Annotated in this window: 29 protein-coding genes and 4 pseudogenes; 30 read left to right on the top strand and 3 right to left on the bottom strand. The window is 47.0% G+C overall.

Going from position 1 to position 43,608, the window contains the following annotated elements; all coding sequences use genetic code 11:
• From AZ66_RS03975 to AZ66_RS03955, 5 genes and pseudogenes are all read left to right on the top strand, one after another.
• The coding region (locus tag AZ66_RS03975; protein WP_044353680.1) for a DeoR/GlpR family DNA-binding transcription regulator at positions 1 to 569 on the top strand (569 nt) is incomplete at its 5' end.
• A complete protein-coding gene (locus AZ66_RS03970) occupies positions 562 to 1,770 on the top strand; it encodes an MFS transporter (protein ID WP_044353679.1) in 1,209 nt (402 codons plus the stop codon). The genes AZ66_RS03975 and AZ66_RS03970, both read left to right, overlap by 8 nt.
• 219 nt (positions 1,771 to 1,989) lie before the next feature.
• Positions 1,990 to 3,189, top strand: coding sequence for an FAD/NAD(P)-binding oxidoreductase (locus tag AZ66_RS03965; protein ID WP_044353678.1), 1,200 nt, complete (start codon positions 1,990 to 1,992; stop codon positions 3,187 to 3,189).
• 83 nt (positions 3,190 to 3,272) lie between these two features.
• Positions 3,273 to 4,728: pseudogene (locus AZ66_RS03960) on the top strand (MBL fold metallo-hydrolase).
• A 187-nt stretch (positions 4,729 to 4,915) separates the two neighbouring features.
• Positions 4,916 to 5,563 (top strand): nitrite reductase, encoded by a 648-nt coding sequence (locus tag AZ66_RS03955; protein ID WP_044353677.1) that lies wholly within the window; start codon positions 4,916 to 4,918, stop codon positions 5,561 to 5,563.
• Between the two features lie 153 nt (positions 5,564 to 5,716).
• Here the strand turns inward: AZ66_RS03955 and AZ66_RS03950 are convergent, their stop codons facing one another.
• The gene (locus AZ66_RS03950) at positions 5,717 to 6,718 is read right to left on the bottom strand and encodes a cation diffusion facilitator family transporter (RefSeq protein ID WP_021262756.1); all 1,002 of its coding nucleotides are present in this window, start codon (positions 6,716 to 6,718) and stop codon (positions 5,717 to 5,719) included.
• A gap of 258 nt (positions 6,719 to 6,976) precedes the next feature.
• Here AZ66_RS03950 and AZ66_RS03945 point away from each other — a divergent pair, with 258 nt between their 5' ends.
• From AZ66_RS03945 to AZ66_RS03925, 6 genes are all read left to right on the top strand, one after another.
• Positions 6,977 to 8,038, top strand: coding sequence for a suppressor of fused domain protein (locus AZ66_RS03945; RefSeq protein ID WP_044353676.1), 1,062 nt, complete (start codon positions 6,977 to 6,979; stop codon positions 8,036 to 8,038).
• A gap of 42 nt (positions 8,039 to 8,080) precedes the next feature.
• Positions 8,081 to 9,382 (top strand): hypothetical protein, encoded by a 1,302-nt coding sequence (locus AZ66_RS03940; RefSeq protein ID WP_044353675.1) that lies wholly within the window; start codon positions 8,081 to 8,083, stop codon positions 9,380 to 9,382.
• A 193-nt stretch (positions 9,383 to 9,575) separates the two neighbouring features.
• Positions 9,576 to 10,148, top strand: a complete 573-nt coding sequence (locus AZ66_RS03935) for a DNA-3-methyladenine glycosylase I (RefSeq protein WP_044353674.1) — start codon at positions 9,576 to 9,578, stop codon at positions 10,146 to 10,148.
• 84 nt (positions 10,149 to 10,232) lie between these two features.
• Positions 10,233 to 10,445 carry an AAA family ATPase gene (locus tag AZ66_RS33270; protein ID WP_269433055.1) on the top strand — a complete coding sequence of 71 codons (213 nt, stop codon included), beginning with the start codon at positions 10,233 to 10,235 and terminating at the stop codon, positions 10,443 to 10,445.
• The gene (locus AZ66_RS33265; RefSeq protein ID WP_269433054.1) at positions 10,424 to 11,191 is read left to right on the top strand and encodes an AAA family ATPase; all 768 of its coding nucleotides are present in this window, start codon (positions 10,424 to 10,426) and stop codon (positions 11,189 to 11,191) included. Before AZ66_RS33270 ends, AZ66_RS33265 begins: the two co-directional genes overlap by 22 nt.
• 14 nt (positions 11,192 to 11,205) lie before the next feature.
• A complete protein-coding gene (locus AZ66_RS03925) occupies positions 11,206 to 11,841 on the top strand; it encodes an RNA ligase family protein (RefSeq protein ID WP_044353673.1) in 636 nt (211 codons plus the stop codon).
• A 165-nt stretch (positions 11,842 to 12,006) separates the two neighbouring features.
• Here the strand turns inward: AZ66_RS03925 and AZ66_RS03920 are convergent, their stop codons facing one another.
• The gene (locus AZ66_RS03920; RefSeq protein WP_044353672.1) at positions 12,007 to 12,753 is read right to left on the bottom strand and encodes a MerR family transcriptional regulator; all 747 of its coding nucleotides are present in this window, start codon (positions 12,751 to 12,753) and stop codon (positions 12,007 to 12,009) included.
• 87 nt (positions 12,754 to 12,840) lie between these two features.
• On the opposite strand from AZ66_RS03920, the gene AZ66_RS03915 reads away from it, so the two are divergent.
• The 7 genes from AZ66_RS03915 (at position 12,841) to AZ66_RS03885 (ending at position 20,604) form a co-directional block, all read left to right on the top strand.
• The gene (locus tag AZ66_RS03915; protein WP_044353671.1) at positions 12,841 to 13,542 is read left to right on the top strand and encodes a CPBP family intramembrane glutamic endopeptidase; all 702 of its coding nucleotides are present in this window, start codon (positions 12,841 to 12,843) and stop codon (positions 13,540 to 13,542) included.
• 307 nt (positions 13,543 to 13,849) lie between these two features.
• Positions 13,850 to 14,347, top strand: a complete 498-nt coding sequence (locus tag AZ66_RS03910) for a MarR family winged helix-turn-helix transcriptional regulator (protein ID WP_044353670.1) — start codon at positions 13,850 to 13,852, stop codon at positions 14,345 to 14,347.
• Positions 14,344 to 16,071 (top strand): ABC transporter ATP-binding protein, encoded by a 1,728-nt coding sequence (locus AZ66_RS03905; RefSeq protein WP_044353669.1) that lies wholly within the window; start codon positions 14,344 to 14,346, stop codon positions 16,069 to 16,071. The genes AZ66_RS03910 and AZ66_RS03905 overlap by 4 nt, the downstream gene beginning before the upstream one ends.
• Positions 16,068 to 17,942, top strand: coding sequence for an ABC transporter ATP-binding protein (locus AZ66_RS03900; protein ID WP_044353668.1), 1,875 nt, complete (start codon positions 16,068 to 16,070; stop codon positions 17,940 to 17,942). The genes AZ66_RS03905 and AZ66_RS03900 overlap by 4 nt, the downstream gene beginning before the upstream one ends.
• A gap of 248 nt (positions 17,943 to 18,190) precedes the next feature.
• Positions 18,191 to 18,577 (top strand): BlaI/MecI/CopY family transcriptional regulator, encoded by a 387-nt coding sequence (locus tag AZ66_RS03895; RefSeq protein ID WP_044353667.1) that lies wholly within the window; start codon positions 18,191 to 18,193, stop codon positions 18,575 to 18,577.
• Positions 18,570 to 20,219, top strand: coding sequence for a M56 family metallopeptidase (locus tag AZ66_RS03890; protein ID WP_044353666.1), 1,650 nt, complete (start codon positions 18,570 to 18,572; stop codon positions 20,217 to 20,219). Before AZ66_RS03895 ends, AZ66_RS03890 begins: the two co-directional genes overlap by 8 nt.
• Positions 20,191 to 20,604, top strand: a complete 414-nt coding sequence (locus tag AZ66_RS03885; RefSeq protein WP_044353665.1) for a hypothetical protein — start codon at positions 20,191 to 20,193, stop codon at positions 20,602 to 20,604. Before AZ66_RS03890 ends, AZ66_RS03885 begins: the two co-directional genes overlap by 29 nt.
• A gap of 94 nt (positions 20,605 to 20,698) precedes the next feature.
• Here AZ66_RS03885 and AZ66_RS03880 read toward each other — a convergent pair whose 3' ends face one another.
• The gene (locus AZ66_RS03880; protein WP_044353664.1) at positions 20,699 to 22,243 is read right to left on the bottom strand and encodes an FAD-dependent oxidoreductase; all 1,545 of its coding nucleotides are present in this window, start codon (positions 22,241 to 22,243) and stop codon (positions 20,699 to 20,701) included.
• Positions 22,244 to 22,492: 249 nt separating this feature from the next.
• On the opposite strand from AZ66_RS03880, the gene AZ66_RS03875 reads away from it, so the two are divergent.
• From AZ66_RS03875 to AZ66_RS03835, 12 genes and pseudogenes are all read left to right on the top strand, one after another.
• Positions 22,493 to 22,900 carry an RrF2 family transcriptional regulator gene (locus AZ66_RS03875; RefSeq protein WP_028532762.1) on the top strand — a complete coding sequence of 136 codons (408 nt, stop codon included), beginning with the start codon at positions 22,493 to 22,495 and terminating at the stop codon, positions 22,898 to 22,900.
• Between the two features lie 225 nt (positions 22,901 to 23,125).
• Positions 23,126 to 23,719, top strand: coding sequence for a YdeI/OmpD-associated family protein (locus AZ66_RS03870; protein ID WP_021262771.1), 594 nt, complete (start codon positions 23,126 to 23,128; stop codon positions 23,717 to 23,719).
• Between the two features lie 233 nt (positions 23,720 to 23,952).
• Positions 23,953 to 24,102, top strand: a pseudogene (locus tag AZ66_RS32365) (DoxX family protein); the annotation flags it as partial.
• A gap of 84 nt (positions 24,103 to 24,186) precedes the next feature.
• A complete protein-coding gene (locus AZ66_RS03865; protein WP_021255963.1) occupies positions 24,187 to 24,516 on the top strand; it encodes an ArsR/SmtB family transcription factor in 330 nt (109 codons plus the stop codon).
• Positions 24,513 to 24,929 (top strand): SRPBCC family protein, encoded by a 417-nt coding sequence (locus AZ66_RS03860; protein WP_044353663.1) that lies wholly within the window; start codon positions 24,513 to 24,515, stop codon positions 24,927 to 24,929. The genes AZ66_RS03865 and AZ66_RS03860 overlap by 4 nt, the downstream gene beginning before the upstream one ends.
• A gap of 289 nt (positions 24,930 to 25,218) precedes the next feature.
• Positions 25,219 to 26,133, top strand: coding sequence for an NAD(P)/FAD-dependent oxidoreductase (locus AZ66_RS03855; protein WP_044353662.1), 915 nt, complete (start codon positions 25,219 to 25,221; stop codon positions 26,131 to 26,133).
• 52 nt (positions 26,134 to 26,185) lie between these two features.
• Positions 26,186 to 26,781 (top strand): annotated as a pseudogene (locus AZ66_RS03850) (class I SAM-dependent methyltransferase).
• A gap of 232 nt (positions 26,782 to 27,013) precedes the next feature.
• Positions 27,014 to 28,282: pseudogene (locus AZ66_RS33705) on the top strand (condensation domain-containing protein); the annotation flags it as partial.
• Complete coding sequence (locus tag AZ66_RS03845; RefSeq protein WP_231586720.1) at positions 28,274 to 36,496, top strand: non-ribosomal peptide synthetase; 8,223 nt, start codon at positions 28,274 to 28,276, stop codon at positions 36,494 to 36,496. The pseudogene AZ66_RS33705 and the gene AZ66_RS03845, both read left to right, overlap by 9 nt.
• A gap of 11 nt (positions 36,497 to 36,507) precedes the next feature.
• The gene (locus AZ66_RS03840; RefSeq protein ID WP_231586719.1) at positions 36,508 to 39,285 is read left to right on the top strand and encodes a type I polyketide synthase; all 2,778 of its coding nucleotides are present in this window, start codon (positions 36,508 to 36,510) and stop codon (positions 39,283 to 39,285) included.
• Positions 39,254 to 39,475 (top strand): hypothetical protein, encoded by a 222-nt coding sequence (locus AZ66_RS29610; protein WP_052648372.1) that lies wholly within the window; start codon positions 39,254 to 39,256, stop codon positions 39,473 to 39,475. Before AZ66_RS03840 ends, AZ66_RS29610 begins: the two co-directional genes overlap by 32 nt.
• On the top strand, positions 39,445 to 43,608 hold a 4,164-nt coding region (locus AZ66_RS03835), incomplete at its 3' end, for a non-ribosomal peptide synthetase (protein ID WP_231586718.1). The genes AZ66_RS29610 and AZ66_RS03835, both read left to right, overlap by 31 nt.

Here is a 43,608-nt window from a genome sequence, read left to right as displayed (position 1 = left end):
AACGGTTGCAGAAGGAGACGACGTCCAAGCAGATGATCGGTCAGGTTGCTGCTGCTCTCCTTCACGACGATGATTACTTATACATGGACTCATCCACGACGGTACGGTGTGTGGGAGAACATATGAAGACCAAGGGGAATGTCATCGTTACGAATTCCATCGACATGGCTGGCATGTTGGCGGCGAGGAATGAAGCTCGCATTCAGCTGCTTGGCGGCCTATTAGACAATGATCAACGCATGATTTATGGATCGCGGGCAATTGAGATGCTAAGCGACTATCATTTTGACAAGGCCTTCCTCGGCACTTGTGGATTATCCATGAATGGACTGACGACCGACTTTGAAGAAGAGACATATCTCATCCGTCAGGTGATTCGCAGCGCAGACCAAGTCATTGTCCTTGCTGACCACTCCAAGTTCGGCAAGACGATGTTCCATCGTGTTGCAGGCTTAGAAGATATAGACTTTATCGTCACAGATCGTGAGCCAGATGCGGAGTGGCAGCGTTATGTAAATGAAATAGGCGTTGAGATCATCATTGCTGACAGAGAGGTGCACCATGATTAACAGACTAATTTGGATGGGTTGTCTATCATACATTGTAACTGGGGTAACACTTGTCATTATGGGTGCAGTACTCCCTGAACTGCTTCTGAACTATGGCTTGAATTATACAGACGGAGGAATACTTGTCTTCGTTCAATTCGTCGGCATGCTGCTCGGCGTTCTCAGTATGCCTGCTATTTCTCGAGGGTTCAGTCGGAAACGAGGAGTGATGATCGGATTGCTGATGATTAGCGCCGAGCTGCTGCTGTTTTTCCTCCCGCCATGGCCAGTCGTTATTTTAATAGCCGGATTTGCGGGAGCAGGAGCGGGGCTTGTGGAGTCAGGGATCGGTACCATTATTCTTGTCGCAGTCAAAGAGAAACAAGCCATCGCGATGAGCAAGCTGGAGGTTACTTTTGGCCTCGGCGCCTTGACGATACCATTCGTGGCAAGCTTCTTAATCGCACGTGGGATATGGACTTACTCATTCCTCCTGCTCGGCATAAGCGCACTTCTTACGGCGATCGCATGGCAGCGGATGTCATTCGGTCATGTCGATGCCATGTTGACGCGCACATTAGGTAACGGTTCTGAAGCCAAGCGTGAATCTTACTCAGCGAAGTCCATTCCTTTCCTTGTCCTATGCGCCTTTTTCTTCATGCTCTATGGAGGAAGCGAAGTGTCTGTTGTGCACTTCTTCCCATCCCTGTTTATCGAGAGATGGGGCGTCGCAACCTCTGATGCAACATTGACGGTTACGGTATATTGGACGGCGATGGTTATTGGCCGTGCACTATGCGGTGTACTTGCAGAAAAGATAACGTACTATCGATTTTTATGGATCACGACAGTGCTCAGTGTCCTTGTATTGCTCATTATGCCTTTCATTTCACAGGCATGGGGAGGGTACGTCATTAGTTTTCTCCTCGGGCTTGGAATGGCAGGCATGTTCGCGATCATGCTGATTTATGCGAATAGTGCGCTTCCCGGCATGACTGAGCGGACAACGAGTATTTTGCTGGCGGCAAATGGACTAGGTGGTTCGCTTCTGCCGATTGCAGTCGGTAGAATGATGGACATATGGCCGGTTCAAGCCGTCATGTGGCTTTTCTTCGGGGTGATGGTGACGATGCTGCTGCTTGTATTTGGTTCAAAGCGCCTGAACATGTTCTTATCGACGACCAAACAAACGAGCCTAATCCATACTCCTGAAGCGAAATAATCGAATGAAAAGCAATTCCTGCCTCGCAAGATGGAAGCGGAATTGCTTTTTTGTTGTGCAATCATAGAATGAGGATTCCAGCCATATATTTTGACCATCGGTACATTAAGTGGATTCACTTTCCCACAATAACTCCTTTGGAAATGAGGGCAAGCAAGAATGCGCGAGAATACCCATGTGCACCAGCTAGCAGCACTTGTAAGCAGGGGAGGACATTGAATGCCAAAAATGCTTCACTATACCATTGCCATTGTCGGGGCAGGCAGCGCCGGATTGTCGGTCGCGGCCCGCTTGCTGCGCGAATCGAAAGCGCTTCACGGCTCAGTCGTGCTACTTGATCCGCAAACCAAGCATTATTATCAGCCCTTGTGGACGCTTGTCGGCGGAGGCGTCGTCAGCAAGGAGACGACCGAACGCAGCCAGCAATCGCTGATCCCGAAGGGAGCCGACTGGATTCAGGAGGCGGTTGAGGAATTCAATCCGGAGATCAACCGATTCGTTACCAAGGCGGGCACCGTCATCCAGTACGAGATCCTCGTCGTAGCTGCGGGAATTCAGGTGGACTGGGAGCGGATCAAGGGACTGAAGGAGTGTATCGGACGGGATGGGGTGTGCAGCAACTATGATTATCGATACGTCGATAGCACGTGGAAGTCCATTCGCCAGTTCCGTGGCGGCAATGCAATCTTCACGCAGCCGAACTCGCCAATCAAATGCGGGGGAGCGCCTCAGAAAATTATGTATTTGGCCGACGATGCATTCCGGCAAGCAGGGATTAGAAATAAGACGAACATTATCTTCGCTTCGGGAAATGCGTCTATCTTTGCCGTTCCGAAATATGCTGCGGCACTTAATCGGGTGATCGAACGAAAAGACATTGCGACCAAATATCAGCTTGATCTGATCTTGATTGATTCGGTGAGGAAGGAAGCCGTGTTCGAGCACGTGGTTACGAAGGATCGGGAGACACTCCGATACGACATGATTCATGTCGTGCCGCCCATGTCGTCTCCCGACTTCATTCGAAATAGCCCGCTTGCAGGAGCCGCAGGATGGGCCGAAGTCGACAAACATACGCTGCAGCATGTCCGGTTCAAGAACGTGTTCGCGCTCGGAGATTGCAGCAATCTCCCGACTTCCAAGACGGGAGCAGCCATCCGCAAGCAGGCTCCCGTCGCCGTACAAAATATCATCAGCTGGCTGGCTGGACAACCGCTTACCGCACGTTATGACGGCTATACATCATGTCCGCTCGTTACCGGCTATAATCGGCTTATTCTGGCGGAGTTCGATTATGATCTGACCCCGCAGGAAACATTCCCGTTTGATCAGTCGAAGGAACGATACAGCATGTATGTGCTGAAAAAAAATCTGCTGCCTAAAATGTACTGGCACGGCATGCTGAAGGGCCGAATGTAAGGGAAGTCTACGAAAATTTCATGATTCGAAGTTAATCTAGTACCCATGGTTTGTTTTAGTTAGAAAGGGGAGAGTATTGCCTGATGCTGCTGCGTTATTTTTATGATGACAAATTAGCTCATGCTTCCTACCTGGTCGGCTGCCAAGCTACGGGAGAAGCGATCGTGATCGATCCGGCTCGCGATGTAACGCCATATATCACAACGGCTAAATCCGAAGGCTTGAACATCATCGCTGCTGCCGAAACCCCATATCCACGCTGATTTCGTATCCGGAATGCGCGAATTCGGAGTGGAGCACGAAGCAACACTTTACTTATCGGGCGAAGGCGGCCCGGATTGGAGGTATTCGTATGTGAGCGATGAGAGCGGGAACGAGGTCAATCATCGCCTTGTGCAGGATGGAGACCGATTCCACATCGGCAATCTCGAATTCGAAGTGTTTCATACCCCTGGCCATACGCCTGAGAGCATTTCGTTCCTGTTAACGGATCGGGGCGGAGGGGCCGATTCTCCGATTGGCATTTTTACGGGCGACTTCGTATTCGTCGGTGATGTGGGACGCCCTGATCTGCTGGAGAAGGCAGTAGGGCTGGCAGGCACGGCAGAGGAGGGAGCAAGGCAAATGTTCCGCTCCTTGCAGCGCTTCAAGGAGCTTCCCGAATACGTGCAGGTGTGGCCTGCCCATGGTGCGGGAAGCGCATGCGGCAAGGCGCTGGGCGCAGTTCCTTCATCGACGGTAGGTTATGAGAAGCGCTTCAATTGGGCTTTGTCCTTCACGAACGAAAATGAGTTCGTCAACTCATTGCTGGCTGGGCAACCCGAACCGCCGACTTATTTTCCGAGAATGAAGCACGTGAACCGGATAGGCCCTGCATTACTCGGCCAGCTTGTTGCTCCAGAGCAGATCGAGGGGAGTGTGGAAGAAGTCGCGAGTTACGTGCAAGCAGGAGCAATCGTCGTGGATACTCGCCCATGTGCTGCATTTGGTGCCGCGCATGTAAAGGGAACGATTAATGTGCCATACAACCGTTCCTTTACTTCATGGGCCGGATGGCTTCTGAATGACGAGCATCCGCTGTATGTGATGGGGGAAGAAGAGCAATTGCCCCATATTGCCCGAGATTTGCGATCCATCGGAATTGATCGAATTGAAGGCCTGATCGAAGCGACGAAGATGTGGGTGGATAGCGCCCTCCGTTCATCTTCCAAAGAATTGCTGGAATCTTATCCTGACGTTACTCCTGCGAGCATCGCAGACCAGGTAGTTGGCGGCGAGGTCGCAGTTGTGGATGTGCGCTCAAGTGCAGAATGGGAGGAAGGCCACATTCAACACGCCAAACATATACTGCTTGGCAAGCTGCCGGAACGTGTTCGTGAGGTGCCGACTGAAATGCCCGTGCTCGTCCAATGCCGAACGGGAATGCGTTCCGCCATTGCAGTCAGCATTCTTCAGGCGCATGGCGTTACGAATGTGTTCAACCTGCAGGGCGGCATCGTCAGGTGGCAAGAAGAGGGATTGCCTATTGTGACGCGATAGATGGCAAGATCTTGACCCATACATTTCAAGGAATACGTTAAAATAACGAGTAAAAAGCGGGCAAAGCATGCTCGCTTTTTTTATTGGCAGTACAGGGAATAACCCATTGACTATATACTATAGGGGGGTATACTATATGAGTAACAAAACACGAACATACGCCCTAAGTATATAGAGGAGGGATCGGATGACGCATCTCGCGAAGTTTGCAGTAACTCCGGGTTTTGAAGAAGGAGGAAGTCTTTTTACGCCTATGCAGTTGTCACTGCTTGGTTCTATCCTAGGCAATCAGGCAAAAATTGAGTTGACTACCTTCAAACAGCTGTATGTAGAAATGGAAGAAGATCGATTGGATGAGGTACAGCAGCGGTTGAAGGAAGTAGGGTTAGAGATCTATCCAGCAGGCTTCTACACCAAGAGCTTAATTACATGTAATTTCTGCAGAGGAGCAGAAGACACGAATATGGAGCTTGCCAAGCAGCTGAATGAAGCGATAGTCGGAATCGAGGTTCCATATCCGATCAGGATAGGCTACTCTGGATGTGCACTCGGAACAGGAGAACCGTTGCTGAAGGATATCGGAATTGTGAAAATGAAGGATGTATTCGATATATACATTGGCGGAGAACCGAAAACAATCAAGCCAACCCTCGGGCAATTGGCGATTACCGGCGTGACAGCGGAGCAGTTAATCCCTTGCGTCACACGAATGATCGATTTCTTTCAAGCGAATGGAAAAAGGAAGGAGAAATACACTAAGTTTATTCAACGCATGTCGATCGAAAAGATTATCGAAGAAGCTTTACGAACCGAAAGTGAAGCTGAATCAAGTTAACTTGCGCGATAGGAAAGAGCTGCATGTATATGATATCGTTTCTCGTTCTGATAACCTCTTATTTATAGTTGAATGATGCTCCATACACTTGTGTATAAAAAAGAGCGGCAGGATCAAGAATCTTCTTGAACCGTGCCGCTCCTGTATTATGGATTATGAGAATTCGTTCAACGCTTCAGGCGTCCAATCCGTAACTCCGTTATCCTCTAAGACGCCCAATATGACGTCAGTAATATCTGGATCCGCCATCAGCTTGTCTTGAACGCGGAAAATAATATCATCAGCGTCGGCTAAGGTTAAGCCCTTGCGCAGTTCGATCATCGCATCGACGTGATAATAGCGCCCTTCCTGCGTAATTCGCAAATCATTAATATCCGTAACATCTGAGTCAGCAAGAATAAGGAAAGCTACCTTCTCCGCAACATCGCGAGGAGCTGCGACCCCGATAAGTCCAACCATATTGTCATACCCGACACGAAAAGCAACGCCAATCATTAATATCCCGATTAGAATCGTTGCAATTCCATCCAAAGCCTTAAATGCTGTCAAGGAAGTGACGACAACCGCGCTCATGGCCAATAAGGCACCCGTAACAGCAACCAAGTCTTCATAGAATACTAAGCGAGTGGGTGGTGCAGAACGACTAACGTGCTTGAATGAAGCGGGGATAAATGCAATACCTTTTGTTTCAACTCTTGCTTCCTTCGTAATTTCCTTCATCGCTTTGAGCAAAATAGCTCCATCAACAACTAAATTGAATACTAATGCAGCGATGTTTATCCAGAACGCCCCACTGCTCGCTTCTACGGGGTGCTGAAGTAAATGCAGGCCCTCACGTATCGTCTCGTAGGCCATAATCGTTACAACGATAACGGCCACCATACAAAAGAGGTTAATGACTCGGCCGAATCCCGTAGGGAATTGGCGAGTGGGCTTCTTCTCCGCAAGGATACTGCCGACGAATACAAAGCCTTGATTCACGCTGTCCGCCAGAGAATGCATGGAAGATGCGAACATCGCTCCACTGCCGCTCATTGCAGCACCTGCGCCTTTTGCAGCAGCAATAATGGCATTGCCTATCATTGCAATTGCAGAGGACTTGTTTCCTTTCTTAATTAGCTGTAATATCGTTTCTCGTTCCGATTCGGGATCCATTGCTTCCTCCTAAATGATGAATAAGATAAATGAAATTGTTGCCTAAGCTTACTAATTTTATTACAAGAAGCTAAATGCAATCAATCATTAATACGATTAAATTAAAAATAGTTTCAAGATTTCATTTTTGCTTCTATCATTGATATAATTACCAGGATAGGAGATTGATAGAATTACAGCAACAGAGCGTGTCCGTTGAGAGCTGTTTGTTCGTATTACCAATTTACATAGATTGAGCCTTTGGGGAGGGAACGGTACATGAACCAAGAAGCAAACACCGCCGGATGGGATGCGATTGATCGAGCAGTCACAGCAATTTATGGCGAGCAGGAGCCTAAGCATTACGGCACGATCATTTCATATGCTTTGGGTGGAGATGATCCCTTGGATGGAATAAGTGCATACAAGGCGGATTTTCCATACCCGCATTGGCATTTTGTAACCTATGGTTTTTCAGAACTTTATGATAAAGAATTAGAAGATGAAGAATATAGCGGATACGGGTTTGAACTTACATTCAGACTGGTTAGACAGCCTGAGGATGAGGAACCACCCGCATGGGCACTTAACCTGCTGCAAAACATGGGGAGATACGTATTCAACTCCGGCAATGTATTTCGATCGGGAGATTATCTGGATGCGAACGGGCCGATTTGCTTAGATGCAGAAACCCAATTAACAGCGCTCGCCTTCGCTGAAGATCCCGACTTGCATGCAATCGATACCCCGAATGGCAAGGTAGAGTTCATTCAGATGGTAGGGATTACGAATGATGAGCTTGAAGCGATGCAAACTTGGAATACATTCGGTCTTTTGAATGCATCCCAAATGCACCTGCCTTATTACATTACTGATCTGGAGCGGGAGTCGCTTCTTCGCATGCCAGAAGTGGCCGAAGCTGCTGAGCGAGGAATGCAGATTGATGGTTCGAACACCGGAATCTTATTCGTTCAGCAATTAGGATGGGAATCTGGCAAGAATGGATGGTTAGGCAAGAAGCCGGCTAAGCTCCTCATCGGCGCAAAGCAGGCCGTCATAATCGGAAAGCTGATACAGGGTCGGATCTTGAAGCGCAAAGAACTTACACTGGTTGGTTCAGATGTTACAATCGTGATAAAAGCGGGCGATCATACCTCCCACGAAACGACGGAAAATGGGATTCAATTGTTCATAGATGATCGTACGGCTGCTGAACTAAGCACGAAGCTGGAGCCGAAGACTGGCATGGTTGAACTTGCGTCTACACAGAGCATTGTCGTTCAAATTGAGATAACAGAAATTAAGGATCAAGAAGGCAAAGTCGTCGAGGTTATTGGATAAGGCAGACACGAGAGACACGAATGGGTACGAGGAGGAGTTGTCATGAGCTGGCTAAGAGAAGAAATTGCGATGAAGTGGCGCACAGAAGGAAAGCGGTATGCCTCGGAAATTAATGAATATGTGCGCGTTGGGATGGAAAGTAACTGGGAACAGGCACAACAAGAGCCAGGGGATGATCAGCGTTCAGACATGGCCACAGACATCGTTGACATGATACGAGCTGCCAATCAAGCAGGTGATAATGAGCGATTGCGGCAGGAGATTCCGCCAGCTTCCTGGCCAATTACACCCAGTTATGAAGAGAAGCAGCAAGCAATTAAACCAATTGTCTGCCTGAACGATGGAACTGTTCTTGTGCGTACTTATGGCGGCGGCATCTATCTCATTCAACAGGATCGAATTACTGAGCTTCCTGACTTCTATCATATTGGATGCTCCGCGGACGGAAACTACTTCGCGCTTAGTAATGAACAAGGAATACGTATAATACGAGGAATCGTTACAAGCTTGGGGGAGGGCGAAGAGATTGCCGCTTGGTCATGGGAAGTTATACAGCAACGTATTAAGGCAATCTTGAATGATTGTGAATCACTTGCCGATTCAGAACATCCGGCTAGCCATATTGAGGAGGCTATCCCATTCGACAATGGCTCACGTCTTCTTCTCGTTACCGATTGCGGCATCTATTTACTTAGCAAAGATCAAGTCGAGCTGCTTCATCCTGAACTGACGGAGATGCAGCAATATGATTACGAGGATACTCACATCGATATGGTGCACGGCGCTGTGTCTCAGGATGGATGCTGGCTTGCGTACGGCAGCCAGTGCAGTGAACATCTATTGCGAGATGCAGCGAGTGGGAAGGTGTATACGTTCGAGCCGCAATCCAGTTATCCGCATTATGCGCTGTTCGCCAAGGACAGTAGCGAAGTGTGGTATAATGCATGCCATTTCTATAATGGTGCAACGATTCAAGTACCGCTTGCAGACTTGGGGCAGCTTGATGCTGGGACAGAACACGAGTGGCCGCTCATGAATGATGAGATGCGTGTATATGCCGCTGCTGCATTGACAGATGGTCATATATTAGGTGATGCCTATGGATATTTGCGCAAAATATACAGTGAAGGTAATGAGATATGGCGATATTTTGTTGGCAGCACCTTATCCGGTATTGTCGCATCTCCAGATGAATCACGATTAGCGGTAGGCACATACGGAGGAATGCTGCATCTCATTGATTTACAGAGCGGTGTCAAGAGCGAGTACAGCATCGGTACTGCGAATATCACAGAGATTGATCGCTGGATTCTATGGCGAGATGAAGAGCCGCTGCGCTGGTAGCTGAAGTAAGGTAGAAGTACGGCAGAAGTATGGCATAGAACGCTCTACTGATCGACCCTGCTAACCGGTTAAGAACATGATATCCATGTTCTGCGCTAAGAGAGTTTGTAAGTTGTCAGCACCACACCATAAAATCATGATGTAAAATCTCTTATTGAAAAAAGATTTATTGAAGAAGGATTGGTCTACAACGATGTGTAAACGATGCACTTGGGTAAAAGAAAATGAGCCTTTATATGTGGACTACCATGACAAAGAGTGGGGAGTTCCCGTATACGACGATCGAAAGTTATTTGAAATGCTGTGCTTGGAAGGAGCGCAGGCGGGGCTCAGTTGGTGGACAATCTTGCAGAAGAGAGAACATTACCGTGAAGCCTTCGATCAATTCGAGGCAGAGAAAATCGTGAAGTACACGGAAGAGAAGCTGGAATCCTTGCTCGATGATGCAGGGATCGTTCGCAACAAATTGAAAATTCACAGTGTCGTTAAAAACGCACACGCTTTTTTGCGGCTCCAGAAAGAGCACGGCTCCTTCTCCACGTACATATGGAGCTTCGTCGATAACCAACCCATTGTAAATCATTGGGCGACCATCAAGGAGGTTCCCGTTACAACCGACATCAGTGATCGAATGAGTAAGCAACTTAAGAAAGACGGGTTCTCATTCGTAGGGAGCACGATTTGTTATTCCTTCATGCAGGCGGTTGGCATGGTAAATGATCATACGCTGGAATGCCTCTGCCATCCGTCACATCAAAAAATTTGATCTTAGATCGCAAGTAACTGTCATGTGTGCAGTATGAAAAGAGGTTTCGAATTAATAAGAGATTTGAAAGGAGGTGAAAAATCGATGAGTTCCATTCACATGCTGGCCGGCATACCGGGCAGCGGGAAGAGCCATTACGCGAAGGAGTTGTGCAAGCAGCATAGGGCTGTTCATGTAGCAACCGACTCCATACGTCAGAAGCTGTTCGGAGATGAGGCGAAGCGAAAAATACGTATGTCGTATTTGATGAAGCGTTCGCTCAGATCGAGCAAGCATTGGCTTCTGGACGCAATGTAGTATTCGACGCAACCAATGTCAGCCGCGAACGAAGATTGAAGTTCTTGAAGCGGTTCAGGGATGTTCCGGTGGAATGTCATGTGTGCAGCACGCCCTATGATATCGCCATGCAGCGGGCTCAATCTAGGAAGCGTAGGATCGACGAGAGTGTAATGTCCAAGTTTGCTAAGCACTTTGAGTTTCCGGTCCTTGGTGAAGGTTTTCAACAACTTCATATCGTGCATGCTCCAGCTGATGCTATGCTTTCGCGCTCGGAGCTAGAAGAGCTGCTTGCGGATAATCCCGATCATGACGAATTGTTCAGCTATTTGTCCTGCTCTACGCATTTTCAGGTAATGGTAGGATATGATCAACAGAATCCGCATCATTCTAGAACGTTGTCCGAGCATACCTATGCGGTGCTGGATTATGTACGAGCATTTTACGAAGGGGACAATATGCTGGCAATGCAGCTCGCGGCATTGTTTCATGATGCAGGCAAGCCATTCTGCAAAGTGTGGAAGGAAAGCCGGGGATATTACTCCTATTATGGTCATGAGCATGTATCTGCGGCGATCGCCTGTCATGTCCTGAAGCAAATGGGATACGACGAGGACTTTGTCCTGCAGGTCGTCAATCTAGTTAGCTTCCATATGGAGATCCTGCATGGTGGAGACGCCGGAGCATCTCATATTTATCATTTGTTAGGTGATGAGATGTTGGCCCAATTGTATTTTTTTGCGGAAGCCGACACCTTCGCGAAATAAGGAGTTGAAACGATATGAAAATTAAATATCCGAAAACGATGCACCTTCCCTGGTCCAGAAGCTATACGAATGACGATAAAATCTTGCGGAATACAGATCATTTCATTGGCCGCGAGGTTGTTGTTACTGAAAAGATGGACGGGGAGAATACAACGATGTATAACAATGGTATCCACGCTCGTTCTCTGGACAGCAAGGATCATCCTTCTCGGCACATCGTCAAAATGCAGCATGGGGGCATCCAATACATGATCCCGGAAGGCTATCGATTATGCGGTGAAAATGTATATGCGAAGCATTCTTTATCCTATACGGACTTGCCGAGTTATTTCATACTGTTCTCGGTATGGAATGAGCAGAACATATGCCTTTCTTGGGATGATACCCTCGATTGGGCTGCTCAGCTTCAGCTTGCTGTTGTTCCGGTGCTGTACCGGGGAATATGGGATGAGGAAGCCGTCAGGAAGTGCTATACGATGCAATCCCGCTGCGGTGGGGAACAGGAGGGCTATGTTGTTCGACTCGCGTCTGCATTTCATTATGATGCATTCAAGGACAGCGCAGCTAAGTTTGTCCGCCGCAATCATGTTCAAACCGATGAACATTGGTTAAGTAAGCCGATCGAACCAAATGGTCTTGTGAGACGATAATCGAATTTTCGCTTATTTACAAAACTAGATTACAAGAAAGGAATGGGAATCATGTAATTCATAATGGAAGTACCCATCTATCAGAGGATTTATCCGACAACAAAACTAAAAAACCAGCTTCCTCCATAAGCGGCAAGCAAGCTGGTCTGCTATCGAATACCGTATTTATTTTACCCCTGCTTTTTCTTGCTCCAGGGCATAGGCCGTGCATCTTTCTACAAACTCCAATACCTCATCTGATATCGGAAATAACCCCGTCTCACTGGCAGGACGTTTTCTCACTTCCCAGAACTTCTCGCTTAACTCCTCATCACCCTCAAATGTAATCATCGACAGCTCATGCAGCTCAATTGCAATTTTGCAACCTTCATCCGATTCTGGCGGAATAGACTGTTGAATACACCATTCGATCCGCCGCAGACAGGACACATATTGTTGAGTGATTGGGTCGCTATTGCCGAGACTCGGAAGAGTCTGGCGCAAAAACTGGCTTTCTTCTTCTCCGAAGTAATCCATCCACTGCTCCGAATTCTCCGGTGCGTTATGCACAAGACTTGATACCTTCTCCCAAGAGAGATTTCCCTCTATATCAATCATATGTATGAGTGTCGCTGTATTGGAAATACTCGTCTGCAGCGATGTTAACTGCTCCTGAAGATGATTATAATGTGCAGTTAAAATGTGACGGTAAGACAACTTACCTATCAATTGCTGAATATCCTCCAGCGGGAGTGACAATGACTTCATGAGCGTGATCTTCTCAAGCGTAAATAAATCTGCTTCCGAATAATAGCGTCGACCGTTCTCTTCCTTATGACTAGGTGTAAGCAAGCCAATCTGATCATAGTAACGCAATGTTCGTACGGATACATTTCTCATCTTCGATACTTGTCCTGTTGTCCAGCGATTCATGTCAGTCCTCCTGAAAAAAGTGCTTGCAGGTTACGTAACGTCACCTAATATAGTTGGATTATAACATAGAGGATTGAGGGATGAAGAGTGAAGACAACAGAGATGTGGAAGAAAAGTGATCCTTGGACTTGGCGCCAAATGCTGGCCTTGCTGGCACTGGAATTCGTATTTGTGATTTTTGTGATAAAATATCCGCTCCAGCAATTATACGTTGATTGGTTGCAGAACACGTTATACGCGGGCACGTTGACGGGACTAACCATTGCCATAACACTAATGCTCGGCATATCTATCGTTGCTCTGCGGCCACAGAAATTGAGCTGGGCAGAAGTTGGAGTAAAGTCATTTTCGGCTAAAGATTGGTGGAGAATTATACTCTGGATACTTGCACTTATTATACTCAGCTTGGCAACCGTTTATCTTACCAGCTTTCTAGGGACTACAGTGGAGAATAGTAAAACAGAGAGCCTAAAACAGCATGTTACGTTATTTACTTTGCTGCTTGGTGTCATATCTGCAGGGATCATTTCGCCAGTATATGAAGAAATCTTCTATCGCGGCTTCATCTACCGCTGGCTGCGGACACGTGTTGGAATAGGTGGAGCTATTCTTATAAGCGCGTTGATCTTTACTGCGGCACACTACCCGACGACAAATGCGATGCCCGTTAATTTTGTTGGCGGAGTCATATTCGCATGGGCGTATGAACGTACGGGTTCCGTATGGCCTGGAATTCTTGTCCATGGCATAACGAATACGATTGGTGTTCTTTTAACGGTGGCAGGCTGATGCTGATTTATCCAATCGAATCCGTACAGGTGATTATTCTGACGAACCTCGTCCATCTTTGGGCGGGGTTTTTCTATACTTCCTGACAGTGACTACCGACTCTAAGAAGGGGGAATAGAGCTAATCGTGCTTTACCTGTAAACAGAATGATTGAGAACATGGGAGGATCTGAATTTGACATCAACTATTTTAGAGGTATATAATTCAGTAGTAAAATAATAGGTAATCTAATTATTTGATTATCTAATAGTTAGCTAACCTAATATAGAGATGAAACGTGTTCTAGAATCTATGAGGTGATGCGGAAATGTTCGATCCAGATACAACGGCGTATAAGCTCGTCCAATCGTTCATGCGATTCAACCGGGCCGAGTGGAATCAACGGATGTCAGCAGGCAAGAAGCGCAGTGAGATGATGATGCTGTTCTGCATCAAGCGCCATGCGCAAGAGGGAGAGCCGGCAATGCGGGTATCCGACATCAGCAACCATCTGCGGCTCACTTCTCCAACGGTTACTCAGACCTTGAATGTGTTGGAGAAGAAGGGACTTGTGGAGAGGTTTATGGATAAGGAAGACAGGCGCGCCGTTCGAGTACAACTGACCGAAGAGGGATTCAAGACAACAGATGAAGGTCAGAAACAATTCGAGGAACAGATTAACGGGCTGATTCAACATCTAGGTGAGGAGGATAGCCTTCATCTCGCGGATTTGCTAAAGAAAGTATACGAATACTATGACATCCGCAGCCAACAACGAGAGCAAGAAAAGACACATGATGATGGAGATGGAGTTGAGGAAGCATGATGAAGTTGTTTCGGTATTTGAAACCATACCGAGTGCCGATAGGCGTCATATTAGCGCTTGTCTTTGTACAATCGCTGTCGGAGTTGTATTTGCCGACGCTCATGTCTGATATTGTAAACTTCGGGATTTCAAAAGGAGATGTCCCGTACATTTGGAAAATTGGCGGTCTCATGCTGGCGGTAGCAATCGGAGGAACAATCTGTGCGATTGTGAGCAGTTATTTGTCAGCCAAGGTTGCAATGGGCTATGGAAAATTAATGCGCGGCAAGGTATTTAACCACGTTCAGCATTTTTCCCTGCAGGAGTTCGACAACATTGGTACCGCTTCGCTTATTACGCGTACGACCAATGACATTACACAAGTACAACAGGTACTTGTCATGATTCTTCGCATGATGATCAGCGCCCCGATGATGTGTATCGGCGGGATTATTATGGCCGTTAATAAAGATGCCAAGCTAACGTTAGTGCTAGCCGTTGTCATCCCAATCTTGGCACTTGCAATCTTTCTCGTAGCTAGTAAAGGGATTCCCCTGTTCAAAGCACAGCAGAAAAAGCTCGATAAGCTGAATCAAGTGCTACGCGAAAGTTTAATTGGTATTCGGGTAATTCGTTCCTTCAATCGTACGGAGCATGAGAAGAACCGTTTCAACGAAGCCAATACAGACCTAACGCAGACAGCGGTAAAGGTAAACCGCATTATGGCCTCGCTAATGCCAGTCATTATGCTTGCCTTTAACTTCTCGACACTTGCGATCATTTGGTTTGGAACGGATCGAATCAATGCCGGCAGCATGCAGGTCGGCGATCTGATGGCATTTATCCAATATGCGGCTCAGATTATGTTCTCTCTTGTTATGGTATCGATCATCTTCGTTATGATACCGCGCGCCTCCGCATCTGCCACACGAATTAACGAGGTTCTTGACATGGAACCAGTCATTCGTGATCAGGAACATGTGAAGAAGGCGGAAGGACTTCGCGGCTATATTGAGTTCGATCGCGTGACGTTCAGCTATCCAGGTGCAGAGAATCCGGCATTGTCCAATATTTCATTCAGCGCTCGCCCTGGCGAGACGACTGCCATTATCGGTGGTACAGGTTCCGGTAAATCTACGATGCTGAATCTCATTCCACGATTCTATGACATAGATAGTGGGCGCATCCTGATTGATGGAATAGATGCCAGAGAATTAGCCCAAGAGAGCTTGCGGGAGAAGATTGGATACGTGCCGCAGAAGGCGGTACTATTCTCAGGTACGATTGCAGATAATATTCGCTATGGCAAGCAGGATGCGAACGATGAGGAATTGCAGCATGCGGCAGTAGTTGCGCAAGCTGCTGACTTCATTACAGCTATGCCAGAAGGATACGATTCGGCTATTTCCCAAGGGGGAACGAACGTATCCGGCGGCCAGAAGCAGCGCTTGTCCATTGCGCGGGCACTTGTGCGCAAGCCTGAGATTTATCTCTTTGATGACAGCTTCTCCGCTCTAGACTTCAAAACAGATGCCAAGCTGCGGACAGCATTAAAAGGAGAGACAACTAACGCAACTGTAATTATTGTCGCACAACGTGTAAGTACGGTGAAGGACGCCGATCAGATTATTGTGCTGGAGGAAGGACGAATCGCAGATATTGGCACGCATCAAGAACTGCTGAAATCTAGTGAAGTGTATCGTGAGATTGTATCCTCGCAGCTGTCGGAGGAGGAGATCGCATGAGTGAAAAAAATAAAGCAGCGAATTCCGGCCGTAAGCACGGTGGCGGTGGACCGATGGGGCCAGGCATGATGATGCCGGGTGAGAAGGCTAAGGACTTCAAGGGGACATTGAAACGGCTGCTCGGTTATTTGAAGCCAAGCCGCACGAAGCTGTTTATTATTTTCTTGATGGCTATATTCAGTACTGTATTCTCCATTGTCAGCCCTAAAATTATGGGTAATGCAACAACCAAGCTGTTTGAATTTACAATGGCGAAATTCAACGGACTTCCAGCTGTCATGGACTTTGACTTTATTAATAATATCCTACTACTGCTTGTTGGCTTGTACCTGTTCAGTGCGTTTTTCAGTTATATACAGCAATATTTGATGGCAGGTGTAGCGCAGAAAATTGTGTATGACATGCGCCAGCAGGTCAATGATAAGCTGAATCGTCTGCCGCTCAAGTACTTTGACGGACGCACGCATGGCGAGATTCTAAGCAGAGTTACGAACGACGTAGATAACATAAGTACAACGTTACAACAAAGCTTAACGCAGTTAATTACATCGATCATTACGATTATTGGCGTCATCGTGATGATGCTGACCATCAGCCCGCTGTTAACCCTCATCTGTATGCTGACATTGCCGCTTAGTGCGATCGTCATTAAGATGGTGGCGTCTCGGTCACAGAAACACTTTATGGGACAGCAAAAGTCACTTGGTGAGCTAAACGGTCATGTAGAAGAAATGTACACGGGGCATAATATTGTCAAAGCGTTCGGTCATGAGGAAAAATCACTCGAAGAATTTAATGAAGTTAATGAACGCTTGTACGAATCGGGTTGGAAGGCACAATTTATTTCCGGCATGATTATGCCGCTAATGAACTTCATCGGCAATATCGGGTATGTTCTTATCTGCGTGGTAGGTGGATTGCTCGTAACGAAGAAATCGATAGAGATCGGTGATATTCAAGCATTCATTCAATACGCTCGACAATTCACGCAGCCAATTGCTCAGACAGCCAACATCGCGAACGTCATTCAATCGACGATTGCATCGGCAGAGCGGGTGTTCGAGGTGCTTGATGAGGTAGAAGAGGTTCCAGAAGCAGCGCAGCCAATTGAAATTGCACATCCAGTCGGTCAAGTGGAATTCGAGCATGTACAATTCGGGTATACAGAAGATGAGTTGCTCATTACAGATATGAACATCCACGTAAAACCAGGACAAATGATTGCGATTGTAGGCCCTACTGGAGCAGGGAAGACGACGCTTATTAACCTGCTGATGCGTTTCTATGAAATTAATGGCGGCGCCATCAAGATCGATGGCGTGGATATAACCGACATGGAACGCAGCAGTCTGCGGTCGATGTTCGGTATGGTGCTTCAGGATACATGGCTCTTCAATGGTACCATTCGTGAGAATATCGCGTATGGTCGGGAAGGAGCTTCGGAAGCGGAGATTGTACGCGCAGCGAAGGCAGCGCATGCCGATCATTTTATCCGTACACTGCCGAAGGGTTATGATACAGTTCTGAATGAAGAAGCCTCTAACATTTCACAAGGTCAGAAGCAGCTCTTAACGATAGCACGTGCGATACTTGCGAATCCATCCATCCTCATTCTGGACGAAGCGACCAGCAGTGTCGATACACGTACCGAGGTTCATATTCAGAGAGCCATGAATGAATTGATGAAGGGTAGAACGAGCTTCGTCATTGCTCACCGACTATCGACAATACGCAATGCGGATCTGATCCTCGTCATGAACAAAGGTACAGTGATTGAGCAAGGATCACATGATCAACTGATCGAACAAAAAGGCTTCTACGCAGATCTGTACAATAGTCAATTCGAAGAATCAACACCAGAAGCAATTTAAAATCTATAGCCTAAGTATGTCGTTCCATGATGGATCAGCATACTCGGGCTTTTTTTTGCAAATGAAACCAATATAAATAGGTTACATAATAATTATTACGTAATCCATATATTTAATCACAAGATCTCTATTACAGAGTAAATACGCGGTACAGTTACAAATAAAATTTGACAAATATCGATTACGATTGTAATCTATGACTCAGGATGTTAATTACATATGTAATCAATAGAAAGAAGGTTGAAGATATGTCAGATATTCCACGAATCTCGGATGCTGAATGGGAAGTCATGAAGGTATTCTGGGGGACAAACCATAAGCTAACGGCGAACGAAGTAATCGAGAAGCTAAGCGAGAATACGGACTGGAAGCCAGCTACAATTAAATCGTTAATTAATCGATTGCTCAACAAAAATGCGCTCGGCTATGAACAGGAAGGGAAAACCTATCTATATTATCCCGTAATCAGTGAAGAGGAGTGCGTCAGGGCAGAGAGCAATTCCTTCTTGCAGCGTCTATATGGAGGCGCCTTGAAGCCGATGTTCGTTAATTTCCTAAAGCAAGAGAAGCTATCCACAAAAGAAGTAGAGGAGCTGAAGAAAATACTGGACGAGGGGCAGCGTAGAGATGAATAGCATATTAACATGGTTAACCACAATCTTCGATTGGGTTGCAAAGACATCCTTAATGGCATCAATCATTGTTGTCCTTATCTTGCTTGTGAGGACAGCATTGAAAGATCGTCTGCCGATTAAGTGGCAGTACATGCTCTGGTTCGTACTGCTTGCCAGAATGCTGCTGCCTTGGGTACCTGAAAGCTCGATCAGCTTATATAATCTATTTTCATTTGCAGATAAACCAATTGCACTTCCTTTCTCGGCAATGGATGATGAAAGGGGCAGATTATCGGCCGAACGTGCTGCAGGAATAAACGAATCCAGCCAGATTCTGGACAAGAGCATGTCTGGCGCTGACCGGTCTGATGTCACGAATAACGATAGTCCTAGGTTCATTCATTCTGCATTATCACTTAGCTGGTTACTCGGTGTATTGGCAATCACAGCCTATGTGTTTTTATCGAATCGCAAATTTTCGCGCAGAATGATGAATGAATCCTATGTCGTATTCGATGAAGTCAGCTTGCGCGTACTTCAGCAATGTCGTGAGGATTTGAAGATAAAAAGAACACTGCCGCTGCTGATATCGAATGGAGTGAGCAGTCCCACACTGTATGGGGTATTACGACCAAAGATAGTGCTGCCCAGTAAGTATTTTGCGCAGTTTCGCAGTGAAGAACTAAGACATATTCTGCTTCATGAATTTGTTCATTACATACGAAAGGATATTGTGACAAACTGGTTATTCACCATCCTGCTTATCCTGAACTGGTTCAATCCGATTCTATGGTACGCATCTAGGAAAATGAGGGAAGACCAGGAGCTGTCTTGTGACGATCGTGTCATTTCTTGTTTGGAAGAAGATGAGGTCAAGCAATATGGATACACCATTGTCAAGCTGGTGGAGGCGAATATGACAAGCGGCTTTCGTCCTGTCAGTGCGACCAGCTTCTCAACCGACAAATCCCTCATTAAAAAGAGAATCAACATGATTGCTTTGTTCAAACGAGGTTCGTATAAATGGACCATTCACGGGATCGCGATCATTGCCATTTTTGCCTGCATTGCTCTAACGAACGCGGCAGCGGATAAACCGGAGCAGAAGAAATCCGAAATCCTTGAGCTGTATGCAAATGAACCATTATTTAATCAGGTTAATGAAAAAATCCGCACTACGGTTAAGCAAACGGTCAGTGATGTCATGCAGCAGTTGGGCAAGCCGCTTGCGCTCCAAGAGATCATGCCCACAGAAGACACGAAGGAATTGTTCCTTGCATTCAAAAGCTCTCCAAGTGACGGCCCCGGTCAGCGTTACATATGGGTAAACGCTGACACAGGCAAGCTATCGAGAGTTCAACTAGGGTTGCCAGAAGCAGCCGGCTCTGAATTGTTGAAGAAGGCTGCACAAGCGCTGCAAGAGAGCGGATATAAAGGGAATCCATATTTTAAAATCAGTCGTACCATTTTCAATGATCCAAACACGAATGAATATACGGTTCAAACGAAATTGATCGATAATCAGAACGATCATCAAGTTGAAGTACTCTTTTCGAATGACAGAATCACTACTTCTTATGATGTAGGTCCTGACCAAATTTCGGAAGATGAAAATAAAAAAGGTCAATACATGCTTGCTGTACTGCGCGGAAAAAAAAGCTGATCAGCTCACCGCTGCATCCAAACTTTTCTCTGACAGCTACAATACCGTGTATTTGTCTTATGGTTCTGACGGCGGTGTCAGCTTCGATCCGAAAACCTATAAGATTCGCCAAATTTATGATTCTTCGTTATCTACATATTCGAGCAATCCTAAAACAAGCATGGGCCAAAAACAGAAAAAGCTTGAAATCACGGATGAGCAATTACAAACAGCTGCTTTCCCTCTTGTTGCTGAATTGCTCGGATATAATCTACATGAATATGAAATGCAGATAAATCCAAAGGCTCCCGGCAGTGCTCAATTTGTCAAAGATGGAGAGCGTATATTTGCGATAGAGTTTAACGAGAACGGTGATATATGGATGATCAACGACTACACGAATTGAAGCAGACATTCATAACCAAATGACGATAGCTTTAGACAGAAGTGCATAGCAAGTATTATATAAATTCGTGACAGGAGTCCTGAATCATCAAGATTCAGGACTCCTGTATTTTGGTCAATGGTTTGGCTGCCGGGCCCTCTAATACATCGCCTTCATAGGAGAACCTTGACCCATGGCAAGGACAATCCCAGCTTCGTTCGCCGTGATTCCATTCCAGCTCACAACCCATGTGTGTACAAGTGGTATCAACGATATGAAGCATGCCATGTTCATCTCGATATGCTCCAGCTCTTCTACCGTCAATCGATACAACGACGCCTTCATCATTCGATAGATTCTCAGGTTTATTGTTAACACGAACCAATTTTCCGCTAATGAGATGCTTGGCTACATCCGCGTTCTGAGCAAAAAATGTTTTCACATCAGGATCGACATGAAAGCGAGACGGTGTATATAGTTCCTGATAGGCATTCTCTCTGCCCATAATCATATCCCTCAACAGGAGCGCAGCAGCCGTGCCATTGGTCATGCCCCATTTCCGGTTTCCGGTTGCAACGTAAACATTCGGTACAGAAGAAGATATTTGTCCGATATACGGCATTTTATCCAAAGTAACTAAATCCTGAGCCGACCACCGATACGATATTTCTGCTGCTCCAAATACATCATTCGCGTATGCTTGCAGTGCTTCATAGTGCTTAATGGTGCAAATGCCCTGTCCGGTCTTATGACCTTCGCCGCCAATGAGTATCAAGCTTTCACCGGAATCCAATGCCGCTGTACGGAACGAGCGTTTTGGGTTCTCTGCGCTAATATACATGCCCGACAATTGAACATTCTTATTGGGGATGCCCACAACATAGGAACGTTCAGCATGCATTCTTGCAAAATAAAATCCCATCCCGTCATAACAAGGAAAGTGGGAGCATGAAACGGCATGCTTGCAGGTCAACTTGAAGCCATCTTGCGTAATTACGGTCGGCAGCGTACCCTTATCGATGGTTTCTACAGTGGTATGTTCATAGATCTGCCCGCCTAATTCCACAAACAGCTGAACTAACTTGTCCAAATACTTAACCGGGTGAAATTGGGCTTGATTCCGCATGACGAGGGCCGCCTTGATCGGAACAGGCAGATCGATTTGAGTGACCAATTCACCGTCAATCCCCAGCTTCTCATAGGCAGCGAGTTCCGTTTGAAGCTTCGGCAGGTACTCATCCGAATTTGTATAAATATAAGCGTCCCGTTCCTCATAATCGCATGGAATCTTATGCTCCTGAACCATATGCTTAATAAATTGTTTTGCCTCGATATTCGCTTGATAGTACAGCTTTGCCTGTTCTTGCCCGAAATGCTGAATGAACTCGTCGTAAATAAGGTCATGCTGGGCTGTTATTTTGGCCGTCGTATGACCAGTCGTGCCATTCAGCAGCTGACCTGCTTCAACAAGCACGACGCGGAGTCCTTCCCGTGCCAAGAGGTAGGCCGTTGTTATGCCGGAAATTCCGCCTCCAACTACTACAACATCTGCTTCCGTATGTTTAGCAAGTTTTGGGAAGGAGAGAATCGTTACGGAGTCCCGCCAATAGGATTCAGGAAATTGGGGGAGATTTTGAATGGACGAGGAATCATTGTGCATAGTATCGAACCTCCTATATAGATTGTCTTTGTCTATTCATTTCCTTGGGAATCCGTGTTTAATCAGTTTCTGATTGAAATCATATATACAGAGTAGGGAATACGGACATCGATCGTTACATGCCGGAAAATGAAATAGCAGTGCTTCTGGGGTAAATTCGAATCGTTCGATGCCTTGCAGCCTAATTGACATGCTCGCCATTCACGGATATTATCGATATCATAAATCTATGATTAAGAAGGGTTGTCCATGAAATTTACAAAAGCAACGAATTATGCGCTCCATACTATGCTCATGCTGATTGAGGCATCTACCGTTAAGCCAGTTGGTGTACAGCAGTTGGCAGAATCCCAGGGCGTGTCTCCAACGTACTTGTCCAAAATATTAACGAGACTTGTGAAGGCCGGCATGATTGAATCGATCTCGGGAGCCAATGGGGGGTATCGCCTGACTCGTCATCGAGACGATATTACATTTCTGGATATTATCCATGCTATCGAAGGCTCAACCTCGTTATTCGAATGTAACTTCGTCCACGGCGAAGAATGTCTGATTCAAGCCGTGATGAAGGAAGCAGAGGAGAAGATGGAGAATCATCTGAAGAATAAGAAATTAGTCGATATCGCTCAACAACTCCATAAGAAATCGCATTCGTAATCTACTGAAGATGGAGTTGCATGAGTGAAAGAGCCATGTATCTTCGTTATCATCCGTGATTTTTTCCACTCCATCATTTCGTCGGGTACCTAATATTGCTTCTTATATGTGTATCTCGAAATGTCGAATATTCCAAACTACAAATAGTTTATGCAGGGGGACAGAAGAAAATCTCAAGGGATTTGAACTGTCCGCTGAACGAAAAGTGAAGAGGGGAATACCTTGATGTCAAATCGTCAATTGAATCCGAAGGTCGATGAATTTTTACGGAAAGCGAAAACGTGGAAAGAAGAATATGAGAAGCTGAGACATATCGTTCTTGACTGTGAGCTGACCGAAGATTATAAGTGGATGCACCCATGCTACACCTATGAGAACAAAAACATTGTTTTAATTCATGGGTTTAAAGAGTACTGTGCACTTCTGTTTCATAAAGGGGCCCTGTTAAAAGATCCAAACGGAATTCTCATCCAACAGACGGAGAATGTACAAGCAGCCCGTCAGATTCGGTTCACCAATGTTCAAGAAATCGTTGAGATGGAAGACATCTTGAAGGCCTATATCAAGGAGGCCATTGAAGTTGAAAAAGCGGGGTTGGAAGTGAACTTTAAGCAAACGGCAGAGTACACAGTTCCTGAAGAATTTCAATTCAAACTCGATGAAAACTCTGCCTTGAAAGAAGCATTTGAAGCATTAACGCCAGGACGTCAACGACAATACCTGTATTATTTCTCAGAACCCAAACAATCCAAGACGCGAACATCAAGGGTTGAGAAATATACACAGCAAATTCTTGATGGAAAAGGATTAAAAGATTAGATTATTCGACGATATCCGTAGGTGGACAAGAACATACCTTCATGTAGATCCGCGCATTGCGCGGGTTTTTTTATTTATATGCATGGCAATACAAACAATAGAGGTTGGATCGGACGCATGAAAATCAATCGTTTACAGGACACCAAATGGTGTCTTATAATAAAACCGACACTAAATGGTGTCCATTTCAAATTCAGTCATACGAAATTTTCGAACCTGATTATGTTTCACCTGGAATGTTCTTTGTTATGACTGCTGCATCTTTCTTTCATGCGTTTGCTAACGATTATAGTGATTAGGGTTTTTATGTGATCCTCCCGCTTTCCTATGCAGCACTGAACATCGCCTCATGGACACTTCGTCCAAATAGCCGTAAACTCTAAAGAGGTGATAGAAGTAGTCATAGCTGGCCCTTCATATCACCAACAGATTTCTACTACAGAAAGCAAGATAATGGAGAGGTTGTTGTGGGTGAGAATAATCAGTTGCGGGATGTGTTTGACGCGATTGCAGATCCAACTAGGCGGAGACTCATTCGTTTGTTAGCTGAGAAAGAGGAGATACCGCTTCATGAATTAACGGCACAATTTCAAATGGGGCGTACAGCGGTATCCAAGCATTTGACAATTCTTAAAGAGGCCGGACTGGTATATGACCGCAAAGTTGGCCGAGAGACACGATTTAGGCTGAATGCCGCACCACTCAGAGAAGTCCAAGACTGGGTGGCTTTCTACAGCAAGTTCTGGGGTTTGAATATGTTGCGCTTGCAACATTTATTAGAGGAGGAAGAAGAATGAGTGTAACATTATCCTTGGATTTTCAATACAAGACTACAATTGAGAAGTTGTGGTCCGCATTAACCGATTCCAGCAAGCTTGCCAAGTGGGTGCACAATATCCACACTGGTGAGGCAATGGAAAATAATTTTAAGGCCGTGGTTGGACACCGTTTTCAGTTCCGCACGCAGCCGAACGAATGGTGGAATGGAATTATTGATGGCGAAGTACTGATTGTAGACGAACCAAACAAGCTGTCCTATACATGGGAAAGCGGAGAGAAACACACGATCACTTGGACACTGCAAGACTTAGGGAACGGAAGCGTTAACCTTCATCTCGAACAAACAGGAATCTCCAATGAACAGGCACTCGCAGGCGCTAAGTATGGCTGGACGAAATGGTGCGGCGAGCTTGAGAAAGTGTTCGCTTAAGTTTAAAAAATGGTACGTTCATGCAGCAATCAAGGGATAATGGGCATAGATACTTATGTGAAGAGCTCTCCAAGTCAGGAGAGTTCTTTCTATATATTTATAACGATACCAATCCCACTGTGAAGAAATCCCCCTACAAAAAATGAAGTAACTTCACAAGCTAATTAGGCAGCATAGATTAACCTCACCGCCATAACGCGAGTAATAACTGCTTCAAAAATAGGAGAAGAATGTGTTATCATAGATATTATCAGTCTTCAATATCTTATTTAATAAGGAGATGAGTATCATGATTTACGATTGCGCCATCATTGGGGGAGGACCTGCAGGATTGAACGCTGCTCTCGTCCTCGGAAGAGCAAGAAGAAGCATCGTATTGTTCGACCACAATCGCCCTAGAAATGCGGTGACACATGCATCCCACGGTTTTATTACGAGGGACGGGGTAACGATTCCAGAATTCCGGCGCATCGCGCACGAAGAACTAGGCCGCTATCCATCCATCCGTCTGATGCATGTTGAAGTTAAGACAGTTGTTAACGTGGATGGTGTCTTTATCGTACACGACACAATGGGTCAGCGCATGCAAGCGAAGAAATTGATACTTGCGACAGGGGGCAAGGAGATATTCCCGGAAATTGAAGGATTCACTCCGCTATACGGAAAAAGCTTGTTCAACTGCGTATACTGCGATGGCTGGGAATTGCGCGATCAACCACTTGTAGTGGTGTCTGAGCATGCCGCTGGATTTCACACCGCCAAAATGCTCTATCAATGGAGCAAGGATTTGGTCGTATGCACGAACGGATACTCAACCCTGACACACGAGCAGAAGATGCAGCTGCATTCCAAAGGGGTGAAGGTCATGGAACAACCGATAGCTTCTTTTATCGGACATAATGGCATGCTTCAACAAGTCCGATTCACAGATGGAACAGAACTTGCAAGATCAGGCGGCTTCGTCACTCCCAAGTTTGAACAAAGTGCACCATTTGCTAAACAGTTGGGCTGTGAATTGACCGCTGCTGGCGGGATTAAGACAGAAGAATCAGGACGAACTACGATAAAGGGTGTCTACGCAGCAGGGGATGCGTCTTCCTTTTCTCCTTCTCAAGTTGTATTCGCAGCGGCAGACGGCAGTCGAATCGCGATGCATATCAATCGAGAATTGACCGAGGAGGAGTTCGAACAAGGGAAGCACTAGATGGGACGAAATCACTTTGGTAATCATTCAAACTTTTATTGGAGGGGTAAACATGAACAATCCATGGAATGAGCGATATGACTCAACAGAATATTATTATGGGGAAGAGCCAAATGCATTTATTCGGGAGCAGGCGTACCGATTAGACAGCAACCAACGTATCATTGCTTTTGCGGAGGGTGAGGGCAGAAATGCAGTCTATTTAGCGCGAGCAGGACACGATGTGACGGCCGTTGACTACTCAGAGAACGGTCTGGCTAAAACGAAAAACTGGCTCAAAAGCACAATGTCCTTGTGCATACGAAGCAGATGAACCTACTTGCAGATCATGTCCCTCAAAAAGAATATGATGCTGCGATCATGGTATTTGGTCATTTTCATCATAGTGATCAGTTTGTAGTTCTGAATAAACTTAAGCAGGCTGTAAAGCCTGGCGGTATGATCATGCTTGAGGTCTACTCGAAGGAGCAGATCCATTATCGAACAGGCGGACCTTCCGATATTGAATTGCTTTACGAGCCCACGGACATCCTCGCTTGGTCTAGGGGATTAAAGGTGTTGCATTTCTTTTACGGAGAGCAGGAACGGGTAGAAGGGAAAGGACACACTGGATTAGCCCATGTTGTTCAACTCGTGCTGAGGCTATGACCTATTAGCCCTTTAGAGAGTAGTATTACTTTTTACTCTACATTTAAAAAAAATCAATTGTGTTAAATTTCTAAGCATTATATTGTAAACAAAGTCTGTGGGTGCTACTATTTTACAAAGTAGGGCAATTATAGTACCTCTGCATATTAGCCAAGATAAACTCCAGATTCGCTTAGCCTACTATTACTTATGATAGGAAAACGAAACAATTAGGAGGACTGAAGGCACCCCAATGGATAAAAAACTATTTCCTTTAACCCAGGCGCAACGAAGGATATGGTACACGGAGCTTTTATTTCCGGATACAACATTGAGCATGATGGCCGGAACGATGGTAATGAGGGGATCTATTGATGCATCTCTTCTCATACAGGCTGTTCAAAAGCTCGTCAAAGATCACGATGCATTTCGGATTCGCATAACTGAACAGCACAATCAACCCGTGCAATGGTTTGAAGATGAGTCCAATATTCATCCCGCAATCGATTATTTGGAAATGCCGAGCCGCGCGGAAGCCGAGAAATGGATGCAACATTTCTGCAGCTCCCCGATCAACATGTTCGAAATCAACAAGTATAAGATTGCCATCATGAAAATCAATGATGAAGAGTATTGGTTTAACTTGAAAATCAACCATATCATTGCGGACGGCGTGTCCATGTATCAAGCATGCAAGTACATCATGAATAATTATATGGCATTAAAAAGTGGAGTAAATCCGCTCCCTGTTCCAAAAGGCACATATATGGAGTACATACATGCCGACCACGATTATATGAAGTCGGAACGTTATCAAAAAGATAAATCTTACTGGATGAAAAAGTTCGAAACATTGCCGGAAGTCACTGGAGTGAAACACAATTCCCCTGATAAACCACTAACAGACGCGAAAAGAATCAGCATTTCCCTCAACGATGAACAATACCGTCGATTACGAGCATTTAGCGAAGCAAGCAATATTAGTGTCTTTGTTTTTTTTCTAACCGCCATGTATCTGCTGCTATACAAACATACGGGAAATGTCGATGTTCCCGTCGGTACCGTGTTTGCCAACCGCACAAGCAGGAACGAGAAAGAAGCTATAGGAATCGTTTGTAAGCACGGTTGCCACCCGATTGTCGCTTGACCCCGATCAAACACTGGAGTCCTTGCTCCATCTGTTTTCAAAGAGCAGCAAGCCTATTTCCGTCATCAAAAATACCCATACAACCACCTTGTTCAAGATTTGCGGGATCGGGATGCGAAAAGAGATATGGAAGACCTGTTTCGCGTATCCTTGAACTACTCGCCAATTAAGTGGACACAGTATGGCGATATCACTGTTCAGCTGAACGCTAGATTTTGCGGCCATGAGACGAATGACTTTTTTGTACATATCGATGATTTCTTAGATTTGCAACAGATGAGCCTGCATGCAGACTATCGGATTGAATTATTTAAAGAACATGAAATTAAGAGAATTATGGAGCAGTTGCTTATCATTGCAGATCAGATGCTTATAAACCCCCAACAGACTGTGCGCGAGTTGTGGATAGTCGGGGAAAGGGAGCTAAGCAGATTGTTGACGGAGTTTAATCCTCATTTGCTGCCGCATTGCCCGGAGCGCTTCTTGCATCAAACTTTTGAAGAGCAAGCCAAGCAGAAGCCCGACCATGAGGCCATCATCTGCATAGACAAAAGGCTTACATACAAGGAGTTGAACCAGAAGGGAAATCAGTTGGCAAGAACACTGCAAGCCCACGGTATAGGCAGAGAATCGATTGTCGGAATATTGGCCGATCGTTCCGTCGATATACTCATTGGCGTTTTGGCGGTATGGAAAGCGGGAGGAGCGTACGTTCCGATCGATGCCGATTATCCTGAAGAACGCATTCAATTCATGCTTGGTGATAGCGGAGCGAAATTATTGCTGACGCAATCGCATTTCCTGCAGCGTTCTCCAGCCCTTGTGGAAATGTCGTCCCTGCCAACCGTACTCTGTATGGATGATGAAACGATTTATGAGGGGGACAATGCGAACTTGCCTAATATGAACGAGCCTTCTGATCTGGCTTACGTGATTTACACGTCAGGCACGACCGGACGCCCGAAAGGCGTCATGATCGAGCATTCGGCCCTTTCGAATACGGCCGAGGCCTATCGACGAGAATACGGTCTTGAGCAATTCCCTGTAAAGCTCCTGCAGCTTGCGAGCTTCTCTTTTGACGTGTTCGTCGGAGATATAGCAAGAACACTTTATAATGGCGGGACGATGATCATTTGCCCGGCAGAAGACCGAGTCGATCCGTCTCGCCTACACGGCTGGATTCAGAAATTTGAAATTACGATATTCGAATCGACGCCCGCGCTCATTGTCCCGTTCATGAATTACGCATACGAGCACGATTTGAATATGAGCTCGATGCGCCTGTTGATCGTCAGCTCCGATAGCTGCAGTGTTAATGACTATCGGACATTGCAGGAGCGCTACGGCTCCCAGTTCCGGATTATTAACAGCTATGGGGTGACGGAGGCAGCTATCGATTCAAGTTACTATGACGAGCCGCTGCATCTGCTGCCAAAGACGGGAAGCGTACCGATCGGCAAAGCTTGGATGAATGCGCGATTCTATATTGTAGATCAGCAGCTTAATCCCGTTCCGATTGGAATGCCGGGTGAACTGTGCATCGGCGGCCCGGGAGTAGCCAGAGGATATTTGAACCTCCCGGATGCTAGTGATGAGAAATTCGTACCAAGTCCGTTCGTTCCCGGTGAACGACTGTATCGCACGGGCGATCTAGCGAAGTGGATGATTGACGGCAATGTTGATCTCATTGGACGCATCGATTTTCAAGTTAAAATACGTGGCTTCCGCATCGAACTCGGAGAGATCGAGGCAGCTATGCTTGCATTTCCGGGAGTTCGGCAAGCAGTCGTAATCGACCGGTTGGACAGTAGCGGAGAAAACTATCTCATTGCTTATGTAGCTGCCGATTCATTGGATATGAATGAACTTCGGTGTTTCATAAAGAAAACATTGCCGATCTATATGATTCCTGCGCGTTTCATGCGTCTTGACCGTCTGCCTTTGACATTCAACGGCAAAATAAATCGAAATGCCCTTCCGATGCCGAAAGCTGTCGCGCCTGTCGAAGAGGATTACGAAGTGGCGGATACTCCATTGGAAATCGGACTTGCAAACCTATGGAAAGAAGTGTTGGGAGTTGAACAGATCGGCGTAAAGCAGAATTTCTTTGATATTGGGGGACATTCTTTGCGCGCAACAATGCTGATCAGCAAGATTAATAAAGAATTGCAGGTCAATCTCCCGCTGCGTGACGTGTTCCGGTTCCCTACAATTAAAGCGTTGGCACAGGCGATAAGTGAATTGGAGCAGCGGACGCACAAGCCTATTCCCGTAACGGAAAAAAGAGAATATTACGCGATTTCATCTGCCCAGAAAAGGCTTTATACCCTTCATCAACTTGAGGGAGCAGATCAAAGCTACAACATGTCCGGCAGGATGTTGATTTTGGGATCATTCTGTCGAAAGCAATTTGAGAAGGCGTTTCGAGATCTGATTGCACGACATGAAACGCTGCGAACCGGATTCGAGATAGTTGATGGCGAACCAGTGCAGTGCGTGCATGATGAGATCCACTTCGAGATCAAATATATGCAAGCTAGGGAGGAAGAAGCGGCGGAAATTGAAAATGCCTTTGTCCGGGCGTTTGAATTAAGTAAACCTCCGCTAATGCGAGTAGGCTTGGTTGAATTGAAGAACGATCGGCATCTGTTTCTTTTCGATATGCACCACATTATTTCCGATGGCGTCTCGACCTCGATTCTGATCGATGAGTTTTCCCGCTTGTACGGCGGAGAAGAACTGAGGCCTTTACGCATTCAGTTCAAGGACTACACAGCATGGCAAATGTCCGAAGCACAGCAGGAAGATGCGAGACTTCAGGAGGCATACTGGTTAAACGTGTTGGATAGACAATTGCCAGTATTGGAAATGCCGACTGACTATGTAAGACCCGCTGTACGAAGTTTCGAGGGAGATACGCATCAATTCTATTTGGATGCTGAAACGAGCAGGGCACTCATGCGATTGTCATCCGAAACCGGAACGACGCTGTTCATGATATTGTTCGCTGTCTATGTGATCATGCTTCATAAATATACGAAGCAAGAAGACATTGTGGTCGGTACCCCGATTGCCGGCAGGACGCACGAAGATTTACAACCGCTCATCGGAATGTTTGTCAATACACTTGCCATTCACAGTCATCCGAGCGGGGACAAAATATTCCTAGCTTACTTGGACGAAATAAAGGAAACGACATTGGGAGCCTTGGAAAATCAAAGCTATCCTTTTGCGGAACTCGTAGAAAAGGTTCTTGTGTCGCCGGATCAGAGCCGTAATCCAATATTCGACACAATGTTCGTATTGCAAAACACGGAAGAAGCAGAAATGAATATTCTTGGGTTGCGCATGAAGCCGCAGCCAAGTTTGCGACCGGTGTCAAAATTCGACTTGACCTTCCAGGCTGCGGAGGAAGAAGGTCGGCTTGCGTGCAGCATTGAATATGCGACAGCTTTATACAAGCATGAGACCGTGAAGCGCATGGCAGGACACTACAAGCAGCTTGTCAGCCAGGTAATCAGTAATCCGAAGGCAGATTTGGCCTCGCTACAGATGATAACTCCCGAAGAATCTACGTTAATTTTGAGCAACTTCAATGGTGCAGTGATGGAATACGCCAGGGAGAGGACGATTCATCAGCTGTTCGAGGAACAAGCAGAACGAACACCGAATTCTGTGGCAGTCGAATTCGAAGGCATGCGGCTCACCTACCGGGAACTGAACGAAAAAGCCAATAGCCTGGCGCGAACGCTGCAATCGGCTGGTGTCGTGCCGGATGTACGAGTAGGGATCATGGTCGAACGCTCGATCGAAATGATTGTAAGCATCCTGGCCATTCTGAAGGCAGGAGGCGCTTACCTCCCGGTCGATCCGGATTACCCGCAGGAGCGAGTTCACTTCATGCTGGAGGATTCGGGAGCTCAAATCATAGTGGGACATCGCCGATTGCTTGATTCAATCCAGGGTCAGTGCAAAATCGTGGCGTTGGACGATCCGCATGTATATAGCAAAGACATGACGAATTTAGAACCGGTTTCCGCTCCATGTCATTTGGCATATGTGATCTATACGTCAGGAACGACGGGAAAACCGAAAGGCACTTTAACAACCAATCGCAATGTTATTCATTTCGTGCACGCATCAAAATCTATCGAAATTACCGAAGAGGATCGTATATTGCAGCTTTCCAGCTTTTCATTTGACGGATCGATATTCGATATTTTCGGAACGTTATTGAACGGAGCCAGATTGATTCTTATCCCGCAAGAGACGGTATTGAATGTCGAAAAACTTGCAGAAGTGATTGAGCGCCAGCAGATCACGAAAATGCTAATTACAACTGCGCTATTTCATCTTCTGGTCGACACAAATCTGGAATGCCTGCGCCGAGTGAAATCCATCCTAGTCGGCGGCGAGCGCGCTTCTGTCAGTCATGTACGAAAAGCGCTGAACCGTCTCGGTCCCGGAATTATTAAAAATATATACGGTCCGACGGAAGCTACCGTATTTGCAACGTACCATGATATCCATGAAGTGGATGACAATGCTCTAAGCGTTCCAATCGGAAAACCGATCAGCAATACGTCCATTTATATCGTCAATGAGCGCAACGAATTACAGCCAATCGGCATGACGGGGGAAATATGTATTGCCGGAGACGGTGTAGCACGTGGTTACTTGAATCGTCCTGACTTAACGAACGAAAAGTTCGTGGATCATCCATTTTCGAACGGATATCGGATGTATCGAACAGGGGATCTGGGAAAATGGCTGCCTGACGGGACGATAGAGTATATCGGACGAATGGACGACCAGGTCAAAATTCGTGGCTTCCGCATCGAACTAGCAGAAGTTGAAGCTCAGTTATTAACAATCGAGTCGGTAAGAGAGGCGCTGGTCATTGCACAATCCGATAAAAGCGGTACGCAACAGCTTTGCGCCTATGTAGTGGCGGACAGGGAATTAACGGGTAAAGAGCTGAGAAGCGCATTGTCGGATAAGCTGCCGGCATACATGATTCCGTCTTATTTCTCGCAGGTTGCGAAAATGCCGCTGACGGCAAACGGAAAGGTAGACCGGAGAGCACTGGCTGATTTGGCAGTAAGCTTGCGGTATGGCGAGGAACATGTAGCGCCGCGGACTGAAACGGAAATACAGCTTGCGCGTATCTGGCGAGATGTGCTCAGGTTGCCTGTCAATAGCATCGGCGTAAAGGATAACTTTTTCGAAATTGGAGGCCATTCCCTGCGGGCAAGTACCTTAGTTAGCAAATTGCACAAAGAGATGCGCGTCCAACTGCCGCTGCGAGACGTGTTTCAGTACCCGACAATCGAACAAATGGCAGAAACGATCAAGCATCGGAAGCATGCCGATTACGATACGATCCCGAAGATCGGGAAGAGAAATTATTATTCTGTTTCTTCAGCACAGAAGCGTTTGTACGTTCTCCAGCAGTTGGAGGGCGGAGAGTTGAATTATAATATGCCGACCGCATTGGAGGTTATTGGGTTTATTGACGGAGAGCGTCTGGAAGCAGCGTTGCAGGCCCTCATCACGAGACATGAGCCGCTTCGCACCTCTTTCCATATCGTGGATGGCAAGCCCGTTCAACGAATTCATGCGAACACAGAGTTTGAGCTTGATTGTAAGGAACTGTTTGGAGAAAGCACAGAGGGAATCATCCGTTCCTTTATCCGCCCATTTGATTTAGGACAGGCTCCACTGCTGCGCGCAGCTCTTGTAAAGCTTGAGCCAGAACGTCATCTCCTTCTACTGGACATGCATCATATCATATCCGACGGCACTTCTGTCGGAGTGATAACCGAAGAACTAACCCAATTGTACGCGGGCAACACGCTGATGCCGCTGCAGTTGCAATATAAAGAATTTGCGGCATGGCAGCAGTCTAGTTTGCGCACAGAGACCCTTAAGCAGCTGGAACAATTTTGGATGCAGCAGTTCAGCGAGGAAATACCGATGTTGAACTTGCCGACTGATTTCCCTCGCCCGGCATTACGCAGCTATTCGGGAGGATGCGTAAACTTTTCGCTGGATGAAGAAATGACAAGGAATGTGAAGCGGCTGGCAAGACAAACAAATACGACAATCTATATGGTATTAGTGTCGGTGTATGGATTACTGTTGTCAAAATTGAGCAATCAGGAAGAAGTTATCGTCGGAACGCCAGTAGCGGGTCGAAGCCAAGCAGATACGGCAAGGATGGTAGGCATGTTCGTGAATACGGTGGCGCTGCGCATGTCTCCAAGCGCCAATCAATCGATCGCTGGCTATTTGCAGGTTGTCAAGCAGTCCGTACTTGGTGCGTTGGAACATCAAGATTATCCCTTTGAGGAACTTGTACAGCGAGTTGCTCCGCCTCGAGAGTTGAGCCGTAATCCGATATTCGACGCCATGTTCATCTTGCAGAACATGGAGACTGCGGAGCTTGCTTTGGGTGGAACCAGCCTTCGACAGCACCATTTTGATTACACGGCCGCTAAGTTTGATGTGACTTTGTCGATAACCGAAGCCGATAACGTTTTACATGGAAATATGGAATATGCGTCGGCGCTGTTCACTAAGGATACTGCTGAGCGTTGGACAAGCTGCTACATGGAGCTGCTGCGGCAGGCCACTTCCAATCCTGACATGGAAGTAAGAAGCATGGGCCTGATGAACAGTGAAGAGAAAAAACGACTTCGTACTAGGTTCTCTGGAAAGCAGATAGCCATTCAGGAGGAACAGACCATCCATGGTCTTTTCGAACGGCAAGCAGCAAGAACACCTGATCAAATCGCGCTTATATGCAATGGAGAGCAGATGAGCTATGAGGCTCTGAACCGAAAAGCCGCACAGCTGGCACATGCAATTCGCTCACAAGGCGTTTCACGTAATGAAGTTGTTGCTGTGCTTGCCGATCGCTCGGTATCGCTAGTGGCAACTTTGTTGGCTGTCGGCAAAGCTGGAGCCGCATATCTTCCACTTGACCCGCTCCTGCCAGAGGAACGGATTGCGAGCATCATACAAGATAGCGGATGTCGGGTAGTCGTAACGGAATCTGCATATGTGGCGAAGATTCCTGACGAACAACTAACCGTATTACTGAATCAGCTGCCTATGTCATACGAAGAAAACTCACTCGCAATCTCATGTTCAACCGTTAGCCCGTCAGATCTCGCATATGTCATTTATACGTCAGGTTCTACGGGCAAGCCCAAAGGGGTCATGATCGAGCATCGATCCGTTCATAATTTGCTCGTCGGCATCGTTCAAGAAATACCGATCGATAACGTAAGCAATGTACTGTCTTTGACGACCGTATCTTTTGATATTTTCGTACTCGAAACGCTGCTGCCGCTCATGTTAGGTTGTACGGTGGTTATGGCAACGCACGAGGAACAAATGGAGCTTGAGCGACTGGCCCATCTATGCCAATATCATCAGATCGAGCTGCTTCAAACGACGCCGGCGAGGCTGAGGATGCTGCTTGACAATCCCCGCATGGCTGAAGCGCTGGGTTCGCTGCGCTATATGCTGATTGGGGGAGAGGCGCTGACAGAAACGCTTCTGCATCGTGTCCATACGATGACGAACGCCCGCTTGTTCAATATGTACGGTCCAACAGAAACAACCGTCTGGTCGACTGTTAAGGAAGTCACTCATGATACGCGCATAACGATAGGTCGGCCGATTGCCAATACAAGGATTTATATTGTGAACGAACACGGCCTGATTCAGCCCGTCGGCGTCCAAGGCGAACTGTGCATTGCAGGTAAGGGCTTGGCACGGGGTTATATGAACAATGAGAAGCTTACGGCAGAACGATTCGTACAGGAGCTGAATGGAGATCACGATGATGGATCCGGAAAAATGTACCGTACCGGAGACCGTGCCCGTTACCTCAGCGATGGAACCATCGAATATTTGGGCCGCCTGGACGATCAAGTGAAAATTCGTGGGAATAGGGTCGAACCTGGCGAGATTGCTGCCGCATTGTCCAACCACCCATCAATCCATGCAGCGGTAGTCGTAGACGGGGAAGGCGTGGACAGCAGCACATATTTGATTGCTTATTATGAATCGGCAGAACCAGAACCGGTTCTTGTATCTGATCTCCGTGAATATTTAGGATGTCGTCTTCCTGCCTATATGATCCCGTCTTTTTTTGTGCAGTTAGACAGCATTCCTATGAACTCAAATGGCAAAGTCAATAAGCATGCACTGCCTCTTCCGAATACAACGATCTCTCCTGTATCCCGAGATGCCCTGCCGCGTAATGAAGGAGAACGAATTCTTGCTGACATATGGAAGGAAGTGTTAGATGTGCGGGAAGTCGGAAGAAATGATAATTTCTTCGAGCTGGGAGGACATTCACTGCATGCTGCGCTTTTAGTTGAAAGAATCCGCAGAGAACGAAACAGCCAGATAAAACTGACCGATTTTTTCATGCATCCCACGATTGCATCATTGGCAAGCCGCCTGTTCGAGCCGTCCGTTTGCAAAGAGCGGATTGCTGATGTCGTAGAAAGGGTGGAATCGCGCAAATCATTGATGAAAAAGCAAAGACTCAGAGAAAAAGCAAGAACATAAAATAAACAGGGGTGAACCAATTGTTACGAGATGAAACATTGTGGGAGCAAGGGATCGCTGTCATCGGCATGTCCGGAAGATTTCCCGGAGCTAAGGATGTAGAGGCATATTGGAAGCTGTTAAGCCAGGGCGATCAAGGAGTCCGCTTCTATACAGATGAGGAGCTGCTGCAAGCGGGGGTTCGGGAAGAGGTTCTGCATGATCCCCAATATATTAAAGCAAAAGGGGTGTTGGATGACCCGGTCATGTTTGATGCCGCTTTTTTCGGAATGAATCCCCGTGAAGCGGAATGGACCGACCCCCAGCAGAGACTGTTTCTAGAATGTGCGTATGAGGCACTGGAGAATGCAGGCTGGATCGCCGATGGCTATCCAGGACGGATTGGGGTCTATGGCGGCTGCTCGCTAAGCACTTACTTGTTGAACCATGTTATCGCTTACGGGCTCGATCAAGGATTGGGAGATCTCACTTCCATTATATCAAGCAATGATAAGGATTTCTTGACGAGTCGCGTATCATACAAGCTTGATCTAAAAGGTCCTGCAGTGACGGTTCAAACAGCGTGCTCCACTTCTCTGGTCGCTGTACATATGGCGTGTCAGTCTCTTATGAGCGGGGAATGCGACATTGCGTTGGCAGGCGGAAGCACCGTTACGTTCCCCAACCATTCCGGATACAAGTACCAGGACGGCCTGATTTTGTCTCCTGACGGATTCTGCCGCGCTTTCGATAGTGAGGCTGAGGGAAGCGTACCTGGCAATGGTGTTGGAATCGTTGTGCTGAAGCGTCTGGAAAAGGCCGCGGCAGACGGGGACTTCATCTATGCAGTAATTCGCGGTACCGCGATTAACAACGACGGCGCACTTAAGGCAGGTTTCACTGCCCCTAGCCCAGAAGGTCAGGCTGACGTAGTTGCAGAAGCCTTGGCGATCGCCGATGTCCATCCTGAGACAATATCTTACGTCGAAGCCCATGGCACGGCTACTATAGTAGGAGATCCAATCGAAATCGAAGGATTAACGATGGCTTATCGGCAGTGGACGGATGTAATCGGGTACTGCGCAATCGGTTCCGTCAAAACGAATATCGGACATCTTGACTGTGCCGCAGGAGTGGCAGGATTCATCAAGACGGTACTCGCCCTTCATCATCGCCAAATTCCGCCTTCCCTTCATTTTAAGACACCGAATCCGCAAATCGATTTTTCGGAAAGCCCGTTCTATGTCAATACGGCACTTATGGATTGGGAAGATGCGGAGTATCCAAGGCGTGCGGGAGTAAGCTCTTTCGGCATCGGGTCGACGAACGCTCATGTCGTGCTGGAGGAAGCACCCCTAACAGAAAGCGATGCATGCTTGCGACCTTGGCACAGCTTGCTTCTATCTGCTAAATCGGAGATGGCACTTGCCGCAGCTTGCGAAAGGATGGCTGGATATTTGACTAGCAACCCTTTTACCCCATTCGAAGAAATTGCTTATACAATGCAAGTTGGCAGAAAAGCATACCCGTTCCGCAAAGCCATCGTTTGTCGAAATGCCGCCGATGCTCAGCTCATGCTGGCCCTTAAACCGGATTCGGCAAAGGTTCGCAGCACAGATGAACATCCAATGACTGCATGGATACTGCTCCCTTGGCTGGAGGAGGGGATTTCCGGCTTACTAGAGTTGTATAGAACTGAACCGCTCTTCTGCCGCGAATTAAACGAAGCTATTGCAAAAGCCGAATCTGTTAGCGGACTGGAGTTGAAGGCTTGCTTGAACGATACCCACGCCAACCAGCAGCATAATCCACCGCAATTGAATTCGCGCATGAAAATACTGATCTCAGTAGCGGCTTCTTACAGCCTTGCTTCGGTATTGAATCACATGGGGCACAAACCCGATCGAATCGGTGGTAAAGATGAAGGGGAGTATGCGGCAGCCTGCATAGCTGGATGTTGTTCATTAGAAGAAGCTTTCAAGTTGGCGCTTGCCCGACAAGACTTTATAGAAAATGGGGACACAGAGAAGTTCGCCAATATAGTCAATGGCATTCGCTTTGCTGCCCCCCGCATTCCTACTTTTATTCCGGAAATGAATATGGCATCATACAGCGAATCGGATTTGACGGCCAAAATCAGAGAACGGTCGCTAAGTTCTGATCTTCTAGAAGCTCTCAAGGATGGGCGATGGAGAGCGATAGCGATCGGATCACCACTGCACACCTATACAAATGGGCGTGAAAATTCCTTGAGCTGCTATGACTGTCATTCTTGGACGGACACATTGGCAGCCATTTGGGAAGCAGGCAGCGAAATGAATTGGCAAGCGCGGTATGCACTGGAGAAGAGAAGAAGAATGCCTCTGCCAACTTATCCATTTGAGAGACGGCGCTATGAAATTCCGAATTCAAGAGGCTTTGACGCTTCCTATTCTTCCTTCCCTAACACGAAAAGCAATGAAAGCCCCGCAGAAACGGAAAACTCGGCTCCTCTAGAATACGAGAGCCCGCGTCAGTACGTTGAGCAGAAGCTTATTGTATTTTTCGAAGAAGTTCTCGGCGTGCCGCAGTTGGACATTCATGCTCCATTCTATGAGCTTGGGGCTGACTCTTTGAATAAAATGCAGGTTATATCACGAATTCGTGAGATGTACCCGATTTCTCTGAATGTGCAGGAGTTGTATGCGGCTGAAACCATTTCTGAGCTGGCAGACATTATCGAATTAGCCTATATCGAACTGCTGGAAAAAGAAGAAGAGGAAGGAGAGGAGAAAGACCATGATCAAGCGGCAATCGTTAGCAGAACGTAGATCGCAGTTGTCGGACAAGCAGCGGGCGATGCTAGAAAAAATGCTTCAGGGGGACGTCAAAGCTGCTCCTTCCTCTGACAGGCATGAGATTCCGGTTCGGCAAAAAAAGAAAAGCATCGGCTTTCGTACGCCCAACAGCGGCTATGGTTATTTTCCACCATGGAGCCGGAATCAACGGCGTATAATTTAGTTTACGGCATAAGGTTGAGGGGATATTTGCAGGTCGAAGCATTCAAGAAAGGCCTACAGGAACTCGTAAACCGGCACGAGGTACTGCGCACCGTATTCCACGAGGAAGACGGGAGTCCTTATCAACTCGTGCTGGATGACATGGATATGCCGCTGGAACGTAAAGACTTGAGGAATGTGCAGCCAAGCGAACAGGAAGCAGCGGTAATACAGCATATGTCCTTGATTAACAGGCCATTTGATCTCACGCATGGCCCGCTGCTTAGGGCGATTCTTCTATGCCTTGCTGAAAGGGAACATGTGCTGCTGATTTCCTTTCATCATATCATTACCGATGGTTGGTCCCACCATGTATTTGGCAAAGAGCTGCTGGAGTATTATCTATCCTTCGTTAGCGGAGAGACGGAGCGCGTGCCCGCCCTTCGCGTACAGTATGCAGACTTTGCAGAGTGGCAGCGAGAACGGTTCTGCGAGAACGCACTTCAAGAACAATTATCGTACTGGAAAGAAAAATTGGCTGGCGCGCCTGAACTGCTTCAGCTTCCGACAGATCACCCGCGCCCTGCTCGGCAGCAATATACGGGAAAGAAGCTTAGCTTCGATCTCCCGCAGCAGTTATCGACAAGGCTTTTCCAACTCGCTGCCGAAGAGAAGGCCACTTCCTTTATGCTGTTGATGGCAGCATTTCAGACGCTTCTGCATCGCTACACCGATGAGGAAGATATTTGTGTCGGAACCGCGATATCAGGCAGAAACCACAAAGATGTGGAATCTATGGTCGGTTTTTTTGTCAATACGCTCGTCATTCGTTCCGAGATCACTTCAAATTTGCCGTTCCGCGAGCTTCTTCGCCAGATTCGTGAGCATTCGTTGGAAGCCTATGCACATCAAGACGTTCCGTTCGAGCTTGTAGTAGAGAAAGTGGCTGGGACGCGAAGCCTTGGTTATTCGCCATTGTTCCAGGCCATGTTCACGCTTCAAAATACGCCTGTTATCGAGGTTGAGATACCTGACCTGACATTCGAGCCTTTACATGTAAATACGGAGACGACTCTCTTCGATCTGACTCTTGAAGTGATTGAGAGGGGCGGGAGCTGGAAAGGAACTTTTACATACAACCAAAGTCTATTTGAAGAAGCAACAGTGAAGAAAATGATAAGACACTTTCTGATGCTGCTTTCCAGTATTGCTGACAATCCGGATACGCCTGTCGGATCTTTGCCGATATTGCTGGAAGAAGAGCATAATTTGCTTCTAAATGTATGGAACAGAACCGAGCAGGAATTCCCACCTTGGGAAACCCTTCATCAGATGGTGCATGCACAAGCTGAGGCAGAACCAGATCGGATTGCCGTTCAGTACGGCGACGAAATTTTAACCTATAAAGAGCTCACGGTTCGCTCCGAACGTCTGGCCCATTTCCTGCGCAAGCAGGGCATCGGGTCAGGGAAGATTGCTGCAATATGCCTCAACCGCTCGCCTGAACTGGTCATTGCCCAATTGGCCGCGCTTAAAGCGGGCGGGGCGTACTTGCCCATCGATCCTGAGATACCGGTGGAACGAATCGCTCATATCCTTGCAGATTCCAAGGCGTCCATTTTACTGACGAATCGTTCTCTGCATGAGCATATCGCATCGCGCTGCGGAAGTGAAATCGACATGGAACATGAAGAGATCATTCTTGCATCGCGGAAGGCTTATGAAGAGACGAGCCCACCGATTGACAAAGTCATTGACAGTGACGCAGCTTATGTCATTTATACCTCTGGCTCGACGGGCAATCCTAAAGGAGCGATAATCCCGCATGCATCGATTGTCAACTTCATGCATTGTTATAAAGACGTTACGGCATTAACGTCCGCTGACCGTGTTTGTTTTGCCGTCGGCGTTGGCTTCGATATGTCCGTTGCGGAAATTTGGGGGTCACTGATCTGCGGAGCATCCTTATGGATTCCGCCGCAAGAAATAAGACTCCAGCCCGAGTTGCTGCGAGACTGGATGGTGGACAATGAGATCACGTTTGCCTTTCTTCCAACACCGATAGTTGAGCTATTAGTCAATATTCCTTGGCCCGAGCATACCTCTTTGCGCCGCTTATTAACGGGGGGAGACAAATGGAGCGCAACGCTTCCGATCGGACTTCGGTTTGATGTATACGAAGCATATGGTCCCACGGAGTGCACGGTATTCAGCACTTATCGCATCATTGAACCGGGACATGCGCATAGCCCCGCCCATATCGGTAGGCCTCTCGCAAATACAAAAATATATATCGTGGATAAAATGCTGCAGCCTACCCCGATAGGTATTCCCGGGGAACTGTGCATCGGCGGAATTGCGGTCGGCAGCGGTTATTTGCGAATACCGTCGATGACCAACGAGAAGTTCATACCGGATCCGTTTTCGTTACGAGAGGGAGCGCGGTTATACCGCAGCGGAGACCGGGCCCGCTATTTGCCGGATGGACGTATCCAATTTCTTGGGAGATTGGACGATCAGGTGAAAGTCCGGGGCTTCCGTATCGAGCTTGGTGAAATTGAAGCGGTGCTTGCCGCACAACCTTCCATAAAAGAAGCGGTCGTGATCCTGAGGGAGGATATCCCTGGCGATAAACGAATTACGGCTTACCTGACAGGAAATACAAAAATTGCGCCGGACGTAGAAGTCCTTCGTCGCGCTCTTAAAGAGCGTTTGCCCGATTATATGATTCCAACGGCATTTGTTGCGCTTGAACGACTTCCACTCAATAATAATGGCAAAATCAACCGGAAGGCGCTGCCGAAGCCGAATGAGGAGAGCATGTCCAAGGATCCGTCCGACGAACCACGCAATGATATCGAAAAGCTGTTGTGCGGTATAATGTCTAATCTGCTTGGACTTAGCAGGGTCGGAATACATCAGAACTATTTCGAGATCGGCGGAGATTCGATCAAAACGATGATGTTGATATCCCGTGCAAGACAAGCGGGTGTATCGATATCCCACGAGCAGATTTTCCAATATCAGACTGTCGCTGAATTAAGCGGGGTTATTGCCGAGAGCGACGGGGAAACGGATGCTGCGCACAACGAAAAAGCAGCGAGTGAGAATGAGGCCGATGCGGGCTTTTCATTAGTAGGATTGAACCGAAGCGATGTTGCCGCTATTGCCTCCTTGGATCCTGAAGAGATCGAGGACGTATATCCGGTTACACCGCTACAAGATTACATGCTTGATACCTTGTTGAAGAATCCCGAACCGGCTCAGTTTTTTGTAAATATGGTCATGCGCTTTACAGATAAGCTGGAGCCTGAACTCATGACACAGGCCTGGAATCGAGTGGCAAATCATTATGCATTGACGAGAACTTCCATCTTCCATGAAGGATTCGACCAACCGATACAGGTCATGCGGCGGAATGTTCGTATACCGGTTCACTACGCGGATTGGCGCGAATGGGATGCTGACCGTCAGTATCATGAACTGATGCGCTATCAGGATGTTCAACTGTGTGCAAGCAATATTGCTTATATCAAACGGCCGACTACTTATGAAGTCATGTTTGCTCGGATAGGCGATCGCGAGCATTTCCTGGTTATGAGCTGTTCTTATTTGCTGATGGACGGGTGGAGTCATTTTATTGTCTTGGCCGAAGTGCTCAAATGCTATTACAGTCTGGTGGAGAACAGGTCTTATCAGCTGCCGCCGGTACGCAATTATCGGAATTACATAGCATGGCTACAGCAGCAGGATATAGAACAATCTAAGCGATATTGGATTGCGGAACTTGCTGGTTTCCGCCATGCGACCCCGCTTATCGAATATGCGCCGCATAACCGGGGGGGTTCAGGAACTGGCGGCTTCGCGAAACAATACGTCGAATTCGAGGTCTCTGCTCCGCACATAGTGAAAGAGCTAATCCGTCAAAGTGGTGTAACAATGAGCGTACTGTTTCAATTGTCTTGGGCGATGCTCTTGGCTCGGTATACAGGTCAGCGCGATGTATTGTTCGGCGTCATGTCGACTGGCAGACACCCGGAATTCGAAGGGATAGAGGAGATAGTTGGTTCTGCAATCAACACGCTCCCCATGAGGATACGTCTGCTTGAAGCGAAAATGTATTGCAGATCCTCAAGCAAATTCAAGCGAAGCAGC

The sequence above is a fragment of the Paenibacillus sp. E194 genome (assembly GCF_000935845.1).
GTDB lineage: Bacteria > Bacillota > Bacilli > Paenibacillales > Paenibacillaceae > Paenibacillus_B > Paenibacillus_B alvei_B.
The sequence above is the reverse complement of the archived record's forward strand: the minus strand, read 5'-3'. Positions and strand labels throughout refer to the sequence as shown.

Coding starts and splice junctions, on each gene's coding strand:
- AZ66_RS03875 (WP_028532762.1), top strand. CDS start 22,493: ATGAAATTTACAAAAGCAACGAATTATGCGCTCCATACTATGCTCATG.
- AZ66_RS03920 (WP_044353672.1), bottom strand. CDS start 12,753: ATGAATCGCTGGACAACAGGACAAGTATCGAAGATGAGAAATGTATCC.
- AZ66_RS03955 (WP_044353677.1), top strand. CDS start 4,916: ATGACGCATCTCGCGAAGTTTGCAGTAACTCCGGGTTTTGAAGAAGGA.
- AZ66_RS03935 (WP_044353674.1), top strand. CDS start 9,576: ATGTGTAAACGATGCACTTGGGTAAAAGAAAATGAGCCTTTATATGTG.
- AZ66_RS03870 (WP_021262771.1), top strand. CDS start 23,126: ATGTCAAATCGTCAATTGAATCCGAAGGTCGATGAATTTTTACGGAAA.
- AZ66_RS03905 (WP_044353669.1), top strand. CDS start 14,344: ATGATGAAGTTGTTTCGGTATTTGAAACCATACCGAGTGCCGATAGGC.
- AZ66_RS03925 (WP_044353673.1), top strand. CDS start 11,206: ATGAAAATTAAATATCCGAAAACGATGCACCTTCCCTGGTCCAGAAGC.
- AZ66_RS29610 (WP_052648372.1), top strand. CDS start 39,254: ATGATCAAGCGGCAATCGTTAGCAGAACGTAGATCGCAGTTGTCGGAC.
- AZ66_RS03950 (WP_021262756.1), bottom strand. CDS start 6,718: ATGGATCCCGAATCGGAACGAGAAACGATATTACAGCTAATTAAGAAA.
- AZ66_RS03970 (WP_044353679.1), top strand. CDS start 562: ATGATTAACAGACTAATTTGGATGGGTTGTCTATCATACATTGTAACT.
- AZ66_RS03965 (WP_044353678.1), top strand. CDS start 1,990: ATGCCAAAAATGCTTCACTATACCATTGCCATTGTCGGGGCAGGCAGC.
- AZ66_RS03855 (WP_044353662.1), top strand. CDS start 25,219: ATGATTTACGATTGCGCCATCATTGGGGGAGGACCTGCAGGATTGAAC.
- AZ66_RS03845 (WP_231586720.1), top strand. CDS start 28,274: ATGCTTATAAACCCCCAACAGACTGTGCGCGAGTTGTGGATAGTCGGG.
- AZ66_RS03940 (WP_044353675.1), top strand. CDS start 8,081: ATGAGCTGGCTAAGAGAAGAAATTGCGATGAAGTGGCGCACAGAAGGA.
- AZ66_RS33270 (WP_269433055.1), top strand. CDS start 10,233: ATGAGTTCCATTCACATGCTGGCCGGCATACCGGGCAGCGGGAAGAGC.
- AZ66_RS03880 (WP_044353664.1), bottom strand. CDS start 22,243: ATGCACAATGATTCCTCGTCCATTCAAAATCTCCCCCAATTTCCTGAA.
- AZ66_RS03900 (WP_044353668.1), top strand. CDS start 16,068: ATGAGTGAAAAAAATAAAGCAGCGAATTCCGGCCGTAAGCACGGTGGC.
- AZ66_RS03910 (WP_044353670.1), top strand. CDS start 13,850: ATGTTCGATCCAGATACAACGGCGTATAAGCTCGTCCAATCGTTCATG.
- AZ66_RS03895 (WP_044353667.1), top strand. CDS start 18,191: ATGTCAGATATTCCACGAATCTCGGATGCTGAATGGGAAGTCATGAAG.
- AZ66_RS03945 (WP_044353676.1), top strand. CDS start 6,977: ATGAACCAAGAAGCAAACACCGCCGGATGGGATGCGATTGATCGAGCA.
- AZ66_RS03890 (WP_044353666.1), top strand. CDS start 18,570: ATGAATAGCATATTAACATGGTTAACCACAATCTTCGATTGGGTTGCA.
- AZ66_RS03860 (WP_044353663.1), top strand. CDS start 24,513: ATGAGTGTAACATTATCCTTGGATTTTCAATACAAGACTACAATTGAG.